Source organism: Micromonospora sp. NPDC049048, from assembly GCF_043197615.1.
Classification (GTDB): Bacteria; Actinomycetota; Actinomycetes; order Mycobacteriales; family Micromonosporaceae; genus Micromonospora.
Map to the genome: position 1 here is coordinate 490,090 of NZ_JBICTM010000005.1, position 57,671 is coordinate 547,760.

General features: G+C 73.8%; 47 protein-coding genes (1 of these 47 running past the window's edge). 17 read left to right on the forward strand and 30 right to left on the reverse strand.

Features of this window, described 5'->3' with window-relative positions:
• Window positions 1-1,009, reverse strand: a 1,009-nt coding sequence (locus ACGFIG_RS19170; protein WP_393004561.1) for a carbohydrate ABC transporter permease, incomplete at its 3' end; no start/stop codon positions are given.
• A gap of 69 nt (window positions 1,010-1,078) precedes the next feature.
• On the reverse strand, window positions 1,079-2,368 hold the full coding sequence (locus ACGFIG_RS19175) for an extracellular solute-binding protein (protein WP_393004563.1): 1,290 nt from the start codon (window positions 2,366-2,368) through the stop codon (window positions 1,079-1,081).
• A 379-nt stretch (window positions 2,369-2,747) separates the two neighbouring features.
• Between ACGFIG_RS19175 and ACGFIG_RS19180 the strand changes: the two genes are divergently transcribed.
• Both ACGFIG_RS19180 and ACGFIG_RS19185 read left to right on the forward strand, forming a co-directional pair.
• Window positions 2,748-3,767 carry a LacI family DNA-binding transcriptional regulator gene (locus ACGFIG_RS19180; RefSeq protein ID WP_393004565.1) on the forward strand — a complete coding sequence of 340 codons (1,020 nt, stop codon included), beginning with the start codon at window positions 2,748-2,750 and terminating at the stop codon, window positions 3,765-3,767.
• A 379-nt stretch (window positions 3,768-4,146) separates the two neighbouring features.
• Window positions 4,147-7,152, forward strand: coding sequence for a carbohydrate binding domain-containing protein (locus ACGFIG_RS19185; protein ID WP_393004567.1), 3,006 nt, complete (start codon window positions 4,147-4,149; stop codon window positions 7,150-7,152).
• An 81-nt stretch (window positions 7,153-7,233) separates the two neighbouring features.
• Here the strand turns inward: ACGFIG_RS19185 and ACGFIG_RS19190 are convergent, their stop codons facing one another.
• On the reverse strand, window positions 7,234-9,501 hold the full coding sequence (locus tag ACGFIG_RS19190) for an EAL domain-containing protein (protein ID WP_393004568.1): 2,268 nt from the start codon (window positions 9,499-9,501) through the stop codon (window positions 7,234-7,236).
• A 203-nt stretch (window positions 9,502-9,704) separates the two neighbouring features.
• Here ACGFIG_RS19190 and ACGFIG_RS19195 point away from each other — a divergent pair, with 203 nt between their 5' ends.
• Complete coding sequence (locus ACGFIG_RS19195) at window positions 9,705-10,082, forward strand: PH domain-containing protein (protein WP_393004570.1); 378 nt, start codon at window positions 9,705-9,707, stop codon at window positions 10,080-10,082.
• 21 nt (window positions 10,083-10,103) lie between these two features.
• Here ACGFIG_RS19195 and ACGFIG_RS19200 read toward each other — a convergent pair whose 3' ends face one another.
• Window positions 10,104-11,030 (reverse strand): 2-hydroxyacid dehydrogenase, encoded by a 927-nt coding sequence (locus ACGFIG_RS19200; protein ID WP_393004571.1) that lies wholly within the window; start codon window positions 11,028-11,030, stop codon window positions 10,104-10,106.
• A gap of 125 nt (window positions 11,031-11,155) precedes the next feature.
• On the opposite strand from ACGFIG_RS19200, the gene ACGFIG_RS19205 reads away from it, so the two are divergent.
• Together ACGFIG_RS19205 and ACGFIG_RS19210 are read left to right on the forward strand one after the other, a co-directional pair.
• On the forward strand, window positions 11,156-12,331 hold the full coding sequence (locus tag ACGFIG_RS19205; protein WP_393004572.1) for a PQQ-dependent sugar dehydrogenase: 1,176 nt from the start codon (window positions 11,156-11,158) through the stop codon (window positions 12,329-12,331).
• A gap of 58 nt (window positions 12,332-12,389) precedes the next feature.
• A complete protein-coding gene (locus tag ACGFIG_RS19210) occupies window positions 12,390-13,964 on the forward strand; it encodes a metallophosphoesterase (RefSeq protein ID WP_393004574.1) in 1,575 nt (524 codons plus the stop codon).
• A gap of 744 nt (window positions 13,965-14,708) precedes the next feature.
• Here ACGFIG_RS19210 and ACGFIG_RS19215 read toward each other — a convergent pair.
• From ACGFIG_RS19215 to ligA, 7 genes are all read right to left on the reverse strand, one after another.
• Complete coding sequence (locus ACGFIG_RS19215) at window positions 14,709-17,066, reverse strand: transketolase C-terminal domain-containing protein (protein ID WP_393004576.1); 2,358 nt, start codon at window positions 17,064-17,066, stop codon at window positions 14,709-14,711.
• Window positions 17,067-17,248: 182 nt separating this feature from the next.
• Window positions 17,249-18,742 (reverse strand): Asp-tRNA(Asn)/Glu-tRNA(Gln) amidotransferase subunit GatB, encoded by a 1,494-nt coding sequence (gene gatB, locus ACGFIG_RS19220; protein ID WP_393004578.1) that lies wholly within the window; start codon window positions 18,740-18,742, stop codon window positions 17,249-17,251.
• Window positions 18,743-18,925: 183 nt separating this feature from the next.
• Entirely contained in the window at window positions 18,926-20,035 is a 1,110-nt protein-coding gene (locus ACGFIG_RS19225) for a putative Ig domain-containing protein (protein ID WP_393004580.1), read from the reverse strand.
• Between the two features lie 251 nt (window positions 20,036-20,286).
• On the reverse strand, window positions 20,287-21,762 hold the full coding sequence (gene gatA / locus ACGFIG_RS19230) for an Asp-tRNA(Asn)/Glu-tRNA(Gln) amidotransferase subunit GatA (protein ID WP_393004582.1): 1,476 nt from the start codon (window positions 21,760-21,762) through the stop codon (window positions 20,287-20,289).
• Window positions 21,763-21,829: 67 nt separating this feature from the next.
• Window positions 21,830-22,135 (reverse strand): Asp-tRNA(Asn)/Glu-tRNA(Gln) amidotransferase subunit GatC, encoded by a 306-nt coding sequence (gene gatC / locus ACGFIG_RS19235; RefSeq protein WP_350926882.1) that lies wholly within the window; start codon window positions 22,133-22,135, stop codon window positions 21,830-21,832.
• Between the two features lie 168 nt (window positions 22,136-22,303).
• The gene (locus ACGFIG_RS19240) at window positions 22,304-25,066 is read right to left on the reverse strand and encodes an EAL domain-containing protein (RefSeq protein WP_393004584.1); all 2,763 of its coding nucleotides are present in this window, start codon (window positions 25,064-25,066) and stop codon (window positions 22,304-22,306) included.
• A 175-nt stretch (window positions 25,067-25,241) separates the two neighbouring features.
• Window positions 25,242-27,377, reverse strand: a complete 2,136-nt coding sequence (gene ligA / locus ACGFIG_RS19245) for an NAD-dependent DNA ligase LigA (protein WP_393004586.1) — start codon at window positions 27,375-27,377, stop codon at window positions 25,242-25,244.
• Between the two features lie 199 nt (window positions 27,378-27,576).
• On the opposite strand from ligA, the gene ACGFIG_RS19250 reads away from it, so the two are divergent.
• Entirely contained in the window at window positions 27,577-28,095 is a 519-nt protein-coding gene (locus tag ACGFIG_RS19250; protein WP_393004588.1) for a type II toxin-antitoxin system PemK/MazF family toxin, read from the forward strand.
• Window positions 28,096-28,311: 216 nt separating this feature from the next.
• On the opposite strand, the gene ACGFIG_RS19255 is transcribed toward ACGFIG_RS19250, so the two are convergent.
• The 8 genes from ACGFIG_RS19255 to ACGFIG_RS19290 all read right to left on the reverse strand — a co-directional run bounded on the left by ACGFIG_RS19255 (window position 28,312) and on the right by ACGFIG_RS19290 (window position 36,436).
• Window positions 28,312-29,313, reverse strand: a complete 1,002-nt coding sequence (locus tag ACGFIG_RS19255; protein ID WP_393004590.1) for an ADP-ribosylglycohydrolase family protein — start codon at window positions 29,311-29,313, stop codon at window positions 28,312-28,314.
• A gap of 192 nt (window positions 29,314-29,505) precedes the next feature.
• On the reverse strand, window positions 29,506-30,699 hold the full coding sequence (locus ACGFIG_RS19260; protein WP_393004592.1) for an RNA-guided endonuclease InsQ/TnpB family protein: 1,194 nt from the start codon (window positions 30,697-30,699) through the stop codon (window positions 29,506-29,508).
• Window positions 30,700-30,707: 8 nt separating this feature from the next.
• Window positions 30,708-30,998 (reverse strand): VOC family protein, encoded by a 291-nt coding sequence (locus ACGFIG_RS19265; RefSeq protein WP_393004594.1) that lies wholly within the window; start codon window positions 30,996-30,998, stop codon window positions 30,708-30,710.
• Window positions 30,999-31,033: 35 nt separating this feature from the next.
• Window positions 31,034-32,038: a methionine synthase gene (locus tag ACGFIG_RS19270; protein ID WP_393004596.1), complete on the reverse strand. Its 1,005-nt coding sequence runs from the start codon at window positions 32,036-32,038 to the stop codon at window positions 31,034-31,036.
• Window positions 32,039-32,102: 64 nt separating this feature from the next.
• Window positions 32,103-33,176: a tRNA 2-thiouridine(34) synthase MnmA gene (gene mnmA / locus ACGFIG_RS19275; protein ID WP_393004598.1), complete on the reverse strand. Its 1,074-nt coding sequence runs from the start codon at window positions 33,174-33,176 to the stop codon at window positions 32,103-32,105.
• 360 nt (window positions 33,177-33,536) lie between these two features.
• Entirely contained in the window at window positions 33,537-34,712 is a 1,176-nt protein-coding gene (locus tag ACGFIG_RS19280; RefSeq protein ID WP_393004600.1) for a cysteine desulfurase family protein, read from the reverse strand.
• 231 nt (window positions 34,713-34,943) lie between these two features.
• Window positions 34,944-35,609, reverse strand: coding sequence for a class F sortase (locus ACGFIG_RS19285; RefSeq protein ID WP_393004602.1), 666 nt, complete (start codon window positions 35,607-35,609; stop codon window positions 34,944-34,946).
• On the reverse strand, window positions 35,606-36,436 hold the full coding sequence (locus ACGFIG_RS19290; RefSeq protein ID WP_393004604.1) for a DUF4397 domain-containing protein: 831 nt from the start codon (window positions 36,434-36,436) through the stop codon (window positions 35,606-35,608). The genes ACGFIG_RS19285 and ACGFIG_RS19290 overlap by 4 nt, the downstream gene beginning before the upstream one ends.
• A 230-nt stretch (window positions 36,437-36,666) precedes the next feature.
• Here ACGFIG_RS19290 and ACGFIG_RS19295 point away from each other — a divergent pair, with 230 nt between their 5' ends.
• Together ACGFIG_RS19295 and ACGFIG_RS19300 are read left to right on the forward strand one after the other, a co-directional pair.
• Entirely contained in the window at window positions 36,667-37,269 is a 603-nt protein-coding gene (locus ACGFIG_RS19295; RefSeq protein WP_393004606.1) for an RNA polymerase sigma factor, read from the forward strand.
• On the forward strand, window positions 37,223-38,014 hold the full coding sequence (locus ACGFIG_RS19300) for an anti-sigma factor (protein WP_393004608.1): 792 nt from the start codon (window positions 37,223-37,225) through the stop codon (window positions 38,012-38,014). The genes ACGFIG_RS19295 and ACGFIG_RS19300 overlap by 47 nt, the downstream gene beginning before the upstream one ends.
• A gap of 168 nt (window positions 38,015-38,182) precedes the next feature.
• Here the strand turns inward: ACGFIG_RS19300 and ACGFIG_RS19305 are convergent, their stop codons facing one another.
• The 5 genes from ACGFIG_RS19305 to ACGFIG_RS19325 all read right to left on the reverse strand — a co-directional run bounded on the left by ACGFIG_RS19305 (window position 38,183) and on the right by ACGFIG_RS19325 (window position 44,418).
• The gene (locus tag ACGFIG_RS19305) at window positions 38,183-40,891 is read right to left on the reverse strand and encodes an HAD-IC family P-type ATPase (protein WP_393004610.1); all 2,709 of its coding nucleotides are present in this window, start codon (window positions 40,889-40,891) and stop codon (window positions 38,183-38,185) included.
• Between the two features lie 169 nt (window positions 40,892-41,060).
• Entirely contained in the window at window positions 41,061-42,020 is a 960-nt protein-coding gene (locus ACGFIG_RS19310; protein ID WP_393004612.1) for an electron transfer flavoprotein subunit alpha/FixB family protein, read from the reverse strand.
• Between the two features lie 11 nt (window positions 42,021-42,031).
• On the reverse strand, window positions 42,032-42,811 hold the full coding sequence (locus ACGFIG_RS19315) for an electron transfer flavoprotein subunit beta/FixA family protein (protein WP_393004614.1): 780 nt from the start codon (window positions 42,809-42,811) through the stop codon (window positions 42,032-42,034).
• A 399-nt stretch (window positions 42,812-43,210) separates the two neighbouring features.
• A complete protein-coding gene (locus tag ACGFIG_RS19320; protein ID WP_393004616.1) occupies window positions 43,211-43,618 on the reverse strand; it encodes a hypothetical protein in 408 nt (135 codons plus the stop codon).
• Window positions 43,619-43,620: 2 nt separating this feature from the next.
• Window positions 43,621-44,418, reverse strand: a complete 798-nt coding sequence (locus ACGFIG_RS19325) for a GNAT family N-acetyltransferase (RefSeq protein ID WP_393004618.1) — start codon at window positions 44,416-44,418, stop codon at window positions 43,621-43,623.
• 40 nt (window positions 44,419-44,458) lie between these two features.
• Between ACGFIG_RS19325 and ACGFIG_RS19330 the strand changes: the two genes are divergently transcribed.
• From ACGFIG_RS19330 to ACGFIG_RS19340, 3 genes are read left to right on the forward strand one after another with little or no spacing between them, the layout of a single operon-like run.
• Window positions 44,459-44,842, forward strand: a complete 384-nt coding sequence (locus ACGFIG_RS19330; RefSeq protein WP_393004620.1) for a YidH family protein — start codon at window positions 44,459-44,461, stop codon at window positions 44,840-44,842.
• The gene (locus ACGFIG_RS19335) at window positions 44,839-45,222 is read left to right on the forward strand and encodes a DUF202 domain-containing protein (RefSeq protein WP_393004622.1); all 384 of its coding nucleotides are present in this window, start codon (window positions 44,839-44,841) and stop codon (window positions 45,220-45,222) included. The genes ACGFIG_RS19330 and ACGFIG_RS19335 overlap by 4 nt, the downstream gene beginning before the upstream one ends.
• A 27-nt stretch (window positions 45,223-45,249) precedes the next feature.
• Complete coding sequence (locus ACGFIG_RS19340) at window positions 45,250-45,684, forward strand: PLD nuclease N-terminal domain-containing protein (protein WP_393004624.1); 435 nt, start codon at window positions 45,250-45,252, stop codon at window positions 45,682-45,684.
• Window positions 45,685-45,729: 45 nt separating this feature from the next.
• On the opposite strand, the gene ACGFIG_RS19345 is transcribed toward ACGFIG_RS19340, so the two are convergent.
• Complete coding sequence (locus ACGFIG_RS19345) at window positions 45,730-47,352, reverse strand: acetolactate synthase (RefSeq protein WP_393004626.1); 1,623 nt, start codon at window positions 47,350-47,352, stop codon at window positions 45,730-45,732.
• An 88-nt stretch (window positions 47,353-47,440) separates the two neighbouring features.
• Complete coding sequence (locus ACGFIG_RS19350) at window positions 47,441-48,214, reverse strand: enoyl-CoA hydratase/isomerase family protein (RefSeq protein ID WP_393004628.1); 774 nt, start codon at window positions 48,212-48,214, stop codon at window positions 47,441-47,443.
• 99 nt (window positions 48,215-48,313) lie between these two features.
• On the opposite strand from ACGFIG_RS19350, the gene ACGFIG_RS19355 reads away from it, so the two are divergent.
• Window positions 48,314-48,790: a DUF6232 family protein gene (locus ACGFIG_RS19355; protein WP_393004630.1), complete on the forward strand. Its 477-nt coding sequence runs from the start codon at window positions 48,314-48,316 to the stop codon at window positions 48,788-48,790.
• Window positions 48,791-48,851: 61 nt separating this feature from the next.
• Here ACGFIG_RS19355 and ACGFIG_RS19360 read toward each other — a convergent pair whose 3' ends face one another.
• Window positions 48,852-49,253: a nuclear transport factor 2 family protein gene (locus tag ACGFIG_RS19360; RefSeq protein WP_393004632.1), complete on the reverse strand. Its 402-nt coding sequence runs from the start codon at window positions 49,251-49,253 to the stop codon at window positions 48,852-48,854.
• 334 nt (window positions 49,254-49,587) lie between these two features.
• Here ACGFIG_RS19360 and ACGFIG_RS19365 point away from each other — a divergent pair, with 334 nt between their 5' ends.
• Together ACGFIG_RS19365 and ACGFIG_RS19370 are read left to right on the forward strand one after the other, a co-directional pair.
• Entirely contained in the window at window positions 49,588-50,067 is a 480-nt protein-coding gene (locus ACGFIG_RS19365) for a DUF6232 family protein (protein ID WP_393004634.1), read from the forward strand.
• Between the two features lie 60 nt (window positions 50,068-50,127).
• Window positions 50,128-50,877, forward strand: a complete 750-nt coding sequence (locus tag ACGFIG_RS19370; RefSeq protein ID WP_393004636.1) for a hypothetical protein — start codon at window positions 50,128-50,130, stop codon at window positions 50,875-50,877.
• Between the two features lie 67 nt (window positions 50,878-50,944).
• On the opposite strand, the gene ACGFIG_RS19375 is transcribed toward ACGFIG_RS19370, so the two are convergent.
• Together ACGFIG_RS19375 and ACGFIG_RS19380 are read right to left on the reverse strand one after the other, a co-directional pair.
• Window positions 50,945-51,841: a ribokinase gene (locus ACGFIG_RS19375; RefSeq protein ID WP_393004638.1), complete on the reverse strand. Its 897-nt coding sequence runs from the start codon at window positions 51,839-51,841 to the stop codon at window positions 50,945-50,947.
• 80 nt (window positions 51,842-51,921) lie between these two features.
• Window positions 51,922-52,728, reverse strand: coding sequence for an ABC transporter ATP-binding protein (locus tag ACGFIG_RS19380; RefSeq protein ID WP_393004640.1), 807 nt, complete (start codon window positions 52,726-52,728; stop codon window positions 51,922-51,924).
• Between the two features lie 119 nt (window positions 52,729-52,847).
• Here ACGFIG_RS19380 and ACGFIG_RS19385 point away from each other — a divergent pair, with 119 nt between their 5' ends.
• Together ACGFIG_RS19385 and ACGFIG_RS19390 are read left to right on the forward strand one after the other, a co-directional pair.
• Complete coding sequence (locus tag ACGFIG_RS19385) at window positions 52,848-53,858, forward strand: ABC transporter ATP-binding protein (RefSeq protein ID WP_393004642.1); 1,011 nt, start codon at window positions 52,848-52,850, stop codon at window positions 53,856-53,858.
• Window positions 53,855-54,868, forward strand: coding sequence for an ABC transporter permease subunit (locus tag ACGFIG_RS19390; RefSeq protein WP_393004644.1), 1,014 nt, complete (start codon window positions 53,855-53,857; stop codon window positions 54,866-54,868). Before ACGFIG_RS19385 ends, ACGFIG_RS19390 begins: the two co-directional genes overlap by 4 nt.
• Before the next feature lie 184 nt (window positions 54,869-55,052).
• On the opposite strand, the gene ACGFIG_RS19395 is transcribed toward ACGFIG_RS19390, so the two are convergent.
• A complete protein-coding gene (locus tag ACGFIG_RS19395; RefSeq protein ID WP_393004646.1) occupies window positions 55,053-56,228 on the reverse strand; it encodes an ROK family protein in 1,176 nt (391 codons plus the stop codon).
• A gap of 167 nt (window positions 56,229-56,395) precedes the next feature.
• On the opposite strand from ACGFIG_RS19395, the gene ACGFIG_RS19400 reads away from it, so the two are divergent.
• On the forward strand, window positions 56,396-57,671 hold the 5' portion of the coding sequence (locus tag ACGFIG_RS19400; RefSeq protein ID WP_393004648.1) for a glycoside hydrolase family 3 N-terminal domain-containing protein. Its footprint extends 176 nt past the window's final position; only the first 1,276 of its 1,452 coding nucleotides appear in the window; it begins with the start codon at window positions 56,396-56,398; the stop codon falls past the right edge of the window.

Genomic DNA, 57,671 nt, shown 5'->3' on the forward strand with positions numbered 1-57,671 from the left:
ACCGCTTCCCACCTCCCAGGCGGTTGGTGATGATGGCGTTGAGCGCCGCGACGAGCAGGATGACCAGGAAGAGGGCCCAGGACATGGCGGCGGCGTAGCCGAGGTTGAGGTCCCGCCAGCCGACCTTGTAGATGAGCTGGGCGACGGTCTGCCACTGCCCGTCGTCGCCGCCGAGGCCCAGCGCCGGGTTGGCGTCGAAGAGCATCGGCTCGGTGAAGAGTTGCAGGCCGCCGATGGTGGAGAGCACGACGGTGAAGATGACCACGGGCCGGATCATCGGCACGGTGATCCGCCACAGCTGGCGCCACGGCCCGGCCCCGTCGACGGCGGCGGCCTCGTAGACGTCGCGCGGGATGGACTGCATGGCGGCCAGGTAGAGCAGCGCGTTGTAGCCGATCCACTTCCAGTTGACCATCGTGGCGATGGCGATCCAGGAGGACCACTTGGCCGACCGCCAGTCGATCGGCGCGGTCTCCCCGATGCCGAGCAGCGACAGCGCCCAGTTGGCGATGCCCGTGTCGCGGGCGAAGACCACGGAGAAGATCAGCGTGGACGCGGTCACCGGGGTGATGTACGGCAGCAGCACCCCGACCCGGAACCAGGTCTGGGCCCGCAGCTTGCGGTTCAGCAGCGACGCGACGATCAGCGCCAGCAGCAGTTGCGGCACGGTGGAGAGCAGGAAGATGCCGAAGGTGTTGGCGAGCGCGTTGAAGAAGTCGTCGTCGGTGAAGAGCCGGCTGAAGTTCTCCCACCCGGCCCAGCCGGTGCGCGTCGGGTCGTCGAGCCGCCAGTGGCGCAGGGCCACGACGCCGTTGAAGACGATCGGGAAGAGCCCGAAGACCGCGAAGAGCAGGAAGAACGGGGCGATCAGCAGGTACGGCACGTAGCGCACGTCGAAGCGGTACAGCCGGGTGCGCCAGGGGCCGGCGTCGGGGGGACTGCTCGCCCGCCGGTCCGCCGCGCCGGCGTCGGGACGGGGTGCCGTGGGGGCGGCTCGGGTGGTGGACATCGGGCACCTCCAGGGACCGAAGGGGAGGACCGGCCGGGGCGCGGCGGCCTCGCCCCGGCCGGCGCGCGGTCAGGCCTTGGCGGCCTTCTCGGCCTCCTTGACCGCCTCGGTCCACGCCTGGTCGGGCTTGCCCTTCAGGTTCCCGGTGGCCAGCCGGTTGAGGACGTTCTCCACCGCCACCCGGGTCGGGCCGTTGCGCCGGCCGAGGTACTGCGGCGTCAGGCTCTCCGCCGTCTTCGAGAAGATCTGGCCGACCGGGGCGTCGCTGAAGAACGGGTTGGTGAAGTCCCGGATCGCCGGGTCCTGGTACAGCGCCGGCTGCGAGGGCAGGTTGCCGACCTTCTTGAAGATCTCGATCTGCTGCTCGGGCTGGATCAGCCACTCCACGAACCTGTACGCCTCGTCGACGTTCCTGCCCTGCTTGGGGATGGTCAGGAACGAGCCGCCCCAGTTGCCGCCCCCGCCGGGGATCGCGGCCACGTCCCACTTCCCGCTGGTGCCGGGGGCCGTGTTCTTGATGTGCCCCTGCATCCAGGCCGGGCAGGCGAGCACGGCGAAGTCGCCCTTGACGAAGCCGCTGTTCCACTCGGGGGAGAACGCGGTGAGGTTGGCCGAGAGGTCCGCGGCGATCGTCCGGGCCGCCACGTCGAAGGCGACCTTCGGGCCGCCGTCCATCTTCAGCGTCTCGCTCTCGTCGTAGAAGCCGACCGGCTGCTGCCCGAGGACGGGATTGAAGACGTTGGTGCCGGCGTCGATGAACTTCTTGCCGCTCTTGGCCGTGTACTGCCGGCCGACCTCGATGAACTCGTCCCAGGTGGGCCAGAGCGCGGAGACCTGGTCGCGCCCGGCGGGCAGGCCGGCGGCGGCGAACAGGTCGGTGCGGTAGCACATGGCCAGGCCGCCCACGTCGGTGCCGAGCCCGATCTGGGTCTTGCCGTCGGGCGTCAGGGTCTGCTTCCACTTCCACGGCAGGTACTTCTGCTCGTACGTGCCGGCGCCCTTGTCGAGCAGGTTGACGAACTTGTCGGCCTGGCCGCGGAACTGGACGACGAAGCCCTCGTCGACGGCGGCGATGTCGGGCGCGCCGGAGCCGGCGACGAGCTTCTTCTGCAGGTCCTCGTGCTGGGCGTTGTACTCGCCGGTGTTCAGGCTGATCTTGACGTTCGGGTTGGCGTCCTCGTACTTCGCCTTGAGCTCGTCGAGCCCGAAGTCGCCCCAGAAGTTGATTTTGAGGGTGACCGTGCCGCCGGCCCGCGAGTCGCCGCCACCGCCGCCGTTGCCGCTGCACGCCGCCACCATGACCAGGCTGACCGCGCCGACGGCGGCCACCCTGGCCCAGTGCGTCAGGGACCGTCTCATGTCATCCTCCGCGCCCGATGGGAACGCTCCCGATATCGAGGAACGTTGACTGAACCGGATAAGTGACCGCCACCGTACGGGCCTGTTCCGGCGGTGTCAACGGACAGCCGGAATCGACGCTTCGCGATAATCCCCAGGAACCGTGGGAGCGCGATCATGGGAGGTGGGAATATTCTGCGCAGGGGCACCGGAGTGCGACTGCGGGCGGCCGGAGACAGGTGCCCCGCCAGGGCTTAACCGAGAAAGCCGATGACCGGGCGGTGCCCGCGCGGCGGTCGCGCCGGCTCCCCCGCGGCCGGTGCAGTAGCGTGGATCGCCGCCGGCCGCCCCCGGCCTCGTGGTGCCACCCGCCCCGGCGGGAGAGTGGAGGAGTACGCCGGTGAAGCGACCCACGATCGCCGACGTCGCCCGACGCGCCGGGGTGTCCAAGGGAGCGGTGTCCTACGCGCTCAACGGCCAGCCCGGGGTCTCCGAGGCCACCCGGCAGCGGATCCTCGCCATCGCGGCCGAGATCGGCTTCAACCCGAGCCGCGCCGCCCGCTCCCTCTCCGGCGCCACCGCCGACGCGGTCGGCCTCACCCTCTGCCGGCCCGCCCGCACGCTCGGCATCGAGCCGTTCTTCATGGAGCTGATCAGCGGCGTCGAGGCCGAACTCTCCGCCCGGTCGTACGCGCTCACGCTCCAGGTGGTGGCCGACCAGGAGGCGGAGGTCGCGGTCTACCGGCGGTGGTGGGGCGAGCGCCGGGTCGACGGCGTCCTCGTCTGCGACCTGCGCGTCGACGACCGGCGGGTGCCGGTGCTGGAGGAGCTGGGCCTGCCCGCCGTGGTGATCGGCGGCCCGGGCGGCACCGGCGGGCTGGCCAGCGTCTGGTCCGACGACGCCGCGGCGCTGGTCGAGACCGTGGAGTACCTGTTCGCCCTCGGCCACCGCCGGATCGCCCGCGTCGGCGGGCTGCCGGCCCTGCTGCACACCGAGATCCGCACCGAGGCGTTCGCCCAGGTGTGCCGGCGGCTCGGCCTGGCCGACGCGGTGACCGTGCCGTCCGACTACACCGGCGAGGAGGGGGCGCGCGCGACCCGCCGGTTGCTCAGCTCGGCCGGCCGGCCCACCGCCGTGATCTACGACAACGACGTGATGGCGATAGCGGGGCTCTCGGTGGCCCAGGAGATGGGCCTCGCCGTACCGGGCGAGGTGTCCATCGTGGCCTGGGACGACTCCCCGCTCTGCCAGCTGGTGCACCCGCCGCTGACCGCGCTCGGCCGGGACATCCCGGCGTACGGCGCGCACGCCGCCCGGGAACTGCTCGCGGTGATCGGCGGCTCGCCGGCCCGCCGCGTGCAGGACGGGACGGCCCACCTCACGCCCCGGGGCAGCACGGCGCCCCCGCGCGCCAGCTGAACCGGTTCAGCCTCTCCCCTACGCGACCACCGCACGTCGACTCCGGTCAGCGGCCCACCCCGAGCCGAGCCCCAGGTTCCGGCGCGCGACGCCGCGCGCCCGCCAGCCGTCCGGCTGCCCCGCCTCCCGGCGACCCGCCCGAGGTCGCACCCCGCGCCCGCAGGCGGCGCCCGATCCGTGTGAACGCCTGGTGCCGGGACGTCGATGGTGGTAACTTTCTCGCCACTTGCAAGACCTTGCAGAAACATTCGTCAACCCGTGACGTTAAACGTCACGCCACTGTCCGATCCGGACAGCTCCTCCCCCCGGCGACGGCTGTTCCCGCAGGGCATCCCCCGTCCCGTCGGCCCCCGCCGACAACCACCCCCTAGGAGCTCCGATGCATTCCCGCACCGGGCGACGACGGATGATCGCGGTGGCGCTGGCCGCCGGGCTCACCGTCGGGCTGGCCCCGCTCAGCACGGCCGCCGCCGCGAACTCCGTGACCGTCTACTACCGACCCGCCGCCACCTGGACCGGCCAGGTCAACATCCACTACGCGCCGGACGGCGGCGCGTGGACGGCCGTACCCGGGCTGGCGATGGAGGCGGCGTGCGCCGGCTGGCGCAAGCGCACCGTCGACGCCGGCACCGCCACCGGTCTCCAGGTGACGTTCAACCACAACGGCACGACCTGGGACAACAACCGGGGCGCGAACTACCGCACCGGCACCGGGACGGTGACCGTCGCCGACGGCGTGGTCGGCACCGGCGACCCGTGTGCCGGCACCCCCACGCCCACCCCGTCGAACCCGTCGACCGGCCGGACGGCCGACGTCTGGTACCACGTCGGGACCAGGGGCTGGGCCACCGCGAACATCCACTACCAGCCCGCCGGCGGGGCCTGGACCACCGTCCCCGGCGTACCGATGGCGGCCGGCTGCACCGGATGGGCCCGCCGGGTGGTCGAGCTCGGCACCGCCACCACGCTGCGGGCGGCGTTCAACAACGGCGCCGGCGCCTGGGACAACAACAACGGCGCGGACTACACCCTGGGCACCGGCGTGAGCACCGTCAAGGCGGGGGTGGTGACCGCCGGCGCGGCCTCACCGTGCCCACCCGACACACCGGACACGACCGCCCCGTCCACCCCCACGGGGCTGGGCGCGACCGCCAACGGGCTGCGCGTCGCCGTGTCCTGGGCCGCGTCCACCGACGACCGGGGCGTGACCGGCTACCGGCTCACCCGCACCGGCGGGCCGGAGGGCACCGTCACGGCCACCACCACCGGCACCGGCCACGTCGACGGCGCGCTGAGCCCGCAGACCCGCTACGAGTACACCGTCCGGGCGTACGACGCGGCCGGCAACACCTCCCCGGCCAGCGCCCCCGTGGCCGTCACCACCGGCACCACCCCGCCGGCGCCGGCGCCCGGCACCCCGCTCGGCGGCGACCCCCGCGAGGACAGCATCTACTTCGTGATGACCGCCCGCTTCGCCGACGGCGACAGCACGAACAACCGGGGCGGCAGTCAGCACGTGAAGTCGGGCAACGCGGCCAACGACGACCCGATGTTCCGCGGCGACTTCAAGGGCCTGATCGACAAGCTGGACTACGTCAAGGGGCTCGGCTTCTCCGCCCTCTGGATCACCCCGGTCGTGCTGAACCGCTCCGACTACGACTTCCACGGCTACCACGGCTGGGACTTCCAGCGCGTCGACCCGCGGCTGGAGAGCCCCGGCGCGAGCTACCAGGACCTCATCAACGCCGCGCACGCCAAGGGCATCAAGATCTTCCAGGACGTGGTCTACAACCACAGCTCCCGCTGGGGCGCCAAGGGCCTGTTCACCCCCACCGTGTACGGCACCCGCGACGAGCAGTGGAAGTGGATGTACAGCCGGCAGGAGCCGGGCCGCGAGTACGACCCGATGGTCGAGCACCCCGGCACCGACCCGGAGCTGACCCCGGCGCAGAACGCCCTCGCCAAGGGCCGGCCCTACAACGGGGACGTCTGGTCGGGTACCGCCCCGGCCGGCAACCAGTGCCCCCGCTGGGGCGCCCCGGCCGGCACCAGCCCCGAGGGCTTCCGCCTCTACGAGTGCCAGTGGCCCACCCCGACCAGCAAGCTGTTCCCCGCCGACCTCTACCACCAGTGCTGGATCGGCAACTGGGAGGGCGAGGACTCGCGCAGCTGCTGGCTGCACGAGGACCTGGCCGACTTCAACACCGAGAACGCCACCGTGCAGAAGTACCTGATCGACTCGTACAACAAGTTCATCGACATGGGCGTGGACGGCTTCCGCATCGACACCGCCGTGCACATCCCCCGCGTCACCTGGAACCGGCGGTTCCTGCCGGCCATCCAGCAGCACGCGCTCGCCACGCACGGCGAGAAGGGCCGCGACTTCTACGTCTTCGGCGAGGTCGCCGCGTTCGTCAACGACAAGTGGAACCGGGGCTCGGTGAACCACTCGGCGCAGTTCTTCACCTGGAAGGAGCGCAAGGAGTACAGCGCCGACGACGTGCGCGCCGCCATCGAGCAGTACGACCACGAGCAGCTGCTCGGCCCGAACGGCCAGCCCACCAGCGACAACGCGTTCCTGCGCGGGAACACCTACCACGCGCCGGACCACTCGAAGTTCTCCGGCATGAACGTCATCGACATGCGGATGCACATGAACTTCGGCGACGCGAACAACGCCTTCGGCAACGGCAGGGACTCCGACGACAGCTACAACGACGCGACCTACAACGTCGTGTACGTCGACAGCCACGACTACGGCCCGAACAAGTCGAACACCCGCTACACCGGCGGCACCGACGCCTGGGCGGAGAACATGAGCCTCATGTGGACGTTCCGGGGTATCCCGACGCTCTACTACGGCTCGGAGATCGAGTTCCAGAAGGGCGCGAAGATCGACTGCGGGCCGACCTGCCCGCTGGCCACCACCGGCCGCGCCTACTACGGCGGCCACCTGGCGGGCACGGTCACCGCGACGGACTTCGGCCGGGTCGGCTCCGCCACCGGGCCCGTGGCCAGCACCCTGGACAAGCCGCTCGTCAAGCACGTGCAGCGGCTCAACCAGATCCGCCGGGCGGTGCCGGCCCTCCAGAAGGGGCAGTACTCGACCGAGGGGATCAGCGGCAACTCCATGGCGTACAAGCGGCGCTTCACGGCCGGCGGCGTGGACAGCTTCGTGCTGGTGACGGTCTCCGGGAGCGCGACGTTCACCGGCGTGCCCAACGGCCGGTACACCGACGCGGTGACCGGCGACGTCCGGACGGTCACCGACGGGACGCTCACGGCGACCGTCAGCGGGCAGGGCAACCTGCGGGCGTACGTGCTGGACCTGCCGGGCAACCCGGCGCCGGGCAAGGTCGGCGAGACCGGCCCCTACCTGCGGTGACGCCGGTGTCGGAGGCGACCGGTCCGGCCGCCTCCGACACCACCGGCGGCCCGGTCGCCGCAAGGGTCAGCGCTGGACGGGTCAGCGCGAGGCCGAGGGGAACTCCTCGAAGTACGCCTCGACCCGCTCGGCGGTGGCCGGGCGGGCCAGCGCGAAACCCTGCCCGTAGCGGCAGCCCGCCCGCCGCGCGCCGTCGACCAGGCTCGCCGACTCCAGCTCCTCCGCCACGATGTCCAGCCCCAGCCGGTCCCCCACGTTGACCACCACGTCGATCAGCGGGCGTTGCGGGTCCGCCGGGTCCACCAGCTGCGGACCGACCTTGAGCAGGTCGATCGGCAGCCGGCGGAGCTGGGCCAGCGAGGCGTGCTCGGCCCGGAAGTCGTCGAGCGCGGTGCGCACGCCCAGCGAGCGCAGCCCGGCCAGCCGGGCCACCACCGTCGGCAGCTCGGCGCCCACCCGGGGCTCCGCCACCTCGACCACCAGCCGGTCCGGCGACAACCCGTACGCGTCCAGCACGGCCGCCGTCCGCGGCACGAAGTCGGGCGCGGCCAGCTCCCGTACGGTCACGTTCACCGCCATCCAGAGCTGCCGGCTGCCCCCGGACCAGGCGGCCAGCTGCCGGCAGGCCCGGTCCAGCACCCAGCAGCCCAGCTCGCCCACGATGCCGAGGTCCTCGGCCACCGGCAGGAACTCGGCGGGCAGCACCGTGCCGAGCACCGGGCTGCGCCAGCGCAGCAACGCCTCCGTGCCGACCGGCTGCCGGTCGGCGAGGTCGAGCACGGGCTGGTAGACGAGGTCCAGCTCGCCGCGCGCGACCGCCCCGGGCAGCTCCCGTTCCAGGTCGAGCCGGCGCACGAGCTGCTCCTCCAGGTAGGCGTCGTACCACTCGACCCGGTCGCGGCCGAGCTGCACGGCCCGACGCCGGGCCAGGTCCGCCTGGCGCAGCACCTCCTCCGGGCCGCCGTCGCCGATCTCGGCCAGCCCGACGCCGGCCCGGAGCCACAGCGCCCCGCCCGCCACCTCGTACGTGCCGTTGAGCGCGGCGAGCAGGCGGATGCCCAGCGCGTACGCCAGCACCGGGCCGACCTCGGTGACCACGGCGAAGCCGGTGGCGGTGACGTCCGCGACCAGGTCGCGGGGGCCGACGACGGCACGGGCGCGGCGGACCGCCTCGGCGAGCACGTCCTCGCGGGCCCGGTGGCCGTCGGCGACGGGTCCGGCGCCGTGCAGGTCGACGACGAGCAGCGCCCCGGCGGGGGCCGGCGCGTCCCGGCGGGCGGCGAGGGCCCGCAGCAGCGCCGGCCGGTCGGCGGGCTCGCCCGACCGCTCCGGGTCGGTCGACCGGTGCCGCGCGGGCGGGTCCTCGGCGCGGAGCGACCCGAAGCCGTCGTCCGCGCGGAGCAGCTCGCGGAGCACCAACGGCGGGGCCAGCGCGAGCCCGAGCAGGACCGCGGTGAGATCCGGCGGCCCGCCGTGGCGGAGCTGCCAGCCGGTGCCCGCCACCGCCGCGACCGCCGGGATCACGATCCGGGGGCACACCCTGGTCGGCGGGTCGGGCGGGGCGGGCTCCGCGCGGGTCGCCCGCCGCGCCCCCGCCGCCGTCAGCAGCACCCCACCCACCAGCGGGGGTACGGCGAGCAGGGCGGCCCGGTCCGGTGTCCCGCCCGCCGGAAACGCGGCCAGCACCACCAACCCGGACAGGGTGAGCGCCGCCCCGGTCCGGCAGTGGGCCGCGCCGGTACGCCGCAGCGGCCCGGTCGACACGACGAGTACGGCGAGCGCGAGCCCGCCCAGGGCCACCGCCACGGCGAGCCGGAGCGGCGGGTCGAGGCCTTCGCGGGGCAGCAGCAGCCAGCCGGCGAGAACCAGCCCCAGCCCCGCGACGGTCGCGTCGACCGCCGCGCGCAGCCGGGCCCGGGCGGCCGGGCGGGGCCGGAGCGTCGTCGGCGGCAGGCCCGCGACGAACAGCGCGGCGGCGACAGCCAGCCCCGACACGACGACGGCGCGCCGGTGACCGGCGGCGGCGAGTGGGAGTACGGCGGCGGTGAGCCCCGCCGTCACCACCGCCGCGTCGAGCAGCACGGCCACCCGGCGGTGCGGCGCCGCGCGCCGGCGGGCGGCGCGGGACCGGGCCGGGACCTGCGCGGGAGCCGGTGGCGCGGCGATGAGCCGGGACAGCCGCGTGCCGGCCAGGGCGCAGCTGGCGGCGCCGGCCAGCGCCACCACGGCCAGCACGGGCAGCCGACCGGCCGCGCCGGCGAGCAGGAGCAGCGCGACGGCGGCGAGGACGAGGGTGTCGGGTCTGGCGGGACGGGGAATCGACGCGCGTTGCGGATACGCGAGGGGCACGGCGGTCGCCTTCGTGAGGGGGCACGGGCGGTGCGACGGTGCGGGCACCGGACCCCGGGGTGAGTCCGCTGCCCATCAGTCGCCAACGACCGGACACGACGGCGGTAACGCCGACGCCACAGTGATCCCCGTCACCGACGGCACGACGTCGTCCGGCGCGGCCCGCCGCGTACGGGGGACGGCGGGAGTGGGATCATCAGGGGGTGAGCAGCCCCGACACCGTCCGCTTCCGGCACCACCAGGCCTACCTGGCCGCCGCGATCGTCGCCTTCTTCGGCGCCCTGCCGGTGGCCGGCGCCCGGTGGTACCTGCTGCCGGTGCTGCTCGTCCCGCTCGCCGTCGGGGTCTGGGCATGGCGGGCGGGCACCGACGCGGACGCCCGCGAGCTGCGGCTGCGGGCCCTGCTCGGGCAGCGCCGCATCGGTTGGGACCGGGTCGTCGAACTGGCCGCCGACCGGCGCGGTCGGGCGGTCGCCCTGCTCGACGACGGCCAGCAGGTCACGCTCCCGGCCGTACGCGGCACCGACCTGCCCCGGCTGGTCTCCGCCACCGGCCAGACCCTGCCGGGTGCCGCCGCCTGAGCGTCGCCCGGCCGGCCCCGCTCAGTAGCCGTCGACCACCGTGTTGATCAGCGGCTCGCCGGCCGCGAACCGGCGGATCTGCCCGGCGACCAGCCGGTAGGCGCGCGGCAGCAGGCCGCGTACCGAACCGGCGACGTGCGGGGTGAGCAGCACGTTCGGCATCGTCCACAGCTCGTGGTCGGCGGGCAACGGCTCCGGGTCGGTGACGTCCAGCGCGGCCGAGATCCGGCCGGTACGCAGCTCTGCGACCAGCGCCCCGGTCCGGGCCACCGGCCCGCGCGCCGCGTTGACCAGCAGCGCACCGTCGCGCATGGCGGCGAGGAAGCGCTCGTCGACCAGCCCCCGGGTCTGCTCGGTCAGCGGCACCAGCAGCACCACCACGTCGGCCTCGGGAAGCAGCCCCGGCAGCTCCTCGACACCGTGCACGCCCTGCTCGGGGCGGGCGGTGCGGGCCACCAGCGTGAAGCTCACCTCGAAGGGCGCGAGCCGGTCGCGTACCGCCGTGCCGATGGAGCCCGCCCCGACGATCAGCACCCGCTTGCCGGTCAACTCGTCGGTGGGGGCCACCTCGCCGTACGCCCACTCGCGCCTCGCCTGGGCGCGGGCGAAGGCGGGGAAGGCCCGCAGCTGGGACAGGATCGCCGTGACCACCCACTCGGCGGTGGACGGGTCGTGCACCCCCCTGGCGTCGCAGAGCGCCACCCCGGGCAGGACCCGGCCGGCCCACGCGTCCGCGCCGGCGGAGAGGAGCTGCACCACCGCCAGGTCGGGCAGCTCGCGCAGCAGCGCGGTGGCGGCCCGGCCGGCCAGGAAGGGAGGCACCCAGAACCGGACGCCGGCGCCCTCCGAGGGGAGCCGGGCGATGTCCTCGGCCACCTCGACCGTGACCTCCGGCGGCAGCTCCCCGAGAAGTTCCAGACCGTCCTGGTGCGGGATCCATACCTTCACGCCCGCCGACGATAGGCCCCCGGCGGGGCGGCGCGCGGGGCGGGGCGGCTCCGGCACCCGGACGGGCGGAGTTGGTCCGATCCGTCGACACCGGTCGAGCGCCCCGGCGGGCTACCCTGGGGCGGGTGAGCGCCCGTGCCCCGTACCCTCGCATCCACCGTCTCCGGACGGCCCTGGCGGCCGCGTGCGCGGCGCTGCTGCTGACGACCGCCGGTTGCAGCTTCGGCGAGCCCGAGCCCGACCCGGCCGGCGAACCGCCCACCTTCCCGACGCCGTCGGCGACGGCGAGCCCCGGCGGCGCCGGCCAGGAGGTCGTGACCACCGTGCTGGCCAAGGGCCTGCGGGTGCCGTGGGCGATCGCCTTCCTGCCCGACGGCGCCGCGCTGGTCACCGAACGGGACAGCGGCCGGATCCTGCGGGTCGGCCCGGAGTCGGGGCCCGACGGGCTCAAGGTCGTCCCGGTGCAGACCATCGCCGACGTGGCGGCCTCCGGCGAGGGCGGGCTGATGGGCATCGCCGTCTCGCCCGACTACCAGCGCGACAAGTCGATCTTCGTCTACTACACCACCGAGCGCGACAACCGGATCGCCCGGCTGGAGCTGGGCGGCACGCCCACCCCGATCCTCACCGGCATCCCCAAGGCCGGCATCCACAACGGCGGCGGCCTCGCCTTCGGCCCGGACGGCCTGCTCTACGCGAGCACGGGTGACGCCGGGGACCGGCCGCAGGCGCAGGACGTCAAGCGCCTCGGCGGCAAGATCCTGCGGATCACCAGGGACGGCAAGCCCGCGCCCGGTAACCCGTTCCCGAACTCCCCGGTGTGGTCCCTGGGCCACCGCAACGTGCAGGGCATCGCCTGGGACGCCGGCAAGCGGATGTACGCCGTGGAGTTCGGCCAGAACACCTGGGACGAGATCAACCAGATCACCAAAGGCCGCAACTACGGGTGGCCGACGGTCGAGGGGCGCGACGACGACAAGCGCTTCGTCAACCCGATCGCGCAGTGGCCGACGTCGGACGCCTCCTGTTCCGGGCTGACCGCCGCGGACCGGCTGCTCGTCACCGCGTGCCTGCGCGGCAAGCGGCTCTGGCTGGTCGAGCTGACCGACACCGGCACCGTGCTCGGCCAGCCGCGCGAGCTGCTCACCGACCGGTTCGGGCGGCTGCGGGCCGTGGCCGCCGCGCCCGACGGCTCGATCTGGGTGAGCACCTCCAACCACGACGGGCGGGGCCAGCCGGTACCCGAGGACGACCGGCTGCTGCGGCTGGTCTTCGCGGGCGGCGGGGCCGGCCGGAGCTGACGCACGGGCGCTTCCCGGGTTTCCCAAGATCCTTCAATGGGCAGGTCAGAATCTCATCATGGACGGCCAGGAGAACGAACAGCACGCGAACCGGGACGACGAGCGCCCGGTGACCGGCCGTGCCCCGCGCCGGGGGACCCGTCCCGTGGACGCCACCCGGGCCGGCCGGCGCGCCCTCCGCGCCACGGGGGTGACCATGGCGGTCCTCGTCATCGCCCTGGTCGGCGTGGTGATCGGCGTACTCGCCGGCGGACGGGTGAGCACCGACATCGGCCCGTTCCAGGCTGACCTCTCGGTCGCGCCGGCGGTCGGCGGCGGCACCACCGTCGACATCCCGCCGCTGGGTGCGTTGCTGCTCGACAGCCACGACGGGCCCACCCACCTGACCGTGGAGCTGGGCGCGCTGGACCAGAGCCGCACCGAGGCGCTGCTCGACGACCCGGCGAGCATCAACCGGGCCAGCCAGTCGGCCGTGGACGACGTCCGCGAGGGCGTGCTGCGGCTCGGCCTGCGGACGCTCGCCTCGGCGGTGCTGGTCACCCTGCTGCTGGCCCTGCTGGTCTTCCGCGACACCCGCCGGGCGGCCTGGGCGGGCGGGCTGGCGCTGCTGGTCACCGCCGGCAGCCTCGGCACCGCCGCGGCCACCATCCGACCGGAGTCGATCGAGGAGCCACGCTACGAGGGGCTGCTGGTCAACGCCCCCGCGATCGTCGGTGACGCCCGGCGGATCGCCAACGACTACACCCGGTACGCGGAGCAGCTCCAGCGCATCGTCGGCAACGTCAGCCAGCTCTACACCACCGTGTCGTCGCTGCCCGTCTACGAACCCGCCCCGGGCACCACCCGCGTACTGCACGTCTCCGACATGCACCTCAACCCGACCGGCTGGCAGCTCATCCGCACCGTCGTCGAGCAGTTCAACATCGACGTGGTGATCGACACCGGGGACATCACCGACTGGGGCTCCGAGCCGGAGGCCTCCTACGTCGCCTCGATCGGCCTGCTGAAGAAGCCGTACGTCTACATCCGGGGCAACCACGACTCGGGGCGGACCGCGGCGGCCGTGGCCCGTCAGCCGAACGCGATCGTGCTCAGCAACACGACCACGACGGTCGCGGGGCTGACCATCGCCGGTATCGGCGACCCGCGCTTCACCCCCGACAAGAACACCTCGCCGGCGGGCAGCGGCCTCACCCAGCAGACCGCCGACCAGCTCATCGGCGCCGGTGACCAGCTCGCGGCCACGATCCGCAGCTCACCGCGCCCGGTGGACATCGCGCTGGTGCACGACCCGGCCTCCGCAGGCCCGCTGTCGGGCACCTGCCCGCTGGTGCTCGCCGGACACACCCACTCCCGGCAGGTCTCGAAGCTGCCGGAGGTGCCCGGAAAGGGCCCCACCCAACTGATGGTGCAGGGCTCCACGGGCGGCGCCGGCCTGCGCGGCCTGGAGGGCGAGCAGCCCACCCCGCTGTCGATGTCCGTGCTCTACTTCGACCAGGACAAGCTGCTCCAGGCGTACGACGACATCACCGTCGGCGGCACCGGGCAGGCCCAGGTGAACCTGGAGCGGCACGTCGTGGAGGACCCGAAGGCCGGCGCGCCCGTCCCGGTCACCCCCACCCCGACCCGCTGACGCTGCCCCTGACCCCAGCCGAACGGGCCGCATTGGCTTCCGGCATCGCCGCGTCCTAGCCAGCCGCAGCCATGCCAGGCCAGCACCGCCGCCAGGTCGGGCCGTCCTCGTGTTCATGCCAGCGGCCCGCATCGCCGCCGCAGCCGCCAGGTCAGGCCGTCGCCGCGTCCATGCCAGCCTGTCGCTGCCCGGGCAGCTGACCGTCCGCTCCCCGTTGCCTGACCGAACGCCCGGCACACCTTGTCGCGGCTGTGACGGTGCGTAGCCATCCGCGTCCACGGCCACCCATGCCTTCGGACGCTTTGCTCTGCAGCCACGGACGCACCAGTAACTCCAGGTAGCGATTTGCAGCTGGCCGCAAATCGCAGGGGTTTACATTTATGCTGCTCATCGAGCTGGTGCGTCGGTGGCTGCAGAGCAAAGGGCGTGAGGGGGTACCGTCGCACCCCGCACCGTCCGCCACACTACGGAACATCGCGCAGCAATCACTTTCCGTGACAAGCGCGTTGGTCGCCGGTCAACTCCGCGCCGCATCCCCCGCAGGGCCTCGACGCCCGGTCCCGCAGGGCCTCGACGCGCCGTCCCCAAGGCCTCGACACGCGGTCCCGCAGGGCCTCGACACGCGGTCCCGCAGGGCCTCGACACGCCTGCCGAAGTGCCTCGACGCCGCGTTCCGCCTTGCCTCGGCGCGCCTACCCGGTGGCCGGGTGCGTGGCCGCGGCACACGGGCCGCCTGGTGCGGATTCAGCGCAGGGACAGGGCCGCCAGGGCGGCGTTGACGATGCTGCCCGGCAGCAGGTCGTGCAGCTCGTACAGCTCGTGGACGCTGCCGGACTGGCCGAACTCGTCCACGCCCAGCGGCACCGCCGGCGCGGCGAGCGCGGAGCCGAGCCAGGCCATGGCGTGCGAGGCGGCGTCCTGCACCGTGACGACCGGCACCCGGTCGGCGAACACCGAGCGCAGGGCGCCCGGCACGCTCGGCACGGTGGCGGTGCGTACGCCCTGGCGCAGGGTGCGCTGCCAGGCCCGGTAGAGCCGGTCCAGCGAGGTGACGTCGACGACGTGTGCGGCGATGCCCTCCTCGGCCAGCTCGGCCGCCGCCGCGAGCACCTCGGGCAGTACCGCGCCGGAGGCGGCGAGCTGCACCACCGGGGCGTCGGCCAGGTGCGGGTACGACTCGTGGGCGTCGACCAGCCGGTACGCCCCGGCGACCACCTGCCGGCGCAGCACCGCGTCGCCGAGCCGGGCCCGCGCCGCCTCGAAGGGCGCCTGGTCGATCGGGCGGGTGCTGAGCCGGAAGTAGTACGCGCCGTCCTCGGCGGGAGCGGCCGTCGTCGACGGGGCCGCGCCGCCGGCGATCTGACCCAGCGCGTCGCAGAGCAGCCAGTCCAGGGTGGCCGCGTACGCGGGCTCGATGAACGTGACCCCGGGCAGCTCCAGGCCCACCGAGGCGGTGATGGTCGACTGGTGGGCGCCGCCCTCCGGGGCGAGCGTGATGCCCGACGGGGTGCCGGCGACCACGAACCGGGAGCCCGAGTAGGTGCCGTAGAGGAACGCGTCCAGGCCACGCAGCACGAACGGGTCGTAGACCGTGCCGACCGGCAGCAGTGGCTGCGCCGACAGGTCCCAGGCGAGGCCGAGCTGCCCCAGCAGCAGGAACAGGTTCATCTCCGAGATGCCCAGCTCGATGTGCTGGCCGGCGGGGCTCTCCGTCCAGCGCAACATCCGGTCCTCGGTCCAGGAGCGCTGCCGGGTGGGGGCGAAGACGCCGGTCTTGTTGATGAACCCGGCCAGGTTGGTGGAGGTCGCCACGTCCGGCGCGGTGGTCACCAGGTAGCGGCCCACCTCGGGGTTGCGGGCCAGTTCCACCAGCACCCGCCCGAAGACCTCCTGCGTCGAGATCGGCTTGTTCGCGCGTACCCGCGTCGTCTCCGGGACCGCGACGCCCAGCGCCCGCTCGCGCGGCGTGCGAGACAGCGCCTCCCGGCGCTCGCCGACCCGGATGCCGGCCTCCGACGCCGGGTCCAGGCGGTCCCACTCGGTTTCGCGCGTCAGCCCGTGGGCGGCGCGCAGCGCGTCGACCTGCTCCGTGCTGAGCAGCGCCGAGTGGTTGCGCGGATTACCGGCGATCGGCAACCCCCAACCCTTCACGGTGTACGCGAAGACCACGCTGGGCCGGTCGGTGACGGCGTCGCACTGGGCGTACGCGTCGAGCATCGCCGCCATGTCGTGGCCGCCCAGGTCGGTGACGAGCGGCCCCAGCTCGTCGTCGCCGATGCCGGCGATGAACGCCTCGATCCCGTCGGGCGCGCCGTCGAGGAACTGCGTACGCAGCGCCGGGCCGCTGAGCCCGAACAGCGACTGGTACTGCTCGTTGGGCATCGCGTCGATCCAGTCGCGCAGCGCCTCGCCGCCGGGACGGGCGTACGCCTCGGCGAGCTTGCGGCCGTACTTGACCTCGACGACGTGCCAGCCGGCGGCCTCGAACTGGCCCCGCCACTGGTTGATCCGCACCCCGGGCACCACCCGGTCCAGCGACTGCCGGTTGAAGTCGACCAGCCACATGACGTTGCCCAGGCCGGTGGTGGCCGGATCGGCGACCGCCTCCCAGATGTTTCCCTCGTCCAGCTCGGCGTCACCGATCAGCGCGACGAACCGGGAATGCGGACGGGCCCCGAAGTGCGCGTCGACGTAACGCCGGGTCGCGGCGGCGAAGAGCGGCGCCGCCGCCCCCAGCCCGACCGAGCCGGTGGAGAAGTCGACCTCGTCCGGGTCCTTGGTGCGCGAGGGGTACGACTGGAGCCCGCCCCGGGCGCGCAGCCTCGTCAGGTAGGAGCGGTCGAGATTGCCCAGCAGGTACTGGATGGCGTGGAAGACCGGCGAGGCGTGCGGCTTGACCGCCACCCGGTCCTCGGCGTCGAGATGCGCGAACCACAGCGCCGTCATGGCGGTGACCAGCGAGGCGCTGGACGCCTGGTGCCCGCCCACCTTCACCCCGTCGCCGGTGTCCCGGTCGTGGTTGGCCGCGTCCACGATGCGGGTCGCGAGCCACAGGACCCGCTGCTGGATCTCGTCGAGGACGCCGAGGTCGGTACGGTTCACGGTCGGCTCCAGGGGTCTGGCACGTCACCGTTGACGGCCGTCGGGGGCGGGCGGGCGCGGGGTGCGGCGGGCGGGCGCGGGGTGCACAGCCGCCGCGCACGACGGGCGCACGCGGCGGCTCAGGTGTGCGGAAGGGCCTTTCCTAGCCGGGAAAGGTCAGGACCCGGGCCCTTCCACACCGGTCAGGCGCCGAGGCGCTCCAGGATCAGCTCGCGGACGGTCTTGGCGTCGGCCTGGCCGCGGGTGGTCTTCATGACCGCGCCGACCAGGGCACCGGCCGCCGCGACCTTGCCGCTGCGGATCTTCTCGGCGATGTCCGGGTTGGCGGCGATCGCCTCGTCGACGGCGGCGGTGAGCGCGCCCGTGTCGGAGACGACCTCCAGACCCCGGTTGGTCATGATCTCGGTCGGCGAGCCCTCGCCCGCCACGACGCCCTCCAGGACGGTACGGGCCAGCTTGTCGTTGAGCTTGCCGGCGTCCACCAGGCCCTGGAGCTCCGCGACCTGCGACGGGGTGGCCCCGACGTCGGCCAGCTCCACGCCGGTCTCGTTGGCCCGCCGGGACAGCTCGCCCAGCCACCACTTGCGGGCGGCGGCCGGGGTGGCGCCGGCGGCGACCGTGGCCTCGATCAGCTCGACCGCGCCGGCGTTGAGCACCGACTGCATGTCCGCGTCGGAGAGACCCCACTGCTCCTGGAGCCGGCGCCGGTGCAGCCGGGGCAGCTCCGGCAGCGCGGCCTTCAGCTCGGCGACCCAGGCGGCGTCCGGCGCCAGCGGCACCAGGTCGGGCTCCGGGAAGTACCGGTAGTCCGTCGCGGTCTCCTTGGAGCGACCCGGCGTGGTGTCGCCGGTGTCCTCGTGGAAGTGCCGGGTCTCCTGCGTGATCCGGCCGCCCGCGTCGAGCACGGACGCCTGCCGGATGATCTCCGACCGGACGGCCCGCTCGACCGACCGCAGCGAGTTGACGTTCTTGGTCTCGGTGCGGGTGCCCCACTCCTGGCCGGGCAGGTTGAGGGAGGTGTTCACGTCGCAGCGCAGCGAGCCCTCCTCCATCCGCACGTCCGAGACGCCCAGCGAGCGGATCACGTCGCGCAGCTCCGTGACGTACGCGCGGGCCACCTCGGGGGCGAGCGCGCCGGTGCCGGGGACCGGCTTGGTGACGATCTCCACCAGCGGGATGCCGGCCCGGTTGTAGTCGACCAGCGACTCCGTGGCGCCGTGGATGCGCCCGGTGGCGCCGCCGACGTGCAGCGTCTTGCCGGTGTCCTCCTCCAGGTGCACCCGCTCGATGCCGATGCGCACCAGCTCGCCGTTCACCTCGACGTCCAGGTAGCCCTCGAAGCACAGCGGCTCGTCGTACTGGCTGATCTGGAAGTCCTTCGGCATGTCCGGGTAGAAGTAGTTCTTCCGCGCGAACCGGCACCACTCGGCGATCGAGCAGTTCAGCGCCAGCCCGATCCGGATGGTCGCCTCGATGGCGGCCCGGTTGGCGACCGGCAGCGAGCCGGGCAGGCCCAGGCAGACCGGGCAGACCCGGGTGTTCGGCTCGCCACCGAAGTCGGTCGGGCAGCCGCAGAACATCTTGGTGTTCGTGCCCAGCTCGACGTGGGTCTCCAGGCCGATCACCGGTTCGTAGCGCGCGACGACCTCGTCGTACGCGGGCAGTGTCGTCGTCATCTGAGCTCCAGGCGCGATCCGGACAGAACCGTTCCAGCCTAATCGGCTGGTCCGGCCACCCCGCTGCCGGGCTTCGAGATCAACGCGCGGGCGTGGCGTGGCTGCGGTGACGCGGCCTCCGGGAGGCGTGCCACCACCTGGCGGTGCCGGTCCTACCGCTCCGTCTGCCCGGCTCGGCGGGCATCAGTCGGGTGTGGTGAAGCGCCGACGACGGTTGTAGGCCAGCACGAGCAGGATGCCACCGATGGAGAAGGCCACGACGCTCAGCAGCACCAACACGAGGGGCGAGCCCGGTCCGGTGATCGGCAGCCACGCGCCACTCGCCTTCGACGGCGTGGCCGTCGGTTGGGGGGCCGGGCTGCTGTCCGACGGTGCGGCGGTCGGATCGCTCGACGGCGGCGTGGCCGTCGGGCCGTTCGGGGTCGCCGTGGGGGTGGTCGGGGCAGGAGCGGCGACGACCAGCGGCACCTCCCTCGTGGCACTGGTGCTGCGTCCCTTCGCCTGGACCGTGAAGGTGAACGTGCCGGCGCTTCCGGGGGTGCCGCTGAGCACGCCCTCCTTGTCGAGGGTGAGACCGCCCGGCAGTGCCCCGCCGGCCAGGGCGAACGCGATGTCCGAGTCACCGTCGGCGGTGAACCGGAAGGAGTAGCGCCGGCCGACCGTGCCGGCGGGCGGGTCGCCGGAGGTGAACGCGGCTGCGGCCTGGGCGACGACGATTGTGGCGTCCTGCTCGTCGTAGCGGTCGTTCTTGTCTGTCATGCGCAGCGTGAACGTGTACGTGCCCGGCGAGTCCGGAGCGCCCCCGAGGGACGTCCCGACCACGAGCATGCCCGACGGCAGGCTGCCCGACACCACCGACAACCGGTACGGCCCGGTGCCACCGGTGGCCTCGACAGTGTGGATCGCGTACACCTGCCCGAGGTACATGACCGACCGGGGCTTGCCCGAGGTGATGACCACCTTCGGTTCGCGCACCTCGATCGTCGCCGTCTGCTCGTCGTAGCGGTCGTTCTCGTCGGTCATGCGCAGCGTGAACGTGTACGTGCCCGGCGAGTCCGGAGCGCCCCCGAGGGACGTCCCGACCACGAGCATGCCCGACGGCAGGCTGCCCGACACCACCGACAACCGGTACGGCCCGGTGCCACCGGTGGCCTCGACGGTATGGATCGCGTACACCTGCCCGAGGTACATGACCGACCGGGGCTTGTCCGAGGTGATGGTGACGGTCTCGGTGGCGGCGGTGGCCGGCTGCACGGCGCCCAGCAGCAACGCGACGACCATCGTCAGGGCCATGACCGGGCGAAGTGTCCCCATCGCACATCCAGGTCTTGATCGGAGCCGCTCGCGTCCGCCAGCGGACCGGGATCCAGTCGATCCAGCAGGCTTGGAGCCTATTCGACCAGTGCCACCGAACGCGGACAATCCCCTGATCGGAGATCGTCGTGTCGTCGCGACGACAGCCGCGCCCGGCGCGGTCGTGGTGACCGCACCGGGCGCGGGACGATCCGGGGCTCAGGCGGTGGTCCCGCCTCGCCCCGTGCGGCTCACAGTGCCGGCGGGGTGAGCGTGCCGACGACGCTCTCCAGCGCGGCGGCGACCCGGTACATCCGGTCGTCGGCCATCGTCGGGGCCATGATCTGGAAGCCGACCGGCAGCCCGTCGGAGAGCCCGCACGGCACCGAGATGCCCGGCCCGCCGTACAGGTTCGTCGGGATGGTGAACAGGTCGGCCAGGTACATCTGGTACGGATCCGAGGTGCGCGCGCCGAGCGGGAACGCCACGAACGGGGTGGTCGGCGAGATCAGCGCGTCGACCCGCTCGAACGCGGCGGTGAAGTCCTGCGTGATCAGCGTACGGACCTTCTGCGCCTGACCGTAGTAGGCGTCGTAGTAGCCCGACGAGAGCGCGTACGTGCCGATCATGATCCGGCGCTTGACCTCGGCGCCGAAGCCGGCCTCCCGGGTCAGCGACATGACCTCCTCCAGCGACCGGTTGCCGTCGTCGCCGACCCGCAGGCCGAAGCGGACGCCGTCGAACCGGGCCAGGTTGGAGGAGGCCTCGCTCGGGGCGATCAGGTAGTACGCCGGCAGCGCGTAGCGAAAGTGGGGGCAGGACACCTCCACGATCTCGGCGCCCAGCTTGGTCAGCGCGTCGACCGACTCGCGGAACGCCGCCATCACGCCCGGCTCGGCGCCCTCGCCGGTGAACTCGGTGACGATGCCGAGCTTCACGCCGGTCAGGTCGCCGGTCGCGCCGAGCCTGGCGGCGGCCACCACGTCCGGCACGGGCTGCGGGATGGAGGTGGAGTCGCGCGGGTCGTGCCCGCCGATCACCTCGTGCAGCAGCGCCGCGTCCAGCACGGTGCGGGCGCAGGGGCCGGGGGTGTCCAGCGACGACGAGAACGCCACCAGGCCGTAGCGGGAGGTGCCGCCGTAGGTGGGCTTCGCGCCGACGGTGCCGGTGACCGCGCCGGGCTGACGGATCGAGCCGCCGGTGTCGGAGCCGATCGCCAGCGGTGCCTCGTACGCGGCCAGCGCCGCGGAGCTGCCGCCGCCCGAGCCGCCCGGGATGCGGCTGAGGTCCCACGGGTTGTGCGTCGGCCCGTACGCCGAGTATTCCGTGGAGGAGCCCATCGCGAACTCGTCCATGTTCGTCTTGCCTAGCATCACCGTGCCCGCGGCCCGCAGCCGCTGCACGATCGTCGAGTCGTACGGCGGGCGCCAGCCCTCGAGGATCTTCGACCCGACGGTGGTCGGCACGCCCTTGGTGGTCAGCACGTCCTTGACGGCGACCGGCACGCCGGCCAGCGGCCCCAGTTCCTCGCCGGCGGCGCGGCGGGCGTCCACCTCGGCGGCGGCGGCGAGCGCGCCCTCGGAGTCGACGTGCAGGAACGCGCGCACCCGGTCGTCGACGGCGGCGATCCGGTCCAGGTGTGCCCGGGTGACCTCGACGGCCGAGGCCTCGCCGGTGGCGACGAGCCCCGCGATCTCCGTCGCGGTCATTCTGGTCAGGTCCGTCATGCCGTCGCCTCGCTTCGCTCACCGGCGCACTGAGCGCCGCGCACACCGCGCCTGATGATCAGCCCGCTCATGACGCCACATCCTCGTCCAGGATCCGCGGTACGCGGAACCGCTGCTCCTCGGCGTCGGGCGCACCCGACAGCGCCTCCTGCGGGGTCAGCCCGGGCACCACGACGTCGTCCCGCAGGACGTTGGTCAGCGGCACCGAGTGCGACGTCGGCGGGATGTCCGCCGCGGCGACCTCGCCGACCTGCGCGACCGCCTGGAGGATCACGTCGAGCTGGCCGGCGAAGGTGTCCAGCTCCTCCTCCGTGACGGCGAGCCGCGACAGTCGCGCCAGGTGCGCGACCTCCTCGCGGGAGATGGCGGCCATCGGTGCCCCCTTCGTGACGGTGCTGCGGGTCGGACCGGGTGTCGGCCGCGCGGCCGAACTGCGTGACGCGCGGTGACCGGAGCGAGTCTATTGTTCCGCCCTGGCGGCGCGTCCCCGACTCCCCCTCCGGCGCGGCGGAAGGGCGTCCCGCGCCGACGGGCGGGTGACTCAGCGGGCGTGCCGGCGGGGAATCTCCGCGTCGGGGCTGGGCGTCGGGCGGACCGGGCGGTAGCGGGCCAGCCAGCCGACAAGTTCCTCGGCCGGCATCGGCCGGGCGTAGAACCAGCCCTGCGCCGCGTCGCAGCCCGCCGCGTACAGCATGCGCCAGGTGCGCTCGTCCTCGACGCCCTCGGCGACCACCCGCAGCCCGAGCGCCTTCGCCAGTTCGATCGTCGACTTCACGATGGCCGCGTCGTCGGCGTCCTCGGCCATCCCCAGCACGAACGAGCGGTCCACCTTGACCTCCGACAGCGGCAGCCGCCGCAGGTGCTGGAGGGAGGAGTAGCCGGTGCCGAAGTCGTCCAGCGAGATGCCCACGCCGATCCGGTGCAGCCGGGTGATGGTGGCCAGCACCCGACGCGGGTCGGCCATCAGGGCACCCTCGGTGATCTCCAGTTGCAGCCGCTGCGGCGGCACGCCGAAGCGGGCGAGCCGGTCGGCGATCTGGTCGGCGATCTCGCCGGTGTGCAGGTCCCGCACGCTGACGTTGAGCGCCGCCGGCAGGCTCATCCCGGCAGCCGACCACTTGGCCAGCTGCTCGACCACGTCGTCCACCACCCGGCGGGTGAGCAGCCGCATCACCGCGCTCTGCTCGGCGACCCGGATCAGCTCCTCCGGGTCCACCATCCCCCGGCGGGGGTGCCGCCAGCGCAGCAGCGCCTCCACGCCGACCACCTCGCCGGTCGCGATGGCGATCTGCGGCTGGTAGTACATCGTGATCTCGCCCGCGTCGACGGCTACGGCGGGGTCCGCGTCCCGACGGCGGGTCGCGTCGTGCCGGGCGCCGCGCCGGCCCGTCGGGGTCCGGCCGTCGCCGCCGTGCCGCGCGGCGTCGTCGCCGTCCCACAGGCCGTCGCCGGCGTCCCGCGCGCCGTGGTCGCCGGGCGGGTCCTGTCGGCGTACGACCGCGCCGCCCTGCCCGCCCCGCCGCTCGGCGCCGTTGCGGCGGCCGGAGCCGTCGGCCCGGTCGGGGCCGGTCTCCGCGGCGGCCGCCGGCCGGCGGCGGATCGGGTCGGCGGCGGTGACGATCCGGTTGATCAGCTCGTCGTCGGTCGACGGCCCGGGCCGCTGCCGGCGGCGGCGCAGCCACCAGCGACCGGCCCCGGTCAGGTCAGCCCAGCGGCCGGCTCCGGCCGGGTCGGCCCAGCGGCCCGAACCGGCCAGGTCAGCGGGGAGTTCGGCCCCGTCGCCGCCCCGCGCGGCACCGGCCCGCCCGGCACCCCGCAGGCGACCGGCCGGCGCCGCTGCCGCCGGAGCGCCCACCGCCCCGTCGCCCGGGGAGCCGTCAGCGCCCACGCCCGCCACGGTCGCGTCGCCGGCCTTCGGCGGCTGCGCGCCGTCGTCCGCCGGCTCGCCGTCCTCCGTCAGCTCGGCCGCGCCCGCCGGCCCGGGCGGGACGGTCGTCCGACGGCCCGCCTCCAGCACCCGCCGCAGGTCCGCGAGCAGGGCGAGCCGCTCGGCGGAGTTGTGGTCGGACTCGGCCGTGTAGATCGCCACCGTGTCGTTGCGGTGCTTGGCGTCGTACATGGCCACGTCGGCGTGGCGCATCAGGGTCGCGAAGTCCTCGCCGTGCTCGGGGAAGAACGCGATGCCGATCGAGCCGCCCACGTCGAGCGGCAAACCGTCCAGCGACACCGGCTCGGCCAGCGCGCGGACCACCCGCCCGGCGAGCTCACGGGCCTCGTCGACGTCCTCCAGGCCGGTCATCACGATCGCGAACTCGTCCCCGCCCAGCCGGGCGACCATGCCCGCGCCGACCACGCCGGTCAGCCGGGCGCTCACCTCGACCAGCAGCCGGTCCCCCACCGCGTGCCCGAGCGCGTCGTTGACGTTCTTGAACCGGTCGAGGTCGATCAGGAGCAACGCCAGCCGGGCGCCGGGCATGCCGCGGGCCGCCCGTTCGGCGTGCAGGTGCACCTGCTCGCCGACCTCGGCCAGCAGCGCCTTGCGGTTGGGTAGGCCGGTGAGCGGATCCAGGGAGGCGAGCTGCTGCTGCTCGACGCTGAGCCGGGCCATCCGGTAGACGGCGAACAGCGGCACCAGCACCAGCGGGATCAGCGCCGCGCTGGCCCGCGCCGCCGCGACCAGCACCGGGGCGAGCAGCAGCAACGAGCCGGTGGAGAGCAGCTCGAAGCCGAGCCCCTGCCGCAGGCTGGGCCACCACCGGTCGCCGAAGCGCAACCGGACGGCCGCGCTGACCAGCGCGTAGTTCACGACGAACCAGGCCACCGTCGCGCCGCCCACCGCCAGCACGTCGGTGCCGCGCAGCCGGCCGCCGTCGAAGATGCTCCCGGGCCCCAGCCAGGTGACCGCGTACGCGGCGCCCAGGGCCGCCGCGTACTGGGCGGCATTGAAGGCCGTCCGCCACGGGGCGTGGCCCATCCGCCAGCCGGAGACGACGACGGCCACCGCCTGCACCAGGATCGCCGGCCCGAACCCCCAGCCGAGCAGGATGGCGAAGGTGAAGCAGGTGGACGGGAAGACCGCCGAGGTCTGCCGCCGCCCGGGCGGCACGAACGGGCGCGCGTCACAGCCGACCGCCAGGGCCGCCATCACCCAGAACGCCACCGGCAGTCGCGGCAGCTCGGCCGGCAGTTCGATCAGCGGGCGTACGCAGAACGCCGCGGCCAGCGCGACCACGGTCCAGACGAAGGCGAAGAACGGGCGTGCCCGGCCAGGCGGAACGGAGTTTCGCGAGTCCGCGGCCCCCATCACACCTCCCGAGCACTCGGTCCACGAGGGCGTGACCCGGTGGCACGCCGTGCCACCAATGAAACGCCCTCCGTGTCGCAATGCCCGGCACGACAGTCGCGAATCGGTCCTAGTCGTAATTAAGTTGGTATCTCGACCTGCCCCGCCGGCCGGTGGCCCGCTCGTCCCCCGCGCGTCACTCCTCGATGCGGGCGACCTCCCGGGCGGCCTCCGGGCCCGCGTCGAGCAGCACCCGGAAACCCTCCTCGTCCAGGACCGGCACCTTCAGGCTGGCCGCCTTGTCGGCCTTTGAGCCCGGGTTCTCGCCCACCACGACGAAGGAGGTCTTCTTGGACACCGACCCGCTGACCTTGCCGCCCCGGCTCTGGATCGCCTCGGACGCCTGGTCGCGGCTGAACCCGGGCAGGGTGCCCGTCACCACGACGGTGAGCCCCTCCAGGGGGCGCGGGCCCTCGTCGACCGTCTCCTCGGCCATCCGTACGCCGGCCTCACGCCACTTGCGGACCAGCTCGCGGTGCCAGTCGACGGCGAACCACTCCCGGATGCTCGCCGCGATCGTCGGCCCGACACCGTCGACCGAGGAGAGCTCCTCCTCGCTGGCCCCGTCGATCGCCTCGATGGAGCGGAAGTGCCGGGCGAGCGCCTGCGCGGCGGTGGGGCCGACGTGCCGGATGGACAGGGCCACCAGCACCCGCCACAGGTCGCGCTCCTTGGCCACGGCGAGGTTGTCGAGGAGCTTGACGGCGTTGCTGCCGAGCGTGCCGTCCTTGTTGACGAAGAAGGGCGAGCGGGCGAGCTGCTCCTCGTCCAACGAGAACAGGTCGCCCTCGTCGGTGATGACCTGGGCGTCGAGCAGCGCCGCCGCGCCCTTCTGGCCGAGTGCCTCGATGTCGAACACCTTGCGGCCGGCGAGGTGGAAGACCCGCTCCCGCAACTGACCGGGGCAGGTGCGGGAGTTGGGGCAGCGGATGTCGACGTCCGCCTCCTTCGCCGGGGCGAGCGGCGTGCCGCAGGCCGGGCAGGTGGTCGGCATGACGAACGGTCGGGCGTCGGCGGGGCGCAGGTCGACCACCGGGCCGAGCACCTCGGGGATCACGTCGCCGGCCTTGCGCAGCACCACGGTGTCGCCGATCAGGACGCCCTTGCGCTCGACCTCCCGCGCGTTGTGCAGGGTCGCGTACGCGACGGTGGAGCCCGCCACCTTGACCGGCTGGAGGACGGCGCGGGGCGTGACCCGGCCGGTGCGCCCGACCTCGACGTCGATGTCGAGCAGCTTCGTGTTGACCTCCTCCGGTGGGTATTTGAAGGCGATCGCCCAGCGCGGCGCCCGGCTGGTCGAGCCGAGCCGCCCCTGGATGGAGACCGGGTCGACCTTGACCACCACGCCGTCGATCTCGTGCTCGACGTCGTGGCGGTGCTCGGCGTAGTGGGCGATGTATCCGGCGACACCGGCCAGGTCGGGCACCACCCGCCAGCGGTCGCTGGTGGGCAGCCCCCACGCCCGCAGGGCCGCGTAGGACTCGGACTGCGTCACCGGCTGGAAGCCACGCCGGGCGCCGATGCCGTGCACCACCAGCCGCAGCGGCCGGGACGCGGTGATCCGCGGGTCCTTCTGGCGCAGGCTGCCGGCGGCGGCGTTGCGCGGGTTGGCGAACGGGGGCTTGCCCTGCTCGACCAGCCCGGCGTTGAGGTCGGCGAAGGCGGCCACCGGGAAGTAGATCTCGCCCCGGACCTCGACGAACTCCGGCACGGCGCCGAACTCGTCCGACGTGGCGAGCTGGCCCGGCACGTCGCGGATGCTGCGCACGTTGGCCGTGACGTCCTCGCCCGTGCGCCCGTCGCCCCGGGTCGCCGCCCGGACCAGCCGCCCGCGCTCGTAGGTGAGGTTGATGGCGAGGCCGTCGACCTTCAGCTCGCAGAGGTAGGGCACCGGCCCGCCCGCGTCCCGCTCGACCCGCTCGGCCCACGCCGCCAACTCCTCGTCGGCGAAGGCGTTGTCGAGGGAGAGCATCCGCTCGGCGTGGGCGACCGGGGTGAAGTCGGTGGAGAAGGTGCCGCCGACCCGCTGGGTCGGCGACTCGGGGGTGCGCAGCGCCGGATACTGCTCCTCCAGCGCCTCCAGCTCCCGCAGCAGCCGGTCGAACTCGGCGTCGGGGATGGTCGGGGCGTCCAGCACGTAGTAGCGGTACTGGTGGTCCGTCAGCTCCTGGCTGAGCGTGGCGTGCCGTTCCCGGGCATCGGGGGTCGGCTCGGCGCCCGCGGCCGCCTCCTGCGCCGGAGTGACCTGCTGGGCGATGGCTTCCTCGGACACCTTGCGACCTCCCGTGATTCCGCTACCTCGGCACCGTATCGGTCCGGTGGGACAATCCGCCGGCCGCCCGCCGCGCCCGAGCGGCGACGGGGCCACCGCCGTGCGAGGATCGCCGGACGGCGGTACCCGCGTGGGCGGTCCGCGCCGCCGTCGAACCCGCGGCGTCCGCGCCGCACCCACTGACCAGGCGGGGGTACGGATGCCGGAGTGGCTGCTCTGGGCGGCGGCGATCGTGTCGGCCGTGGCCGCCGGCTGGGCGTGGAACGAGCGCCGGCGGGGCGGGCGCGACGCCACCCGGCGTCCGGACGCCCGGCCCGGCCGCAGGACGTCACGGGGCGGCCCCGGCCGGTCCACGGCGCCGCCCCGACCGCGTACCGCCGAGCGGGCCCCCGCCGGTACGCCGCGTCCCGGCGAGATCTGGTGGGCCGACGTCCCGTACGCCGACGGCACCGGCTCGAAGGTGCGGCCCTGCCTGGTGCTGCGCGCCGACGCCCGGGGCGCGGACGTCCTGAAGATCACCAGTCAGGACAAGAGTTCCCGGGACGACCACGTCCGCATCCCGACCCGGGAGTGGGACCCCGACGCCGACCACGACAGCTTCGTGGACCTGGCCGAGCCGGCGCACGTCCCGCTGGCCGGCTTCTCCCGCCAGGCCGGCGACTGCGACCCCACCCTGTGGCGTCGCATCCGCCGCCTCCCCCACCTGCCGGGCGCCTGACCCGCGCCACCGTCGGGCCGACCAGGAGGTCGGGCCGACCGTGGGTCGCGGGCGTCGCCCCCGACCAGGGTCCGGGCTTCGCCGGTGCGCCAGTGCCGCCGATGCGCCCCTGTCGCCGGTGCGCAACCCCTTGGATCCGGGGTACGCCGACGCGGCGGCCCGGTGTCGCCGATGCGCCGGTCCGGTGCCGTCGGACGGTGGGCGGCGCGGCCGGGGTCAGTCCCAGGCTCCGGCCAGGGTGGCAAGCTGGTCGGCGTACTCGATGCGGGCGGCCCACGGGGCGGGCCAGGCCGCCATGCCCCGCGCCGTGCCGACGAAGGCGCCGGCCAGCGCGGCGATCGAGTCGGAGTCGCCGGCGGTGGTGGCGCCCCGGGCCAGCGCAGCCACCGGGTCGTCGGCGTGCCGGATCGCGCAGAACAGGGCCGTGGCCAGCGCCTCCTCGGCGATCCACCCTTCGCCGGTGTGCCGGCAAGGGTCGCCGCCGTCGTCGGGGCCGGCGAGCGCGGCGTCGAGGCGACCGAGGACGGCGAGGCACTCGTCCCAGCCCCGGGCGATGAACTCCTCCGGCGCGTCCACCCCGGGGCGCTGCCAGAGGTCGCCGAGCCAGTCGGCGCGGTAGACCCGCCGCTGCTCGCGGGCCCGGTCGACGAGCAGCCGGGGCAGCTCCGCCAGCGCCGCCCCGTCGCGCAGCAGCCGCACCGCGTACGCGGTCAGCTCGCTGGCGGCGAGACCGGTCGGGTGGCCGTGGGTCAGCCCCGCCTGGAGCTGGGCCAGCCCGGCGAGGGTGTCGAGGCCGACGTCGACCAAGCCGACGGGGGTGACCCGCATGTTGGCCCCGCAGCCCTTCGAGCCGGCGACCGTCGCGTCCTGCCACCGCACCCCGCGCCCGAGTTCGGCGCAGGCGCGCAGGCAGGTCATGCCCGGCGCCCGGTTGTTCTCCGGGCTGGCCGCCCAGTCGAGGAAGCGGCCCCGCAGCAGCGGCTCGACCGCCTCCGGGGTCAGCGCCGGCGCGTCGTGCAGCGCCCAGCCGACCGCCAGCGCCATCTGCGTGTCGTCGGTCACCAGCGCCGGATCGCCGGTCAGGTCGCGCGGGCCGGCCGCCCCGTAGCGACGGACGATCTCGGCGACGGTCAGGAACTCGGTCGGCTTGCCCAACGCGTCACCGTAGGCGAGGCCGAAGAGGGAGCCGGCGGCCCGCCGGAGCGAGGTGTCGATCATTCCGCGATCATGCCGCCCGGCCGCAACCCGCACCACCGGGCGACGAGCCGCCCCCTGGCCGCCCGCCGCCCGCACCGCCCCGGCGCCCCGGCGCCCCGCGCCACGCGGCATCGAGGTCGGCGTGCCGGTCGCCCGGTGGTCGGGTCAGCCGGAGAGAGAAGACCAGGCAGAAGGGTTGACATCCTCCCCGCCCTAAAGGACGGGGATTCCCTGGGTCACCCCAAAGGTTTCCTGCTTCACCGACGGACGCCCCGTCCGAGAGGACTCTCGTTGAGGTCTTACACCGCCTCCACAGGCAATCACGGAGAGCCCCTCCGCGAGAATGTTGCGGGCCGCGTTGACGTCGCGGTCGTGGACAGTGCCGCACCGGCAGGTCCACGACCGCACGTTCAGCGGCATCCGCTCAGCGAGCGCACCACACGCCGAGCACAGCTTGGACGACGGGAACCAGCGGTCCACAACAACGAGGTTGCGGCCGTTCCAGTCGGCCCTGTATTCGAGCAGGGTGCGGAACTGCCGCCAAGCCGCGTCGCTGATAGCACGAGCCAGGCTGCGGTTTTTGACCATGTTGCGCACGGTCAGATCCTCGATCACGATCGTTTGGTTCTCACGAACGAGCCGAGTGGTCAACTTGTGCAGGTGATCCCGCCTGCGGTCGGTGATCCGGGCGTGCACGCGGGCGAGGTTGAGTCGGGCCTTGTCCCGGTTCGCGGAGCCTTTCTCCTTCTTGGACAGGTTCCGTTGGGCGCGGGCGAGCGCGGCCCGGTCACGGCGCTCATGCTTCGGGTTTACGACTTTCTCTCCGGTGGAGAGGGTCAGCAGGCTGTCAAGGCCGGCGTCAACGCCGACCATGCCCGAAGTGGGAACCTGCTCGATTCGGTCGTCGCACAGCAGCGACACGAACCAGCGACCGGCCGTGTCCTGCGACACGGTCACCGTGGACGGCTTCGCGCCCTCGGGCAGCGGCCGGGACCACACGATGTCCAGCGGCTCAGTCATCTTCGCCAGGGTGAGCCGGCCGTCGCGGTAGCGGAACCCGCTGGTGGTGTACTCCGCCGACCGGCGCGACTTCTTCTTGCTCTTGAAGCTCGGGTACCGGGCTCGTTTGGCGAAGAAGTTCGTGAACGCGACTTGCAGGTGCCGCAGGCACTGTTGCAACGGCACCGACGACACCTCGCTGAGGAAGGCCAGGTCGTCGGTTTTCTTCCACGTGGTCAACATCGCCGACGTGGCGTTGTAGTTGACCCGTTCCTGGCGCAGCGTCCACGCCTCGGTGCGGGCCTGCAACGCCATGTTGTAAACCAGCCGGACACACCCGAACGTGCGGGCAAGCTCGGAAACCTGCGCGTCGGTCGGGTAGAAGCGGAACTTGAACGCCCGCTTCACGGTCTTGGTTACGTCTCACAATCTAGCAAGCTAGCCAGTAAGCCTTGCGGTGGCATGCGAGTGGACGCCCATCCGCCTTGGCGGCGGATGGGCTTTTCCTGCCCTGCTCCGCAGGGGCTCCGTTTCCTCTCCGGCCTGAAGGCCGAAGTATCCACGGAAGGAATCCGATGACCGGCCGGATCGGCGTAGACGCGGAAGTCGTTGCCGTCGAGGGGCAGGCCCAGCAGCTCCGAGTAGAAACCGGCCAGGGTCCGAGGGTCAGGGCAGTCGATGACCACTGTGCGCAGTTGTCCGATCATGTCGGCATCCTGCCCCGCCCATACGACGGCAAACGTCAATCCTCGGCGAGCCGCCGCCCCGCGTCCCGGCAGGCGGCGAGCACCGCGCGCGCGTACTGGCCGGTGGCGTTGGCGAGACCGCAGGCCGGGGTCACCACGACCTGCTCGGCGAGCTGGCGGCGGGGGAACCCGAGGCGGTCCCAGAGCTTGCGTACCCGGTCGGCGACCTGTGCCGAGGTCGGCGCGCGACCGGCGGGCGACGGCGCGGTGGGCACGGCGCCGGCCAGCAGCCCGAGCCCCACGTCGATCGCCTCGCCCAGCGGATCCAGGTCGGTGACGAGGCCGAGGTCGAGGGCCACGCCGGCGGCACCGGTCGAGCGGATCAGCTCCAGCGGCACGTCCGGCGCGCAGCAGTGCACCAGGGTCGGCACCCCGACCGCCTCGACGACCGTGCGCAGCAGCGACGCGGCGACGCCCGACTCCATGGCACGGTACGCGCCGAGCCCGCTCTCGGTGGGCACCCGCCCGGCGAGCACCGTCGGCAGCGACGGCTCGTCGAGCTGGAGCAGAACGGAGGCGCGGGGCAGCCGGCGGGCGACCGCCGCGACGTGCCCGCGCAGCCCCTCGGCGAGCGAGCCGGTGAGATCCCGGACCGCGCCGGGGTCGCGCAGCATCCGGCCGCCGATCGGCAGCTCCAGGGAGGCGGCGAGGGTCAACGGGCCGCCAGCCTGGATCTTGATCGGTCCCGCGTACTCCTCGGCCTGCTCCGCGAGCTGGTCCAGGTCGCGTTCCATCAGGTCCCGGGCGCGGCGCAGGTCCCGTCCCGGGCGCGGGGCGATGCGCCAGCGGCTCGCGTAGAGCTCCACCGGCAGCTCGACCAGGAGGCCGGCGGTCCGGCCGATCAGGTCGGCGCCGGGGCCCCGGGCCGGCAGCTCCGCCAGGTGGGGCAGGGCGGGAAACTCACCGAGGACGATCCGCTGCGCCTCGGCGATGTCGGTGCCGGGAAGCGAGCCGATGCCGGTCGCCGCGCCGGCCGGCCACGGCCACGCCTGATCTGTCACGGGCGAAAGACTATCCGGTACGCCGGCCGGTCCCGCCCGACGCCCGCGACACCGGGCCGGCCGGTCAACCGGCGATGGTGGCGGAGCCGAGCACGACGTCGCCGGCGGCGTCCGGCCGGTACGCCACGATGGCCTGCCCGGCGGCGACCCCACGGACCGGGCGGCGCAGTTCGGCGCGGAGACCGCCGGCGGTCAGCTCGACCGTCGCCGGCACCACGTCGCCGTGTGCCCGCAGCTGCACCTCGCACTCCAGGGGCGCGTCCGGTGTCGGACCACCCGTCCACACCGGGCGCTCGGCGCGCACCCGGGAGACCTCCAGCGCCTCGGCCGGACCCACGGTGACGGTGTTGGTCTTCGGCGTGATCGACAGCACGTAGCGCGGTCGGCCGTCCGGGGCCGGGCGGTCCAGGTGCAGCCCGCGCCGCTGCCCGACCGTGTACGCGTACGCGCCGGTGTGGCTGCCCACCACGGCACCGGTGGCGGCGTCCACCACGTCGCCGGGGGCCTCGCCGAGCCGCCCGGCGAGGAAGCCACGGGTGTCCCCGTCGGCGATGAAGCAGATGTCGTGCGAGTCCGGCTTGTCGGCCACGGCCAGCCCCCGTCGGGCGGCCTCCTCGCGGACCTGCGCCTTCGTCGAGTCGCCCAGCGGGAAGATCGACCGGTCCAGCTGTTCGCGGGTGAGCACCGCCAGCACGTACGACTGGTCCTTCGGCAGGTCGACGCTGCGGCGCAGCAGGCCGTCCGTGCCGAGCCGGGCGTGGTGGCCGGTGACGACGGCGTCGAAGCCCAGAGCCACGGCCCGGTCCAGCACCGCCGCGAACTTGATCTTCTCGTTGCAGCGCAGGCAGGGATTGGGCGTACGACCGGCCGCGTACTCGGCGACGAAGTCGTCCACCACGTCGGAGTGGAATCGGTCGGCCATGTCCCAGACGTAGAACGGGATGCCGATGACGTCGGCGGCCCGCCGGGCGTCCCGGGAGTCCTCCAGCGTGCAGCAGCCGCGCGCGCCGGTGCGGTAGGTCTGCGGGTTACGGGCCAGCGCCAGGTGCACGCCGGTCACGTCGTGCCCCGCCTCGACGGCTCGCGCCGCCGCGACCGCCGAGTCCACCCCGCCCGACATCGCCGCCAACACCCTCACCGGCTCACTCCCTTCGCCCCACCGACCTTATCCCCGCGCCAACCCCGCCCCGGCCCCCCACCCACACCCACCACCCGACTCCCCCGGCCCCCAACTCCCGCCCCCGGCTCCCGCCCTGGCTCCCCGCCCCAGCTCCCGGCCCTGGCTCCCGCCCTGGCTCTCCGCCCCGGCTCCCGGCCCCGGCACTCGCCCCGCACGAGCAGCCCCGCGCGGGCCCCGTCGCGCCAGCGGCGAGTCGATCATGCAGTTGTGGTGGGGCACGAACGCTGCATAAGCCATGTTCCGGGCACCACGACTGCATGATCGACCGCATTGGGAGGGGGCGCGGGCGTGGGGCAAAGGGCGGGGGGCGGGGGTGGGTCAGCGGGGGGTGCGGAGGGCGGCGGCGCGGCGGGCCCGGTCGACGGCGGCCGGGAGGGCGGCGATCAGGGCGTCGACGTCGGCAGGGGTGCTGGTGTGGCCGAGGGTGAAGCGCAGTGACGAGCGGGCGCGGTCGTCGTCGGCGCCCATGGCGAGCAGCACGTGCGACGGCTGGGCCACCCCGGCGGAGCAGGCGGAGCCGGTCGAGCAGGCGATGCCCTGGGCGTCCAGCAGGAGCAGCAGGGCGTCGCCCTCGCAGCCCGGGAAGGAGAAGTGCGCGTTGCCCGGCAGCCGGTCGGTCGGGTCGCCGTTGAAGACGACCTCGGGCACCGCGTGCCGGACGCGCTCGACCAGGTCGTCGCGGAGCGCGGCGATGCGGGCCGCGTACTCCTGCTGGCCCTTGACCGCCGCCTCCACGGCGACCGCGAAGGCCACGATGCCGGCGGTGTCGAGGGTGCCGGAGCGTACGTCGCGCTCCTGGCCGCCGCCGTGCAGCAGCGGGGTGGCCGCCACGTCGCGGGCGAGCAGCAGGGCGCCGACCCCGGTCGGCCCACCGAGCTTGTGCCCGGTGACGGTCAGCGCGGCGACCCCGGCGGCGGAGAAGTCGACCGGCACCTGCCCGACGGCCTGGATGGCGTCGGTGTGGAACGGCACCCCGTGCTCGGCGGCGACGGCGGCCAGTTCGGCGACCGGCTGCACGGTGCCGACCTCGTTGTTGGCCCACATCGCGGTGACCACCGCGACCCGGTCGCCGTGCGCGGTCAACTCGGCGCGCAGCTCGTCGGGGCTGAGCCGGCCGGTGGCGTCCACGGAGAGCCACCCCACGCCGGCCCCCTCGTGGCCGACCAGCCAGTCCACCACGTCGAGCACGGCGTGGTGCTCGACGGCGCTGGAGACCACCCGGTCCCGCCGGGCGTCGGCCGACCGGCGGGACCAGAAGATGCCCTTCACCGCGAGGTTGTCGCTCTCGGTTCCGCCGCCGGTGAAGACGACCTCGGAGGGCCGTGCGCCCAGCGCGGCGGCCACCCGCTCCCGCGACTCCTCCACCCGCCGCCGGGCACGGCGACCGGCCGCGTGCAGGGAGGACGCGTTGCCGACCTCGCGGGCGGTGGCGACGTACGCCTCCAGTGCCTCGTCGAGCATTGGAGTGGTCGCCGCGTGATCCAGATAAGCCATCACGGTTCAGCCTACGACCGGCGCCCGACCCGCCGGAGGCCGGAGGGTCCCGTGCGACGCCACGGATGCCGGCACCGGACGGGAAGGGCGCTCCCCACCGCCCGCCGCCGGGCCCGTCCGGCGCCGGGCCCCGTCCGGTGGGGCGCCCCGCCCGGTGCCGGACCCTGCCGGTGGGGCGGCCCCGGTTCCGTGCACCGGGGCCGGCGTCCCGGGCGGGCCGGTTCCGCCCGATCAGGCGGGCACCGCCGTGACCACGATGTTGTCGCGGTACTTGCGGGCCCTGGCGTCGAACGGCCCACCGCACGTGATCAGGGTCAGCCGCGGCTTGCCGTCACGGGCGAAGTACCGGTCCAGCGGGATCCTGGTCTTGTCGTACTCCTCCCGGGCGACGACCCGGTACGCGCGGGCCCTGCCGTCGCTGCCGGTCGCGGTGACGGTGTCGCCCTCGTCGAGCTCGCGCAGGCGGTAGAAGGCGCCCTTGCCCTGCGTGGCGCTGTCCACGTGGCCGGCGACGACCACCGAGCCGGCGTCGGTCTCCAGGCCCGGCCCGTACCGGTACCAGCCGATCTGGTCGACGCTGGGCGGCACCTCGAACTCGTTGGTGCGCCGGTTGATGCCGACCGCGTTCACCGTGGCGGTGACGTCGATCGCCGGGATCTCCAGCCGTACCGGCGGGACGGTCTTCGTACCGTCGGGCAGGTCCCCCGCGGTGACCGGGACCGAGGCGGTGTCACCGGGGGTGACCGACGGGGCCGGCGTGGCGTTGGCCAGGGCCGCCGCCTCGTCGGCGCCGACGTCCTCGGCCGGCCGGGAGCCGCAGGCGACGACGGTTGCGACGGTGAGCGCGGCGACGCCGGCGGCCATCGCCGCCAGCGCCCCGCGGTGACGCACCGTCACCTGCGACCGGTCCGGGCGGTGGCCACCCGCGCCCCGCCGCCGACGAGGAGCAGCGCGCCGGCGCCGGTCAGCACGTACCACCAGGTGTCCACGCCGGTGCCGGCCCGGCCGCCGTCGCCGCTGGGCACCCCGGCCGGGGCCGAGTGCAGGCCGGTGATGGTCTGCGCCACGACGGCGAGGTTCTTCGCCTCGGCCGAGCCGATGGCGTAGACGATCGTCGCGGTGCCCTCCTTGAGGTTCAGGTCCGCCGGCCCGATCGCCACGGTGTCGGTGCCGGCGAGCACCACGTCGGCCTTGACGGCACCCGCGTCGACGTCGCCCTTGGCCTCGTTCGGGTTGGTCAGGTCCTCGAAGACCGGGGTGCCACCGGCGCGCACGTCCACGGCCGGGGCGGCAGCGGTGTGCCGGACGACCAGCCGGGCCTTGCCGGCACCGACCTTGCTGGTGTCGTTGACGAACGGGGTGATCTTCGGCTTCCCGGCCGCGTCGAGGTGGGCGGCGATGCTGATGTTCGCCCCGCCCGGCACCGCGGCGTCGTCGACGCTGAGGATGGCCTGAGCGATCGGCTCGCCGGGCTTGGTGAGGGCGATGTCGTACGCGCCCTCCTCGAGGTTGAGCGGGCCGGCCACGTCGCCGGGCTTGAAGTTGTCCAGCGTCTTCTCGCCGTTGACGTACACGTCGACCGGGGTGTCCGGGATGCCGTGCACGACGGACACCTTGGACGTGGCGGCGTACGCGGGGGTGGCCGTGAGGGCGCCGGCTCCGGCGAACGTCAGCGCGGCGACCGCGCCGCCCGCCGCGACCCGGCGGAAGTACGAGAGCTGCATGTCTGCCTCCTGGTGATTGGTGCTGGTTCGTCACGCCTGGCGTGCAAAACGAGTTACGCCCGGCCCGCCACGGCTGGATGCGGCCGGGAGCAACTTCTTTTCGTCCGCCGGATCCGCATCCGCGCACCGCCACCGGAGCGAATAGCCACCGAGACCAGACCGACCGGAAAGGTGGGGCGATGGCTGTGGGAGTTACAGTCGGGCATGCCCCCTGGAAGGCGAGCCGCCCTGTGACAGCGGCACGGCAGGAGCCGTACCCACCCGAGGACGACCTCCCCGCCCGCTTCCGCGCGGGCGACGAACTGGCCCTGCGGGAGGCCTACGACCGGTACGGCCGGGCGGTCCTGCACCTGGCCACCAGCACGCTGGCCAACCGCAGCGACGCGGAGGACGTGACCCAGACCACCTTCGTCGCCGCCTGGCTGGCGCGGGACACCTTCGACCCGGCCAAGGGCTCGCTCGTCGGCTGGCTGCTCGGCATCGGCCGACGCAAGGTCATCGACCGGCTGCGGGCCTCCGCCCGGGAGACCCGGGTGGTCGAGACGGTCCGGCAACTGCCGGAGCCGGCGCGCACGGGCCCTGATCCCGACACGGTGGTCGACCGGCTGGTCGTCGCCGACGAGCTGGCCCGGCTGCCCGACGACCAACGGCGCATGTTGGAGTTGGCGTTCTTCGACGACCTGACCCACCAGCAGATAGCGACGGTAACCGGGGTGCCGCTCGGCACGGTGAAAAGCCACATCCGCCGCGGCATGGCGAGCTTGAAACGCAGATGGGAGGTGGACGGTGTCGCATCTGGACCACGACCGGCTGGTCTTCCTGGCGCTCGGTGAGACCGAGGCGGACGCCGGAGAGAGCACCCACCTCGAGAGCTGCACGCACTGCCGGACCGAGATGGACACCCTCCAGCACGTGGCCGGCCTCGGCGCCGGCGCCCAGGGCCTGCACGACCTGCCGGACCCGCCGGAGCACGTCTGGCAGGGCATCGTCGCGGAGATCCGCGCGGCGGAGGCCCTCCCGGCGCTGCCCGCCCCCCGCGCCGAGCGGCCCACCGCCGAGCGTGCCTCCGGGGACCGGCCGTCCGACGCCGTGGGCGGGGTCGTCTCCGCTCGGTCGCGCCGGCGTGGCCGGTGGTCGCGCTGGGCGGTGACCGCCACGACCGCGGTGGCCGCCGCCGCGGCCGGCGTCGTCGGCACCCTCGTCGTGCTCGACGCGACCGGGTCGACGCCGGAGCCCGACCCGCAGCGGGTGGTGCTGGCCAGCGCCCCGCTGAAGGCGTACGGCACGACGCCACCGGACGCCAACGGGGAGGCGCGGGTCTTCGACAATGGCAGGCTGCACCTGCATCTGACGAATCTCCCGGACGTCCCGGGGTACTACGAGGTCTGGCTCATCAACCCGCGGAACATGGAGATGCTCTCGGTGGGCGTACTCGGCGACGCGACAGACGAGTTGCTGCCGTTGCCACCCAACGTCGACCTTGCGACATACTCGGTTGTCGACGTCTCCGCCGAGGCGTACGACAACAACACCGCCCACTCCGGCAACAGCCTGCTGAGGGGCACCCTGACGGGCTGATCGGTGGGCCGGCTCAGCTCCCCGGCCCACCGATCAGCTCCCATCGCCACCCTGGCCGCAGCGGCGCGGCCGAAGCCCGCCTGTGGCCGCAGCGACTCGGCTGAGGCCCGCACGTGGCCGCCGCAGCGACTCGGCCGTGGCCGGCAGCGTGGCCGCCGCCTGCGCAGCTCAGCCGAGGCGGCGGCCGAACCAGCCGAACCGCTTGTCGAGCGCGACGATGGCGGAGACCACGACGGCGATCCCCAGGATCCGCAGCCACGCCTGCCCACCGATCGGAGCCGTACGGAACAGGTCGTTCATCACCGGCAGGTACGTCAGGGCGAGCTGGCCGAGGGCCTGCACCAGCACCCCGACGATCAGCCAGCGGTTGCTGAACAGGCCCAGGCGCCACGGCGAGCGGGTCAGGGAGCGGCAGCTGAACAGGTAGAACGCCATCACCGTGACGAAGAGGTTCACGGCGGCGGTACGGGCCTGCGCCAGTTCCGCCCCGCTGGACCGTTCCCACTCGAACAGCCACCAGGCGCCCACCACCAGCAGCGCGGAGACCAGCAGCACCCGGACCACCAGCGCGACGGTCAGCAGGGGCTGGCCCGGGTCGCGGGGCGGCCGGTCCATGATCCCGGGTTCCTTGGGCTCGAAGGCGAGCGTCAGGCCGAGGAAGACCGCCGTGGTCATGTTGATCCAGAGGATCTGGCTCGGCAGGATCGGCAGCGCCGAGCCGAGCACGATCGCCACGAGGATGACCAGTCCCTCGGCCGCGTTGGTGGGCAGCGTCCAGGTGATGAACTTGGTCAGGTTCGCGAAGACGCCGCGCCCCTCCGAGACGGCCGCCTCGATGGTGGCGAAGTCGTCGTCGGTGAGCACGACGTCGGCGGCCTCCTTGGCCACCTCGGTGCCGCTGCGGCCCATGGCCACCCCGATGTTGGCCTGGCGCAGCGCGGGGGCGTCGTTGACCCCGTCACCGGTCATCGCGACCACCTGGCCGTCGGCCTGCAACGCCTCCACCAGCCGCAGTTTCTGCTCCGGCGAGACCCGGGCGAACACCGACGCCCGCCGTACCGCCTCGGGCAGTTCCCCGGCGGGCAGCGCCGCCAGGTCGGCGCCGGTCAGCACGTCCCCGGGGCCGGGCTCGGTACGCAGCAGCCCGATCCGGCGCGCGATGGCGCTGGCGGTGGCCAGATGGTCCCCGGTGATCATCTTGACGTCGATTCCCGCGCGGTGGCAGGAGGTGACGGCCGCCGCCGCGGCGGCCCGGGGCGGGTCGAGCATCGCGTGCAGCCCGGTGAGGACCAGGGTGCCGGCCAGTTCCTCCTCCACGAGCCCGTCCGTCGGGCCGACCGGCCGCATCGCGGTGGCGAGCACCCGCAGCCCCTCGGCGGCCAGCTCGTGGGCGGCGGCCAGCACGGCCGGGGCGTCGAGCGGCCCCGTCGAGCCGTCGGGGCGCAGCGCCGAGCCGGACCACTCGACCACCCGCTCCACCGCGCCCTTGACGAGCACCACCCGCCCGCCGTCGGGCCGGTCGTGCAGGGTGGCCATGAACTGCCGCTCCGAGGTGAACGGGACGCACGCCACCCGGGGCAGCTCGGCGGCGACCTCCTGCGCGTGCAGCCCCACCTTGGCGCCCACCACCAGCATCGCCCCCTCGGTGGGGTCGCCCAGCACGACCCAGCGGCCGTCCTGCTCGTCCAGCCGGGCGTCGTTGCAGCCGACGCCGGCCAGCAGCGACCAGCGCAGCGGGCCCTCCCCGGTCGGGGCCGGGCCACCGGTGGCGTCCCGGATGCCGCCGGTCGGGACGTAGCCGGCCCCCTCGACCTCGTAGCGGCCCTGCGGCGTCCAGAGCACCTGGACCGTCATCTGGTTCTCGGTGAGGGTGCCGGTCTTGTCGGTGCAGATGACCGTGGTGCTGCCCAGCGTCTCCACCGCCGGCAGCCGCCGGATCACCGCCCGGCGGCGGGCCATCCGCGACACGCCGATCGCCAGGGTGATCGTCACGGCGGCGGGCAGGCCCTCCGGGATCGCGCCCACGGCCAGCGCCACGGCGGCGGTGAAGGTCTCCCCGGCGTCCTGCCCCCGCACCACGCCGATGCCGAAGGTCACCGCGGCGAGGAGCAGGATCGCCACGGTGAGCAGCCGGCTGAACCGGGCCAGCTTCACCGTCAGCGGCGTGTCCAGCACCTCCGCGCCGCCGACCAGCCGGTGGATGCGGCCCAGTTCCGTCTCCGCCCCGGTGGCCACCGCGACGCCGACCGCCGTACCCGAGGTGAGCAGGGTGCCGGAGTAGAGCAGGTTGCGGCGGTCCGCCACCGGCGTCTCGACCGGTACGACCACCTCGTCCTTGCGTACGGGCAGTGACTCGCCGGTCAGCGCCGACTCGTCGGCCCGCAGCTCGGCGGCGCGCACCAGCCGCAGGTCGGCGGGCACCTTCTCCCCCGCCTCCACCAGCACCATGTCCCCCGGGACCAGGTCGTCCGACGACACGTGGCGCTGCCGGCCGGCGCGCAGCACCCGGGCCTGCGTACGCACCATCGCCCGCAGCGCGTCGAGGGCCGCCTCGGCACGGGACTCCTGGAGGAAGCCGACGACGGCGTTGACGAGCACCACCCCGAAGATCACCGCCGAGTCGACGTACTCGGCGAGCAGCAGGGTGACCACGCCGGCGGCGACCAGCACGTAGATCAGGGGGTTGTGGAACTGCCGCAGCAGGCGACGCAGGGCTCCGCCCCCGGCCGCGCGGGGCAGCACGTTGGGCCCGTACCGCTGGAGCCGGGCCGCCGCCTCCTCGTCGGTCAGCCCGTGCTCGGTGTCGGTCCCGAACAGCAGCACGAGCTCGTGCACGGCGAGTGCGTGGTGTTCGCCCTCGGACGTCCTGGCCGGCATCGACACACTCCTGTTCCGCGCGGGGAGGGCCGGGCCCGGGTACCCCTGGAGAGCGTCTCCATCGTCGCAGGCCGACGCGGGGCCCGGGGGTCGTTCGGGCGTGGCCCGGAGACGGCGAGGGCCGGGAACCGTGTCACGGTTTCCGGCCCTCGCCCGGGCGGGCGTCAGCTCACTTGCGCTTGCGGATCTCGTCCGCCGCCTGCGGGACGATCTTGAACAGGTCGCCCACGACGCCGAAGTCGGCCAACTCGAAGATCGGCGCCTCGCCGTCCTTGTTGACCGCGACGATGGTCTTCGAGGTCTGCATACCAGCCCGGTGCTGGATCGCCCCGGAGATACCAAGCGCGATGTACAACTGCGGGGACACCGTCTTACCGGTCTGCCCCACCTGGAACTGGTGCGGGTAGTAGCCGGAGTCCACGGCGGCCCGCGACGCGCCGACAGCACCACCGAGCAGGTCCGCCAACTCCTCGACCAGCTTGAAGTTGTCGGCGTTACCCACACCCCGACCGCCGGAGACCACCACAGCGGCCTCGGTCAACTCCGGGCGGGAGCCCTTCTGCTCGGCGACCCGCTGCACGACCTTCGCCAGCTTGTCGGCCTCCGCCACCGCGACAGTCAGCTGCTCCACCGCCGGGGTCGCCGCCGCCGGGACCGGGGTGACCGAGTTCGGCCGCACCGTCACCAACGGCAGACCACGCGTCACCTTCGACGTGACGATCGCGGAACCCGCGAACGCCACCTGCGTGGCGGTACCATCCGCGGCCAAACCCACCACGTCGGTCAGGATGCCGTTGTCCAACTTCACCGCCAGGCGGGCAGCGATCTCCTTGCCCTCCTGCGACGACGCCAACAACACCGCCGCCGGCTGGGTCCGGGAGACCAGGTCGGCCACGACGGTCGCCTTCGGCGCCACCAGGTAGCCGTCGATCTCCTCACTCTCGGCCGCGTAGATCTTCTCCGCGCCGTACTCACCCAGCTTGGCGGCCAACGCCTCCGCGGCGCCCGGGCCACCGAGCACCACCGCACTCGGGGTACCCAACTCGCGAGCGAGGGTGAGCATCTCCAGGGTGACCTTCTTGACGCCGAACTCCCGAGTAGCTTCGACGACGACGAGAACCTCAGACACGTTCACACCCCTCACACGAACTTCTCGGTGGCCAGGAACTCGACCAACTTCACGCCACCATCACCCTCATCGGTGACCTTCGCCCCACCCGAACGCGGCGGACGCTTACTGTGCTCCAGCACGGCACTGGTCGCACCCTCGAAACCCACCTCGGCCGCAGCGACACCGAGGTCACCCAGCGACAGCGTCTGCACCGGCTTCTTCTTCGCCGCCATGATCCCCTTGAACGACGGGAAACGCGGCTCGTTGATCGTGTCCCAGACGGACACCACGGCGGGCGTCGAAGCGGTCACCACCTCGTAGCCCTCCTCCGTCTGCCGCTCGACCGTCAACGTCGAACCGTCGACGGTGAGCTTGCGGGCACCGGTCAACGCCGCGATGCCCAACCGCTCGGCGATCATGTGCGGCATCACCTGCACCCGACCGTCGGTCGACTCACTGCCGCAGAGCACCAGGTCGGCGTTCAACTGACCGAGCGCAGCGGCGAGGACCTTCGAGGTGGCGACGGCACAGGAACCGTGCAGGGCGTCGTCCACCACGTGCACGGCCTTGTCCGGGCCCATGGACAACGCCTTACGGATCGACTCGGCCGCCCGGTCCGGACCCATGGTCAGAACCGTGACCTCGCCCCCGTGCGCCTCCTTGACCTTCAACGCCTCCTCGATGGCGTACTCGTCCATCTCGTTGATGACATTGTTCGTCGAACCGCGGTCGACGGTGTTGTCGTCACTACGCAGGCTGCGGTCCGCGCCCGAATCGGGCACCTGCTTGACGAGTACGACGATGTTCATCGCGCTTCGACAACCCTCCTGTTGGTGTTGCGATCGCTCGCCCGGTCTGGGCCGCAGCCTCGCGCGTCCGTTGACGCCGGTCAACCGCGCGGCGCTGTGCAGTTGCCCACGGCGCAATGTTACCTGCCAGTAGCATTCGCCTCCGGCAGCCTCAGGGTGACACAGCTCACGGACGGCGTAGCGGGCAGGTAATCTAGCAAACACGGAGGTGTCACGAAATGTCCGAACATGCCAGCGCCGTCGCGTGGAGCACCGTCTCCGGCGTCGACCACGGCCGTCCCGACGCCCCTCGACACCTCTGCCGCCGGACGCGACCCGAGGCGTACCGGTGCGCGTGCGGCCGGCTCCGCGACCGGTGCGTCCGCGCCGCCGTCCGGGCGCTCTGGTCGCCGCAGCGGCTCACTCCGGCTGGTCCAGGGCGTCCCTGATCCGCTCGATGGCCGCCGCCTCGGCCGGGGCCACCCCCCGGTGCGCGTGGGCCACCCGCTCGGCCGCGGCCAGCACCACCTCGCGGTAGCCCGCCACGTCCCCGGGCGACTTCTCCCGCAGGATCCGTACGGACCGGCCCAGCGCCGGCAGCACCACCGACTCGGCCTCCAGGACCGAGTCGCGGGGCAGCTTCGGCAGCGGGCCGCTGGTCAGCGCCTCCTTCACCACCCCGCTGCTGTCGGCCATCGCACCGGAGGCGGCGAAGCTCTCCCGGAACAGGGCGAGCATTCCCGGATCCGCGTTGGCGACCAGGAACACCGCCCCGAACGCGCCCGTCTTGAGAGTCAGCCGCTCCTCGGCCGTCAACCGCTGTTCCATGATCACGGAGTGTAGACGTACGGGGTGGTGGTCGTGACCGGGACGAGGCCGAGCCGCTGAAGGATCGGCCGGCTGTCCGGCGAGCAGTCCACCTGGAGCAGCGTCCGGCCACGCTGCTCGGCCAGGCGCGCCCGGTACGCGACCAGCGCCCGGTAGATGCCCCGCCGCCGCCACTGCGGCAGGGTCGAGCCGCCCCAGAGGGTCGCGAAGGCGGTGTTCGCCTGGTAGCGGACCCAGCCGGCGCTGACCACCGTGTCGTCCGCCTCGGCGACGACGACCGTGATGGACTGCGGGCCAGCCTCGATCTCCTTCGCCAGGCCCGTCACCAGGTGGCTGCGGTCGTCGAGCCAGACCGCCTCCTCCATCGCGGCGATCCGCTCCAGGTCCTCCCGGGCACTGACCTCGCGCAGGCGTACCCCCTCGGGCAGCACGGGCACGGCGGCGGCCAGCGCCGCAACCGGACCGACCACGACGGTCTCCTGCGCCTCCGCGACGAACCCGGCGGCGCGCAGCCGGTCGGGCAGGTCGGCCGGCTGGTCGTGACCGTTGAGCTTCCACTCCACCGCCTCGCCGCGCCGGCGGAAGAACTCCACCTGCCGGGCGATCAACGCGTCCAGCTCGGCCCCGGCGAGCCCGTCCAGCGTGCGGTACGTGAGGAAGCCGCGCTGGTCGAGGCCGAGGACGCGGACCAGCGGGCCGTCCCGTTCCACGGTGACCCCGGCCGGCAGCGGGTCCGGAATCTCCGGGCGGATCTGGGCGTCGTAGGCGTCGCGCAGCATGCGGGCGTCAAGATCGGTCATCATTAGAGGCTACGACCGGCCGGAAACGGATAATGACCACGTGTGGCAGGCGATCAGACGCTGGTTCGACCCGCGCGAACTGCGGGCTGTCGGCGAAACCCCCGACTACCGCTTCTCGCTGGCCAACGAGCGGACCTTCCTGGCCTGGCTGCGTACCGGGCTGGCGCTGGTGGCGGGTGGCCTGGCCGCCGCGCAGTTCCTACCGCCGGCACCCCTGCGGGAGGTGATCGCCATCGCGCTGCTGCTGCTCGGCGGCGCGGTCGCCGTACGGGCGGTCGACCACTGGGCGCGTACGGAACGGGCCATCCGCCTCGGCGAGGAGCTGCCCGCCTCCCGCTTCCCGGCGGTGCTCGCCCTCGCCGTCGGCCTCGGCGCGCTGCTGCTGGTGGCGGCGGTGCTGGCGCGGGCGGTCGGCGGCCGGTGAGCCGGCGGGTTCCGCGCCGGCCCGACGGATCCGGTCGCCGCGGCCCGGGATCGCCACGGCCCGGCCCGCCGACGCGCGACCCCGGGCTGCAACCGGAGCGGACCCGGCTGGCCTGGCGGCGTACGGCCCTGGCACTCACCGTGATCATGGTGCTGACCGTGCGGCTCGCGTTCACCGGCCCGCCCGCCGGCGGGGCGTTCGGCGCGCTGGTCGCCGGGGTGGCCGTGCTCGGCTGGGGCGCGGCGCTGGCGGTCTGCTGGCGGCGGGCCACCGGCACCGGCCCGTCCCCCGGCTACGGGCGGTCGCTACCCCTGGTCGCCCTCGCCACGGCCGGCTTCGCGCTGCTCGGCACCCTGCTGGCGGCGCGCGGACTGGGTTGACGGGAGCCGGTAGGCCATGATTGACGCATGGCCCGGCTCTACGTCCTCCTCTTCCTCGTGCAGATCGTCCTCGCCGTCTTCGCGCTGATCAGCTGTCTCTCCGCCGAGGAGGGCGAGATCAAAGCCCTGCCCCGGATCGCCTGGGTGCTGATCATCCTGTTCTTCCCGCTGCTCGGGTCCCTCGCCTGGTTCGCCGCGGGGCGCGAGCGCGTCGCCGGCCGCCCCGCCGGCGGGTCACCGAAGGGCGGGATCCTGCCGGGCCGGGAACGGCCCCGCCCGGTCGCCCCCGACGACGACCCCGAGTTCCTCCGCTCGCTCGGCGAGCGCTCCCGCCGGGAGGACGGGGAGCTGTTCCGCCGCTGGGAGGAGGACCTGCGCCGCCGCGAGGACGAGCTGCGCCGCCGTGACGGCAAGCCGCCGCGCGAGGAGGACCGCCCCGAGGAATCCACCCCCGGCGCCTGAGCCCCGCGCCGTCGCCGGTCGCCCGACGACGGCGGCGGGTTCGACTCAGGCCAGGTTCGACGAGCGGGGGTACGCGTCGGCCGGGTCGGTGAGCACGTTGACCAGGTACGGCACGCCGGCGTCGAAGGCACGCCGCAGCGCCGGCCCGAGGTCGCCGGCCTTCGCCACCGTCTCGCCCGCCCCACCCAGGGCGCTCACCACCTGGTCGTAGCGCAGCTCCGGCTGGAGGTCGGCGGCGACGTCGTAGCCGTACATCGCGCGCATCGGGTGCTTCTCCAGGCCCCAGATGCCGTTGTTGCCGACCACGATCACCACGGGCAGCTTCTGCCGCGCGAGGGACTCCACGTCCATCAGCGAGAAGCCGGCCGCGCCGTCGCCCATGAGGACGCAGATCTGCCGGTCGGGGTGGCTGACCCGGGCGCCCATCGCGTAGCCCATGCCGGTGCCGAGGCAGCCGTACGGGCCGGGGTCGAGCCAGGTGCCGGGCTGCGCGGGCTCCAGGTAGCGGCCGGCGTACGAGACGAAGTCCCCGCCGTCGCCGATGGTGATGGCGTCGCGGTCGAGGACCTTGCGCAGTTCGCCGTAGACCCGGGCGGGACGGATCGGGTCGGATTCGGCGGCCATCTCCTCGGCGTCGCGCGCCTTCGCGGCGTCCTCCGCCGTACGCAGGTCGGCGATCCAGTCGGCGTGCTCGGCCCGGTCGCCCGGGTGCTCGGCCAGGGCGGTGAGGATCAGCCGGAGGTCACCGGCGGGGGCGGCGGCCGGCTGCACGTGCCCGGCGCGCTGGCTGGGCGCGTCGACGACGTGCACCACCTTCGCGTCGCCGAAGTCGCCGAAGCTGAGCCGGAAGTCCAGCGGGGTGCCGATCACGACGACCACGTCGGCGCCCTTGAGCGCCACCCGGCGGGCCTTGGCGAAGGCGAGCGGGTGCTCCGGCGGCAGCGCGCCCCGGCCCATCCCGTTGGTGAAGACCGGCACCTGGAGCGACTCGGCGGCGGCCCGCAGGGCGTCGACGGCGTCCCCGGCGTAGACGTCGGAGCCGGCGATGATCACCGGGCGGCGGGCGGCGGCGATCAGGTCGGCCGCCTTCGTCACCTCGTCGGCGTCGGGCTCGACCGGCGCGATGCCCGGCAGCGCGGGCAGCTCGGCGTCGGCGACCGAGAAGACCGCCTCGAGGGGGAAGTCGAGGAAGACCGGGCCCCGGTGCGGGGTGAGCGCGGTGGTCAGGGCCGCGGTCACGGCGCGCGGGATGTCGTCGGCGCTGAACACCGTCTCGGCGTGCTTGGTGACCGGGGCGACCAGCGGCAGGTGGTCCATCTCCTGGAGGCTGCCCGAGCCCCAGCGGAACTGCGGGGCCCGGCCACCGAGCACCAGCACCGGCGAGGCGTTGAAGTACGCGCTGGTCAGCCCGGAGATGCCGTTGGTCACGCCGGGGCCGGCGGTGAGCACGGCGAGACCGGGGCGGCGCTGGAGCTTCGCCACCGCCTCGGCGGCGAAGACCGCCGACTGCTCGTGCCGCACGTCGTAGAGGGGGAACCCGGCCTTGTGCGCCGCGTCGTAGAGCGGGAAGACGTGCCCGCCGGAGAGGGTGAACATCTCCCGCACCCCGTACGCGCGCAGCGCCGCGAGCGCGAGCTCCCCGCCGTGACCTTCGATCCGCTCCGTCATCGTCTCCCCTTCGTCCGCTCGGCCGGAGTCACACGCTACTTACCGGTAGGCCAAATGTGAACAGTTCTCGATTCGCCGGCCGGGTCAGTCAGCGGCCGGTGAAGTCCGGCTTGCGCTTCGCCACGAACGCCGCCATGCCCTCGCGCCGGTCGTCGGTGGCGAAGAGTGCCGCGAAGAGCTGGCTCTCCCAGGCCAGGCCGGAGTTCAGATCCATGTCCAGGCCGCCGTCGACGGCGAGCTTCGCGGCGCGCAGGGCCTGCACCGGACCGGTGAGGTACGGGCGGACCAGCTCGACCGCGGTGTCGTAGACCTCGGCGGCCGGGGCGAGGCGGTCGGCCAGCCCGATGCGCAGCGCCTCCTGGGCGTCGACCATCCGGCCGGACATGATCAGATCCTTGGCGCGGGCCGGGCCGACCAGCCGGGCCAGCCGCTGGGTGCCGCCCGCGCCGGGGATGATGCCGAGCTTGATCTCCGGCTGGCCGAGCTTCGCGTCCTCGGCCACCACCCGCCAGTCGCACGCCAGCGCCAGCTCGCAGCCGCCGCCGAGGGCGTAGCCGGTGATCGCGGCGACGACGGGCTTGGGGATCCGGGCGATCGCGCCGAGGGCGCTGGACAGGTCGGCCGCCCGGTCCGCCATGTCCACGTAGGACATGTCGGCCATCTCCTTGATGTCCGCGCCGGCTGCGAAGACCTTCTCCCCGCCGTACACGATGACGGCGCGGACGTCCGGGTCGGCGGTGGCCGCCGCGGCGGCGGCGCGCAGTTCCTCCTGCACCTGGGTGTTCAGGGCGTTCATCGGCGGCCGCTCCAGCCGGATGGTGCCGATGCCGTCCTTGGTCTCCAACCGCACGAACTCGCCCACGCTGGCCCTCACTTCCTCGTCGAAGTCGCGTGCCAACCTTACGGCCCGGATCGTTGGGGTAAGTACTGTGGTCTCAGGCCCGCCACCGGGAGTACCGCCATGATCACGTACTACGACGACAGGTCCGTGCAGGTCACCTCGACCGCCGTCCGGGTGGACGGTCGGACCTTCCGGCTGGCCGACATCAGCATGGTCTGGCACCAACGCGGCAGCCGGTCCTGGCGGGTGCTCGCCGGCCGGGGCGCGATCGGCGCGGCGCTCGCCGGCCCCCTGGTCGCCGCCGCCCTCGGCATCGCGCTGGCACTCTGGCTGGACCGCTCCCTCACCGTCACCATCGCCATCGTCGGCGCCTCGGTGCTGGTCGGGCTCGCCGTCGGTCCGGTCGCCGACTTCCTCTTCGAGCACCTCGACCGCTCGTACGCGCGGGGCAGCCGGCAACTGGAGATCTGGGCCCGCTGGCGCGGCCAGCCGGTACGACTGCTGCACACCGGCGACGCGCTGCGCTTCGGGCAGATCTACCGTGCGGTGCAGCGGGCGGTGGAGGCGAGCCAGCCGGTGTCGCCGCGCCGGCGCTGACCGTCGCTCCGCCGTCACTCCGCCGCCGCCTCGGTGCCGCTTCGGTGCCGCTGCGGTGCCGCTAGAACTCGATCGGCTCGTCCGGCAGCATGGCCAGGCCCCGCAGCAGCCCGAAGAGGTCCTGCTCGCCCCAGAACTGCACGATCCGCCCCTGCGCCAGCCGGTACATCTTGCAGGTGCTCTGCACCGCCGTCGCGCCCGTGGCGTCGCGCCGGTACGTCTGGGCCAGTGACACCACGACGCGGTCGTCGGCGGCGAAGATCTCGACGAGCTCCTGATCGAGCACGGTCAGGCCCGGCGAGGTCACGGCCCCCTCGACGTACCGCCGTCCCCGCACCTGACGGCCGGAACCGTAGATCAGCACGTCCTCGTCGACCACCGCGCGCAACTCCGTCACGTCCTTCGTGACGAACGTCCGCAGGTAGCGGCGGACCACCTCGACGTTGCGCTCCTGCTCGGTCATAGCCGGTCACGGTACCCACCCCGCGCGACCCGCCGCCCGCCCCGCACTGCCCACACCACGCTGTCGAGCTGCCCCACCTGGCGGGGCGGAGTCCGACGGGTCCGCGCCCAGCGAAGCGGATCGAAGGCCGTGACGTCGGGGCGGCGGCAATGGTCGCCCCTCGCGCCCTGTCGAGCTGATGTCGTAGACGAGTCAACCGGCGAAGGGCAGGCCGCCGGGCGCCGGGCGATGTCGTAGACGATTCAGCTCGACAGCGGGCGAGCGGTCACCCTTTCGCCCGCGGACGGGGCGCGGACACTCGCGGGGGATCGCCCACGAGTGGTTAGGCTTAGTGATGACCCTCTATTACCGGGACGACGCGGTGCAGGTGACGTCGGAGTCGATCCGGGCGGGCGGGCACGCCGTGGCGATCGCCGACGTGACGTACGTCTGGCACGCGCAGGGCCCGAAGACGCTGGCGGTACGGGGGCGGGTGCTGGGTCGCGGCGTGCTGGTCCTGCTCCTCTCCCTGCCACCGCTGGTCGCGGTGGTCTGCGTGCTGTCGCTGGCGTGGTCGGCGCAGGACCGGGGCGAGTGGCAGCTCGCGTTGATCATTCTCGCCGCGTGCGTGGTCGGCGCGCTGGCCCTGACCCCCTTCCTGGAGATCCCGCTCGGCTGGCTCGACCGCTCCTACGAGCGGGGCAGCAAGGTGCACGAGCTCTGGGTCCAGCACCACGGCCGGGAGGTGCTGCTGCTGCGTACGCCGGACGCGCTGCGGTTCGGGCAGATCTACCGCGCGGTGCAGCGCGCGGTCGAGCAGCACACGGACTCCTGAACCGCCGAAGCCGGGCTGCCCTGTCCGGCGGTACGGGCGCGGGCGACGCACACTGGTGCCATGGTGATTCCCCTCCCCCGGCCCGCCGCGGTCGTCGGTCTGACCCGTTCCGCCCTCGACCAGGCCCTCGGCTCGGCGGCCTCGTTCGCCGCCGTGCCGGCCCGCGCGTTCGCCGTGCTGGACTCGGTGGAGGCCCTGCTGAGCCGGGTCAACGCCACGGTGGACCGGATCGACGGCATGGTGGACCGGATCGAGCAGACCCTCGACCGCACCGACCGGGTGCTCACCGACGCCGAGGGCGCTGTCCGGGAGGTGGCCGTCATCAGCGCCGCCGCGACCACCGCGATCGAGACGGCCACCGAGGTGGCCGCCGCCGCGGCCGTCGTGGTCGGCGAGGCGGAGAAGGTGGCGCGCACGGCCGGGGCGGTGGTCGCCGAGGCGGACGCGGTGGCCGGCCGGGCCGCCGGCACCGTGGGCACCGCGGCGGAGGCGGCGGCCACCGCGGCCGAGCTGCTCGCCGCGTACGAGCCGACGCTGCGGCGGGGCGCGCCGATGGCGAACCGCTTCGTCGAGCAGCTCAGCCACGAGGAGGTGACCGCCGCGATCCGGCTCGTCGACGAGCTGCCCAAGCTCAAGCAGCACCTGACGGCGGACATCCTGCCGATCCTGGCCACCCTGGACCGGGTCGGCCCGGACCTGCACGACCTGCTCGACGTCACCCGCGACCTGAAGCTCGCCGTCGCCGGCATCCCCGGGCTGGGTATGCTCCGCCGCCGGGGCGAGAAGCTCACCGACGACCCCGAGGCGTGACCGACGGCACCGGCCGTCAGGCGTGACCGGCCGTCAGGCGTGACCGGCGGTCGCCACGTCGCCCGGATCAGGCGGGGACGTACAGCTCGTCGATCTCCGCCCGGCTGGGCAGCGCCACGGAGGCGCCGAGCCGGCGGGCACAGGCCGCCCCGGCCGCCGCCGCCCAGCGCACGGCGTCGACCACGTCCCGCCCCTCGCCCCAGGCGACCGCGAGGGCGGCGGTGAAGGCGTCCCCGGCGGCCGTGGAGTCCACCACGTCCACCTTGACCGCCGGCACGTGCACGGCGGTGCCGTCCCGGTCGCCGTACCAGGCACCCTCCGCCCCGAGGGTGAGCACCGCCCGGGGCGCCAGGTCGAGCAGGGCCGACGGCTCGTCCCGGCCGCGCCCGGTGAGCGCCTGCGCCTCGGTCTCGTTGACCACCAGCAGGTCCGTCGCCGCCAGCAGTTCCGGCGGCACCGCCACGGCCGGGGCGGCGTTGAGCACCACCCGGGTGCCGGCCGCCCGGGCGACGACGGCCGCCTCGGTCACCGTGCCGACCGGGATCTCCAGCTGCGCGATCAGCACGTCCGCCCCGCGTACGGCGGCCAGCTCGGGCTCGGTCAGGCCGGTCATCGAGGCGTTGGCACCCGGGCTGACGAGGATGGCGTTCTCGCCCTCGGCGTTGACCATCACCAACGCCACGCCCGACGTGCCGTACGTCGTGCGGAGCTGCCCGGTGTCGACCCCGGCGGCGGTGATCCGGGCCCGCAGGGTGACGCCGAACGAGTCGGAGCCGATCGCCCCGAGGAAGGCGCACGAGGCGCCGGCCCGGGCGGCGGCGACGGCCTGGTTGGCGCCCTTGCCGCCGGGCACCATGACGAAGTCGGTGCCGAGCAGGGTCTCCCCCGGCCGGGGCAGGGCGGGGGCGGTGCCCACCAGGTCCATGTTGGCGCTGCCCACCACGACGACCCGGGTCTGCCGCATCGCCACCTCCTCGCCGCCGGGTTGCGCTGCGGCGAAGTCTAGGACCCCGGCGGCGGTTCCCGTCCGGGCCGGGGCGTCGCTCAGGCGGCGCGGGCGGTGAACCGGTCGCCGGAACGCTCGACCACCAGCGGCAGCCCGAAGGTCTTGGAGAGGTTGTCGCCGGTGAGCGTGTCGTCGAGGAGCCCCTGCGCCACCACGGCGCCCTCGCGCAGCAGCAGCGCGTGGGTGAAGCCGGGCGGGATCTCCTCCACGTGGTGGGTCACCAGCACCAGCGCCGGGGCGTCCGGGTCGTACGCCAGCTCGGCCAGCCGGGCGACCAGGTCCTCGCGCCCACCCAGGTCGAGCCCGGCGGCGGGCTCGTCGAGCAGCAGCAGCTCCGGGTCCGTCATCAGCGCGCGGGCGATCTGCACCCGCTTGCGTTCCCCCTCGGAGAGGGTGCCGTAGGTGCGCTCGGCGAGGCCGCCGATGCCGAGCTGGTTCAGCAGGGCGCGGGCCCGGGCCTCGTCGCTGCTGTCGTAGCTCTCGCGCCAGCGCCCGAGCACCGACCAGGCGGCCGTGACGACGACGTCGCTGACCCGCTCGTCGGCGGGCACCCGCTCGGCGAGCGCGGCGGTGGAGAGCCCGATGCGGGTACGCAGCTCGTTGACGTCGGTGCGGCCGATCCGCTCGCCGAGCACGTGGGCGGTGCCGGTGGTGGGGTGCAGCCGCCCTGCCGCGAGGTTGAGCAGGGTCGTCTTCCCGGCGCCGTTCGGCCCGAGCACCACCCAGCGCTCGTCCAGCTCGACCCGCCAGTCGACGTCGTGCAGCAGTGCGGTGCCAGCCCGGCGTACGCCGACGCCGTCGAGGCTGACCACCAGATCCTCGTCCCCAGTCACCCGACCATCCAACCACGCACCGCCGAGGCACCCCCCACGGGCGGCGCTGCGGCCATAGGGTGAGGCGCCGTGTCGTTGGTCACCACAACCGGAGGACGGTCCATGCCCGGTCGGAGCACGGAGCCGCGCGGATGAGCGCGGTCATCGAGATCGAAGGGCTGCGCAAGACGTTCCACAGCCTGCGGCAGGGCCGCCGGGTGGCGGTGGACGGCTTCGACCTGCTGGTGGAGGCCGGTCAGATCCACGGCTTCCTCGGCCCCAACGGGTCGGGCAAGACCACCACGCTGCGCGCCCTGCTCGGGCTGGTACGCGCCGACGCGGGCCGGATGACGGTGCTGGGCGTCCGCTCGCCGGACGGGCTGTCCCAGGTGGCCGGGCGGGTCGGGGCGATCGTGGAGAGCCCGCAGTTCTTCGGCAACTTCACCGGCCACCGCACCCTGCGCCTGCTCGCCCGGGCCGGCGGCGTGCCGACCGCGCGGGTCGACGAGGTGCTGGAGCAGGTGGGCCTGCGGGACCGGGGCGACGAGCGGGTCAAGGGCTACTCGCTGGGCATGAAGCAGCGACTGGCGGTCGCGTCCGCCCTGCTCAAGGACCCGGAGCTGCTGATCCTCGACGAGCCGGCGAACGGGCTGGACCCGGCCGGCATCCGGGAGATGCGGGACCTGATGCGCTCGCTGGCGGAGGCCGGCGTGACCGTGCTGGTCTCCAGCCACATCCTCGCCGAGATCCAGCTGATCTGCGACCACGTGACGATCATCTCGCGGGGGCGGCGGGTGGCGGCCGGGCGCGTCGACGAGGTGCTGGCCGGCCACGACCGGCACGAGCTGCTGGTGCGGGTGGACGATCCGCAGCGGGCCGTGGAGCTGCTGACGGCGGCCGGGCTGGCGGCGACCGGGCACGACGACCACCTGGTCGTCAGCGACGTGGACGACGCGACCGAGGTCAGCCGCACGCTGGGCGAGGCGGGCCTCTGGGTACGCGAGCTGACCCCGCTGCGGCCCGACCTGGAGAGCGTCTTCCTCGAACTGACCGGCACGGCGACGCACCCGTCGCTGCCCCGGCAGGTGGACGACTCGGTACTGCCCGACGACGGGCCCTCCGAACCGGTGCTCGACCTCGACGTGCGGGGAGTGGACGCGTGAACCTGGTCCGTGCCGAGCTGGAGCGTCTCGGCGCCCGGCGCTTCGTGCAGCTCATGCTCGTCCTGCTGGTGCTCGCGTTCGGCGTCACCGCGGCGACCACCCTGGCGAGTTCGCACCGGCCCACCGACGTGGAAGTCTTCGAGGCCCAGCGCGACGCCGCCGTCGCGCGCGGCGAGTTGGAGCGCACCCACCAGCTCTGCCTGGACCGGCAGCGCGGGATCGTCGTCGGGGACGACGTGCAGGAGTACCTCCCCGACGACTGCAGCGAGATCGACCCGGCCCTGATGGAGCGGGCCCCGGTGACGTCCGACTTCCTCACCGGGGTGTTCACCTTCGCCGAGGAGGCCGAGCCACTGCTCTACTTCCTCATCGGCTTCCTGGCGCTCTTCGGTTTCCTGGTCGGCGCCTCCTACATCGGCGCCGACCTGAACTCGGGCGGCGTGGTCAACCTGCTGCTCTGGCGCCCCCGGCGGATGACCGTCCTCGGCACCAAACTGGGCACCCTGCTCGGCGGCATGACGCTGCTGTCGGTGGCCGCCTCGGCGGCGTACCTCGGGACCTTCTGGCTGATCGGCCGGTTCGCCGGGCGGCCGGGGCGACTCGACGGGGAGTTCTGGGGTTCGCTGGGCGTGACCTGGGGGCGCGGCCTGCTGCTGGTGCTCGTGCTCACCGCGATCGGGTTCGCCGTCGCGACCCTGGGCCGGCACACCTCGGCGGCGCTCGGCACCGTCGCCGGATACCTGGTGGTGTGGGAGCTGGGCGCCCGGCTGGTGATGGAGATCCTGGACGTGCTCAAGGTGGACCGTTACATGCTCTCCAGCTACGTGGCCGCCTGGCTGAACGGCCGGGTCGAGTTCTGGGACTACCAGCCGTGCCTCAACCCGTCGGCTGCCTCCTGCACCGGCCTCTACACGGTGACCTGGCAGTCGTCGCTGGTCCTGCTGCTCGGGCTGACGGGCGCGCTGACCGTCGCCGCCTTCGTGGCGTTCCGCCGCCGCGACCTGATGTGACGCCCGGAGGGTCATCGAGGTCGCGGGCACCGGGCGCGGCACGGACCCGCACGCGGCAGGACCTTGCAGCATCGCAGCCGACGATGAAATATTCCTTCACATGACGCGCGCCGTCCGCCGACCCCGCCGACCCTGCCCGGCGGCGGACGGCGGGCGGTGCGTGTCGGCGGGCGAGCGGCCCCGGTCAGCCGACGGTCGAGCCGAAGACCTCGTCGCGGACGGCGTCCAGCGCGGTACGCAGCGCCCCCCGCAGGATCGGCTCCTCGGTCAGCCCCGTGGGCACCACCCGGGGGCGGACCAGCGTGATCGCCGCGACCTCGTGCTGCACCCGCTCGGCCAGCGCCGCCCCGCCGGCCTGGCCGACCTCGCCGGCGAGCACCACCAGCGGCGGGTCCAGCACCACGCAGGTGCTCGCCACACCGAGCGCCAGCCGGCGGGCCACCTCGTCGAGCATCGGACCGCCGGCGGTGCCGTCGGCCACCGCCGCCCGTACCGCGGCGGCGCCGCTGTCGTCGGGGTAGCCGTGCGCGCGGGCCAGGTCGCGGACCGCATCCGCGCCGATGAGCTGCTGGAACGCCGGCTTCGCCCGGCGGGACACGTCGCGCGGGATGGGCGCCCCGGGCACCGGCAGGTAGCCGATCTCGCCGGCCGCGCCGCTGCTGCCGTGGTGCAGCCGGCCACCCAGCACGATCGCCAGGCCGACGCCGGCGCCGACCCAGACGAGCACGAAGTCCGTCAGCCCCTGGGCCGCGCCCGACTGTGCCTCGGCGACGGCGGCCAGGTTCACGTCGTTCTCGAAGACCACCGGGGTGTGCAGGTCGTCCCGGAGGGCGGCGAGCAGGCCGGTGTGCCAGCGGGGCAGGTTGAAGGCGAACGTGATGTCGCCGGTGCCGGGGTCGACGAGGCCCGGGGTGCCCAGCACGATGCGCCGTACGCTCGACAGCTGCGCCCCGGCGCTGCTCGCGGCCTGGACCACCGCGTTGTGCACCACCCCGACGGGATCGTCGGTGTCGTGGGTCGACTGCTCGACGCGGCCGATCACCTCCCCGGTGATGTCCGCGCAGGCGGCGACCACGCGATCGGCGCCCACGTCCACCCCGACCACGTGCGCGCTGCCCGGCCGCACCGCATAGAGCTGGGCGTTCGGTCCTCGCCCGCCGGCCTGCTCGCCGACCCGGGTGACCAGCCCCCGCTCCTCCAGCCGCTCGACGAGCTGGGAGGCGGTGACCTTGGACAGCCCGGTCAGCTCGCCGAGCCGCGCCCGGGTCAGCGGCCCCCGCTCCAGCAACAGCTCCAACGCCGCGCGGTCGTTGAGTACCCGCAACAGGCGGGGGGTGCCGGGCAGCCGGGTCGCACTCATGCCACGTCCTCTATTTTTGATAAACCTTGCTAACTGTAGACCGACCTGCGAGCGGGTAGCCGCTAGCGTATCGGCCGCCCGGGGGCCGGCTGCTCGGCCGACCCGGTACGTCACCGACCCCCGCCGGTACGACATACGTGCCGCCGGGGACGAAAGGGGAAGATCACGTGGGGCTGGATCCAGGACTGCGCCGGCTCGCGCTCGGCACGCTGCTCGCCGCGTACCCGGGGCCGGTCCCCCCGGACTGGGCGGTCGAGCTGGTCGGCGAGGGGCTCGCGGGGCACACCCTGTTCGGCACCAACGTGCACGACCCGCAGCAGGTGGCGGCGAGCACCGCCGCCCTGCGGGCCGGCCGCCCGGACGTGCTGGTCGCGATCGACGAGGAGGGCGGTGACGTCACCCGGCTGGCGCACGCCACCGGCAGCCCGTACCCGGGCAACGCGGCGCTCGGCGCGATCGACGAGGTGGAGCTGACCCACCGGGTCTACGCGGCCATCGGCGCGGAACTGGCCGGGCTCGGCGTCACCGTCAACCTCGCGCCGACCGTGGACGTGAACAGCGCCGACGAGAACCCGGTGATCGGCACCCGCTCGTTCGGCGCCGACCCGATCCGGGTGGCGGCGCACTCGGCCGCGGCCGTGGCCGGGCTCCAGTCCGCCGGGATCGCCGCCTGCGCCAAGCACTTTCCGGGACACGGGGCCACGGTCGCCGACTCCCACCACGAGCTGCCCACCGTGGACGTACCGCTCGACGTGCTGCGCCTCCGCGACCTGCCGCCCTTCGCCGCGGTCGTCGAGGCCGGCGCGCGGGCCGTGATGACCGCGCACATCCGGGTGCCGGCCCTGACCGGTGACGGCCCCGCCACCTTCAGCCGGGCGGTCCTGGTCGACCTGCTCCGCACCGAGTACGGCTTCACCGGCACCGTCATCACCGACGCGCTGGAGATGAAGGGCGCCGCGGTGGCGGCCGGCGGGGTCGGGCCGGCCGCCGTACGGGCGCTGGCCGCCGGCGCCGACCTGCTGTGCATCGGCGCCCAGGTCGACGCCGGGCTGGTCGAACACGTGGTCGCGGAGATCGTCGGGGCGCTCGGCGACGGCCGCCTGGACCGGGCGCGGGTGGAGGAGGCGGCCGGTCGCGCCGCCGCGCTCGCCGCCTGGACCCGGCCCTCCGGCGCGACCGCGGCCACCCCCGACGGGCTCGGGTACGCCGCGGCGCGGCGCGCCGTACGGGTGGAGGGGGACCTGACCGGGCTGGACCGCCCGCTGATCGTCCAGCTGCACGCCACCTCGACCATCGCCGAGGGGCGGGTGCCGTGGGGCCTCGCCCCGCACCTGGACGGCGCGGAGGAGCTGCGCGTCGTCGCCACCGAGACCGGGCCCGCAGCCCTGCGGCAGCTCGCCGGTGACCGGCCGATCGTGCTGGTCGGCCGCCACCTGCACCGGT

Excerpts from the sequence above, each read along its gene's own strand:
- ACGFIG_RS19175 (WP_393004563.1), bottom strand. The coding sequence starts at position 2,368 with ATGAGACGGTCCCTGACGCACTGGGCCAGGGTGGCCGCCGTCGGCGCG.
- ACGFIG_RS19185 (WP_393004567.1), top strand. The coding sequence starts at position 4,147 with ATGCATTCCCGCACCGGGCGACGACGGATGATCGCGGTGGCGCTGGCC.
- ACGFIG_RS19210 (WP_393004574.1), top strand. The coding sequence starts at position 12,390 with ATGGACGGCCAGGAGAACGAACAGCACGCGAACCGGGACGACGAGCGC.
- gatB (WP_393004578.1), bottom strand. The coding sequence starts at position 18,742 with ATGACGACGACACTGCCCGCGTACGACGAGGTCGTCGCGCGCTACGAA.
- ACGFIG_RS19225 (WP_393004580.1), bottom strand. The coding sequence starts at position 20,035 with ATGGCCCTGACGATGGTCGTCGCGTTGCTGCTGGGCGCCGTGCAGCCG.
- gatA (WP_393004582.1), bottom strand. The coding sequence starts at position 21,762 with ATGACGGACCTGACCAGAATGACCGCGACGGAGATCGCGGGGCTCGTC.
- gatC (WP_350926882.1), bottom strand. The coding sequence starts at position 22,135 with ATGGCCGCCATCTCCCGCGAGGAGGTCGCGCACCTGGCGCGACTGTCG.
- ACGFIG_RS19240 (WP_393004584.1), bottom strand. The coding sequence starts at position 25,066 with ATGGGGGCCGCGGACTCGCGAAACTCCGTTCCGCCTGGCCGGGCACGC.
- ACGFIG_RS19250 (WP_393004588.1), top strand. The coding sequence starts at position 27,577 with ATGCCGGAGTGGCTGCTCTGGGCGGCGGCGATCGTGTCGGCCGTGGCC.
- ACGFIG_RS19255 (WP_393004590.1), bottom strand. The coding sequence starts at position 29,313 with ATGATCGACACCTCGCTCCGGCGGGCCGCCGGCTCCCTCTTCGGCCTC.
- ACGFIG_RS19265 (WP_393004594.1), bottom strand. The coding sequence starts at position 30,998 with ATGATCGGACAACTGCGCACAGTGGTCATCGACTGCCCTGACCCTCGG.
- ACGFIG_RS19280 (WP_393004600.1), bottom strand. The coding sequence starts at position 34,712 with ATGGCTTATCTGGATCACGCGGCGACCACTCCAATGCTCGACGAGGCA.
- ACGFIG_RS19290 (WP_393004604.1), bottom strand. The coding sequence starts at position 36,436 with ATGCAGCTCTCGTACTTCCGCCGGGTCGCGGCGGGCGGCGCGGTCGCC.
- ACGFIG_RS19305 (WP_393004610.1), bottom strand. The coding sequence starts at position 40,891 with ATGCCGGCCAGGACGTCCGAGGGCGAACACCACGCACTCGCCGTGCAC.
- ACGFIG_RS19315 (WP_393004614.1), bottom strand. The coding sequence starts at position 42,811 with ATGAACATCGTCGTACTCGTCAAGCAGGTGCCCGATTCGGGCGCGGAC.
- ACGFIG_RS19320 (WP_393004616.1), bottom strand. The coding sequence starts at position 43,618 with ATGGAACAGCGGTTGACGGCCGAGGAGCGGCTGACTCTCAAGACGGGC.
- ACGFIG_RS19325 (WP_393004618.1), bottom strand. The coding sequence starts at position 44,418 with ATGACCGATCTTGACGCCCGCATGCTGCGCGACGCCTACGACGCCCAG.
- ACGFIG_RS19340 (WP_393004624.1), top strand. The coding sequence starts at position 45,250 with ATGGCCCGGCTCTACGTCCTCCTCTTCCTCGTGCAGATCGTCCTCGCC.
- ACGFIG_RS19345 (WP_393004626.1), bottom strand. The coding sequence starts at position 47,352 with ATGACGGAGCGGATCGAAGGTCACGGCGGGGAGCTCGCGCTCGCGGCG.
- ACGFIG_RS19355 (WP_393004630.1), top strand. The coding sequence starts at position 48,314 with ATGATCACGTACTACGACGACAGGTCCGTGCAGGTCACCTCGACCGCC.
- ACGFIG_RS19360 (WP_393004632.1), bottom strand. The coding sequence starts at position 49,253 with ATGACCGAGCAGGAGCGCAACGTCGAGGTGGTCCGCCGCTACCTGCGG.
- ACGFIG_RS19365 (WP_393004634.1), top strand. The coding sequence starts at position 49,588 with ATGACCCTCTATTACCGGGACGACGCGGTGCAGGTGACGTCGGAGTCG.
- ACGFIG_RS19370 (WP_393004636.1), top strand. The coding sequence starts at position 50,128 with ATGGTGATTCCCCTCCCCCGGCCCGCCGCGGTCGTCGGTCTGACCCGT.
- ACGFIG_RS19375 (WP_393004638.1), bottom strand. The coding sequence starts at position 51,841 with ATGCGGCAGACCCGGGTCGTCGTGGTGGGCAGCGCCAACATGGACCTG.
- ACGFIG_RS19385 (WP_393004642.1), top strand. The coding sequence starts at position 52,848 with ATGAGCGCGGTCATCGAGATCGAAGGGCTGCGCAAGACGTTCCACAGC.
- ACGFIG_RS19395 (WP_393004646.1), bottom strand. The coding sequence starts at position 56,228 with ATGAGTGCGACCCGGCTGCCCGGCACCCCCCGCCTGTTGCGGGTACTC.